At 61.7% G+C, this 56,381-nt stretch carries 55 protein-coding genes, 1 tRNA gene and 1 pseudogene (1 of these 57 running past the window's edge); 38 read left to right on the top strand and 19 right to left on the bottom strand.

Going from position 1 to position 56,381, the window contains the following annotated elements; all coding sequences use genetic code 11:
• Together O3306_RS13995 and O3306_RS14000 are read left to right on the top strand one after the other, a co-directional pair.
• On the top strand, positions 1 to 181 hold a 181-nt coding region (locus O3306_RS13995; RefSeq protein WP_272008392.1), incomplete at its 5' end, for a hypothetical protein.
• A gap of 90 nt (positions 182 to 271) precedes the next feature.
• Positions 272 to 1,153 (top strand): PEP-CTERM sorting domain-containing protein, encoded by an 882-nt coding sequence (locus O3306_RS14000; protein WP_272008393.1) that lies wholly within the window; start codon positions 272 to 274, stop codon positions 1,151 to 1,153.
• A gap of 103 nt (positions 1,154 to 1,256) precedes the next feature.
• Here O3306_RS14000 and guaB read toward each other — a convergent pair whose 3' ends face one another.
• Positions 1,257 to 2,705, bottom strand: coding sequence for an IMP dehydrogenase (gene guaB, locus O3306_RS14005; RefSeq protein ID WP_272008395.1), 1,449 nt, complete (start codon positions 2,703 to 2,705; stop codon positions 1,257 to 1,259).
• A gap of 303 nt (positions 2,706 to 3,008) precedes the next feature.
• On the opposite strand from guaB, the gene O3306_RS14010 reads away from it, so the two are divergent.
• Together O3306_RS14010 and O3306_RS14015 are read left to right on the top strand one after the other, a co-directional pair.
• Positions 3,009 to 5,045, top strand: a complete 2,037-nt coding sequence (locus O3306_RS14010) for an ASKHA domain-containing protein (protein WP_272008397.1) — start codon at positions 3,009 to 3,011, stop codon at positions 5,043 to 5,045.
• A 118-nt stretch (positions 5,046 to 5,163) separates the two neighbouring features.
• Complete coding sequence (locus tag O3306_RS14015) at positions 5,164 to 6,645, top strand: ABC transporter substrate-binding protein (protein ID WP_272008399.1); 1,482 nt, start codon at positions 5,164 to 5,166, stop codon at positions 6,643 to 6,645.
• 86 nt (positions 6,646 to 6,731) lie between these two features.
• Here O3306_RS14015 and O3306_RS14020 read toward each other — a convergent pair whose 3' ends face one another.
• Positions 6,732 to 7,388, bottom strand: coding sequence for a helix-turn-helix transcriptional regulator (locus O3306_RS14020; protein WP_272008401.1), 657 nt, complete (start codon positions 7,386 to 7,388; stop codon positions 6,732 to 6,734).
• Between the two features lie 359 nt (positions 7,389 to 7,747).
• Between O3306_RS14020 and O3306_RS14025 the strand changes: the two genes are divergently transcribed.
• The 3 genes from O3306_RS14025 to sucD are packed head-to-tail and all read left to right on the top strand — an operon-like array spanning position 7,748 to position 10,779.
• Positions 7,748 to 8,692: an HpcH/HpaI aldolase/citrate lyase family protein gene (locus tag O3306_RS14025; protein ID WP_272008403.1), complete on the top strand. Its 945-nt coding sequence runs from the start codon at positions 7,748 to 7,750 to the stop codon at positions 8,690 to 8,692.
• 15 nt (positions 8,693 to 8,707) lie between these two features.
• The gene (locus O3306_RS14030) at positions 8,708 to 9,898 is read left to right on the top strand and encodes a malate--CoA ligase subunit beta (protein WP_272008405.1); all 1,191 of its coding nucleotides are present in this window, start codon (positions 8,708 to 8,710) and stop codon (positions 9,896 to 9,898) included.
• Complete coding sequence (sucD, locus tag O3306_RS14035; protein WP_272008407.1) at positions 9,898 to 10,779, top strand: succinate--CoA ligase subunit alpha; 882 nt, start codon at positions 9,898 to 9,900, stop codon at positions 10,777 to 10,779. Before O3306_RS14030 ends, sucD begins: the two co-directional genes overlap by 1 nt.
• Positions 10,780 to 11,563: 784 nt before the next feature.
• On the opposite strand, the gene ndk is transcribed toward sucD, so the two are convergent.
• On the bottom strand, positions 11,564 to 11,986 hold the full coding sequence (gene ndk / locus O3306_RS14040) for a nucleoside-diphosphate kinase (RefSeq protein ID WP_272008409.1): 423 nt from the start codon (positions 11,984 to 11,986) through the stop codon (positions 11,564 to 11,566).
• A 308-nt stretch (positions 11,987 to 12,294) separates the two neighbouring features.
• Between ndk and O3306_RS14045 the strand changes: the two genes are divergently transcribed.
• From O3306_RS14045 to O3306_RS14070, 6 genes are all read left to right on the top strand, one after another.
• Positions 12,295 to 12,435 (top strand): hypothetical protein, encoded by a 141-nt coding sequence (locus O3306_RS14045; protein WP_272008411.1) that lies wholly within the window; start codon positions 12,295 to 12,297, stop codon positions 12,433 to 12,435.
• A gap of 45 nt (positions 12,436 to 12,480) precedes the next feature.
• Positions 12,481 to 14,325 (top strand): ABC-F family ATP-binding cassette domain-containing protein, encoded by a 1,845-nt coding sequence (locus O3306_RS14050; protein ID WP_272008413.1) that lies wholly within the window; start codon positions 12,481 to 12,483, stop codon positions 14,323 to 14,325.
• 48 nt (positions 14,326 to 14,373) lie between these two features.
• A complete protein-coding gene (locus O3306_RS14055) occupies positions 14,374 to 14,991 on the top strand; it encodes a MarC family protein (protein WP_272008415.1) in 618 nt (205 codons plus the stop codon).
• 57 nt (positions 14,992 to 15,048) lie between these two features.
• The gene (locus tag O3306_RS14060; protein ID WP_272008417.1) at positions 15,049 to 15,627 is read left to right on the top strand and encodes a retropepsin-like aspartic protease family protein; all 579 of its coding nucleotides are present in this window, start codon (positions 15,049 to 15,051) and stop codon (positions 15,625 to 15,627) included.
• A gap of 157 nt (positions 15,628 to 15,784) precedes the next feature.
• Positions 15,785 to 16,216: a hypothetical protein gene (locus O3306_RS14065; protein ID WP_272008418.1), complete on the top strand. Its 432-nt coding sequence runs from the start codon at positions 15,785 to 15,787 to the stop codon at positions 16,214 to 16,216.
• A gap of 18 nt (positions 16,217 to 16,234) precedes the next feature.
• On the top strand, positions 16,235 to 16,822 hold the full coding sequence (locus O3306_RS14070; RefSeq protein ID WP_272008420.1) for a rhodanese-like domain-containing protein: 588 nt from the start codon (positions 16,235 to 16,237) through the stop codon (positions 16,820 to 16,822).
• A gap of 31 nt (positions 16,823 to 16,853) precedes the next feature.
• On the opposite strand, the gene O3306_RS14075 is transcribed toward O3306_RS14070, so the two are convergent.
• Positions 16,854 to 17,330 carry a DNA polymerase III subunit chi gene (locus O3306_RS14075; protein ID WP_272008422.1) on the bottom strand — a complete coding sequence of 159 codons (477 nt, stop codon included), beginning with the start codon at positions 17,328 to 17,330 and terminating at the stop codon, positions 16,854 to 16,856.
• Positions 17,330 to 18,802 carry a leucyl aminopeptidase gene (locus tag O3306_RS14080; protein ID WP_272008424.1) on the bottom strand — a complete coding sequence of 491 codons (1,473 nt, stop codon included), beginning with the start codon at positions 18,800 to 18,802 and terminating at the stop codon, positions 17,330 to 17,332. Before O3306_RS14080 ends, O3306_RS14075 begins: the two co-directional genes overlap by 1 nt.
• Before the next feature lie 386 nt (positions 18,803 to 19,188).
• Here O3306_RS14080 and lptF point away from each other — a divergent pair, with 386 nt between their 5' ends.
• From lptF to O3306_RS14115, 7 genes are read left to right on the top strand one after another with little or no spacing between them, the layout of a single operon-like run.
• Positions 19,189 to 20,310 carry an LPS export ABC transporter permease LptF gene (gene lptF, locus O3306_RS14085; RefSeq protein ID WP_272008627.1) on the top strand — a complete coding sequence of 374 codons (1,122 nt, stop codon included), beginning with the start codon at positions 19,189 to 19,191 and terminating at the stop codon, positions 20,308 to 20,310.
• Positions 20,307 to 21,398, top strand: coding sequence for an LPS export ABC transporter permease LptG (gene lptG, locus O3306_RS14090; protein ID WP_272008426.1), 1,092 nt, complete (start codon positions 20,307 to 20,309; stop codon positions 21,396 to 21,398). Before lptF ends, lptG begins: the two co-directional genes overlap by 4 nt.
• Positions 21,395 to 23,593: an LPS-assembly protein LptD gene (locus O3306_RS14095; protein ID WP_272008428.1), complete on the top strand. Its 2,199-nt coding sequence runs from the start codon at positions 21,395 to 21,397 to the stop codon at positions 23,591 to 23,593. Before lptG ends, O3306_RS14095 begins: the two co-directional genes overlap by 4 nt.
• On the top strand, positions 23,593 to 24,903 hold the full coding sequence (locus O3306_RS14100) for a SurA N-terminal domain-containing protein (protein ID WP_309503426.1): 1,311 nt from the start codon (positions 23,593 to 23,595) through the stop codon (positions 24,901 to 24,903). Before O3306_RS14095 ends, O3306_RS14100 begins: the two co-directional genes overlap by 1 nt.
• Entirely contained in the window at positions 24,903 to 25,880 is a 978-nt protein-coding gene (gene pdxA, locus O3306_RS14105) for a 4-hydroxythreonine-4-phosphate dehydrogenase PdxA (RefSeq protein WP_272008430.1), read from the top strand. The genes O3306_RS14100 and pdxA overlap by 1 nt, the downstream gene beginning before the upstream one ends.
• Positions 25,877 to 26,716: a 16S rRNA (adenine(1518)-N(6)/adenine(1519)-N(6))-dimethyltransferase RsmA gene (rsmA, locus tag O3306_RS14110; RefSeq protein WP_272008433.1), complete on the top strand. Its 840-nt coding sequence runs from the start codon at positions 25,877 to 25,879 to the stop codon at positions 26,714 to 26,716. The genes pdxA and rsmA overlap by 4 nt, the downstream gene beginning before the upstream one ends.
• Positions 26,713 to 27,312, top strand: coding sequence for a nucleotidyltransferase family protein (locus O3306_RS14115; RefSeq protein WP_272008435.1), 600 nt, complete (start codon positions 26,713 to 26,715; stop codon positions 27,310 to 27,312). The genes rsmA and O3306_RS14115 overlap by 4 nt, the downstream gene beginning before the upstream one ends.
• 6 nt (positions 27,313 to 27,318) lie before the next feature.
• Here O3306_RS14115 and O3306_RS14120 read toward each other — a convergent pair whose 3' ends face one another.
• The 3 genes from O3306_RS14120 to O3306_RS14130 form a co-directional block, all read right to left on the bottom strand.
• Entirely contained in the window at positions 27,319 to 29,088 is a 1,770-nt protein-coding gene (locus tag O3306_RS14120; protein WP_272008436.1) for a Hint domain-containing protein, read from the bottom strand.
• Positions 29,089 to 29,440: 352 nt separating this feature from the next.
• Positions 29,441 to 32,044: a Hint domain-containing protein gene (locus O3306_RS14125; RefSeq protein WP_272008438.1), complete on the bottom strand. Its 2,604-nt coding sequence runs from the start codon at positions 32,042 to 32,044 to the stop codon at positions 29,441 to 29,443.
• A 351-nt stretch (positions 32,045 to 32,395) separates the two neighbouring features.
• Positions 32,396 to 32,608 (bottom strand): hypothetical protein, encoded by a 213-nt coding sequence (locus tag O3306_RS14130; protein ID WP_272008440.1) that lies wholly within the window; start codon positions 32,606 to 32,608, stop codon positions 32,396 to 32,398.
• A gap of 372 nt (positions 32,609 to 32,980) precedes the next feature.
• On the opposite strand from O3306_RS14130, the gene O3306_RS14135 reads away from it, so the two are divergent.
• The gene (locus O3306_RS14135; protein ID WP_272008442.1) at positions 32,981 to 34,195 is read left to right on the top strand and encodes a pyridoxal phosphate-dependent aminotransferase; all 1,215 of its coding nucleotides are present in this window, start codon (positions 32,981 to 32,983) and stop codon (positions 34,193 to 34,195) included.
• Positions 34,196 to 34,248: 53 nt separating this feature from the next.
• On the opposite strand, the gene O3306_RS14140 is transcribed toward O3306_RS14135, so the two are convergent.
• Positions 34,249 to 34,334 (bottom strand) — tRNA-Leu (locus O3306_RS14140).
• A gap of 152 nt (positions 34,335 to 34,486) precedes the next feature.
• Here O3306_RS14140 and O3306_RS14145 point away from each other — a divergent pair.
• From O3306_RS14145 to O3306_RS14155, 3 genes are read left to right on the top strand one after another with little or no spacing between them, the layout of a single operon-like run.
• Complete coding sequence (locus tag O3306_RS14145) at positions 34,487 to 35,065, top strand: YqaA family protein (protein WP_272008444.1); 579 nt, start codon at positions 34,487 to 34,489, stop codon at positions 35,063 to 35,065.
• A gap of 5 nt (positions 35,066 to 35,070) precedes the next feature.
• Entirely contained in the window at positions 35,071 to 35,532 is a 462-nt protein-coding gene (locus tag O3306_RS14150) for a disulfide bond formation protein B (protein WP_272008446.1), read from the top strand.
• Positions 35,533 to 35,575: 43 nt separating this feature from the next.
• Positions 35,576 to 35,776, top strand: coding sequence for a hypothetical protein (locus tag O3306_RS14155; protein WP_272008448.1), 201 nt, complete (start codon positions 35,576 to 35,578; stop codon positions 35,774 to 35,776).
• Positions 35,777 to 35,783: 7 nt separating this feature from the next.
• On the opposite strand, the gene O3306_RS14160 is transcribed toward O3306_RS14155, so the two are convergent.
• Positions 35,784 to 36,212 (bottom strand): Lrp/AsnC family transcriptional regulator, encoded by a 429-nt coding sequence (locus O3306_RS14160; RefSeq protein ID WP_272008450.1) that lies wholly within the window; start codon positions 36,210 to 36,212, stop codon positions 35,784 to 35,786.
• A gap of 116 nt (positions 36,213 to 36,328) precedes the next feature.
• On the opposite strand from O3306_RS14160, the gene rocF reads away from it, so the two are divergent.
• Positions 36,329 to 37,258 carry an arginase gene (gene rocF, locus O3306_RS14165; RefSeq protein ID WP_272008452.1) on the top strand — a complete coding sequence of 310 codons (930 nt, stop codon included), beginning with the start codon at positions 36,329 to 36,331 and terminating at the stop codon, positions 37,256 to 37,258.
• Positions 37,259 to 37,279: 21 nt separating this feature from the next.
• A complete protein-coding gene (locus O3306_RS14170; protein WP_272008454.1) occupies positions 37,280 to 38,335 on the top strand; it encodes an ornithine cyclodeaminase in 1,056 nt (351 codons plus the stop codon).
• Between the two features lie 138 nt (positions 38,336 to 38,473).
• Here the strand turns inward: O3306_RS14170 and O3306_RS14175 are convergent, their stop codons facing one another.
• Positions 38,474 to 38,728, bottom strand: a complete 255-nt coding sequence (locus O3306_RS14175) for an EF-hand domain-containing protein (protein WP_272008457.1) — start codon at positions 38,726 to 38,728, stop codon at positions 38,474 to 38,476.
• A 250-nt stretch (positions 38,729 to 38,978) separates the two neighbouring features.
• On the opposite strand from O3306_RS14175, the gene O3306_RS14180 reads away from it, so the two are divergent.
• A complete protein-coding gene (locus O3306_RS14180) occupies positions 38,979 to 39,482 on the top strand; it encodes an RNA polymerase sigma factor (protein ID WP_272008458.1) in 504 nt (167 codons plus the stop codon).
• Here the strand turns inward: O3306_RS14180 and O3306_RS14185 are convergent, their stop codons facing one another.
• The 4 genes from O3306_RS14185 to O3306_RS14200 all read right to left on the bottom strand — a co-directional run bounded on the left by O3306_RS14185 (position 39,483) and on the right by O3306_RS14200 (position 44,502).
• On the bottom strand, positions 39,483 to 40,193 hold the full coding sequence (locus tag O3306_RS14185; RefSeq protein ID WP_272008460.1) for a class I SAM-dependent methyltransferase: 711 nt from the start codon (positions 40,191 to 40,193) through the stop codon (positions 39,483 to 39,485). It lies immediately after the preceding gene.
• Between the two features lie 122 nt (positions 40,194 to 40,315).
• Entirely contained in the window at positions 40,316 to 42,388 is a 2,073-nt protein-coding gene (locus O3306_RS14190; RefSeq protein ID WP_272008462.1) for an ABC transporter permease, read from the bottom strand.
• Positions 42,385 to 43,452, bottom strand: a complete 1,068-nt coding sequence (locus O3306_RS14195) for a quaternary amine ABC transporter ATP-binding protein (RefSeq protein WP_272008464.1) — start codon at positions 43,450 to 43,452, stop codon at positions 42,385 to 42,387. Before O3306_RS14195 ends, O3306_RS14190 begins: the two co-directional genes overlap by 4 nt.
• A 99-nt stretch (positions 43,453 to 43,551) precedes the next feature.
• Positions 43,552 to 44,502 (bottom strand): ABC transporter substrate-binding protein, encoded by a 951-nt coding sequence (locus O3306_RS14200; RefSeq protein WP_272008465.1) that lies wholly within the window; start codon positions 44,500 to 44,502, stop codon positions 43,552 to 43,554.
• A gap of 99 nt (positions 44,503 to 44,601) precedes the next feature.
• On the opposite strand from O3306_RS14200, the gene O3306_RS14205 reads away from it, so the two are divergent.
• The 8 genes and pseudogenes from O3306_RS14205 (at position 44,602) to O3306_RS14235 (ending at position 50,360) form a co-directional block, all read left to right on the top strand.
• On the top strand, positions 44,602 to 45,615 hold the full coding sequence (locus O3306_RS14205; protein WP_272008467.1) for a GlxA family transcriptional regulator: 1,014 nt from the start codon (positions 44,602 to 44,604) through the stop codon (positions 45,613 to 45,615).
• A 125-nt stretch (positions 45,616 to 45,740) separates the two neighbouring features.
• Entirely contained in the window at positions 45,741 to 46,883 is a 1,143-nt protein-coding gene (locus O3306_RS14210; protein ID WP_272008469.1) for an aromatic ring-hydroxylating oxygenase subunit alpha, read from the top strand.
• Positions 46,822 to 47,055 carry a hypothetical protein gene (locus O3306_RS14215; RefSeq protein WP_272008471.1) on the top strand — a complete coding sequence of 78 codons (234 nt, stop codon included), beginning with the start codon at positions 46,822 to 46,824 and terminating at the stop codon, positions 47,053 to 47,055. Before O3306_RS14210 ends, O3306_RS14215 begins: the two co-directional genes overlap by 62 nt.
• Entirely contained in the window at positions 47,052 to 47,846 is a 795-nt protein-coding gene (locus tag O3306_RS14220) for an SDR family NAD(P)-dependent oxidoreductase (protein ID WP_272008473.1), read from the top strand. The genes O3306_RS14215 and O3306_RS14220 overlap by 4 nt, the downstream gene beginning before the upstream one ends.
• Positions 47,847 to 47,909: 63 nt before the next feature.
• Positions 47,910 to 48,101 (top strand): 3-keto-5-aminohexanoate cleavage protein, encoded by a 192-nt coding sequence (locus O3306_RS22460; RefSeq protein WP_442970007.1) that lies wholly within the window; start codon positions 47,910 to 47,912, stop codon positions 48,099 to 48,101.
• Between the two features lie 81 nt (positions 48,102 to 48,182).
• Positions 48,183 to 48,688: pseudogene (locus O3306_RS22465) on the top strand (3-keto-5-aminohexanoate cleavage protein).
• Entirely contained in the window at positions 48,685 to 49,431 is a 747-nt protein-coding gene (locus O3306_RS14230) for an SDR family NAD(P)-dependent oxidoreductase (protein ID WP_272008474.1), read from the top strand. The pseudogene O3306_RS22465 and the gene O3306_RS14230 overlap by 4 nt, the downstream one beginning before the upstream one ends.
• Positions 49,431 to 50,360: a 3-hydroxyacyl-CoA dehydrogenase NAD-binding domain-containing protein gene (locus O3306_RS14235; protein ID WP_272008476.1), complete on the top strand. Its 930-nt coding sequence runs from the start codon at positions 49,431 to 49,433 to the stop codon at positions 50,358 to 50,360. Before O3306_RS14230 ends, O3306_RS14235 begins: the two co-directional genes overlap by 1 nt.
• 49 nt (positions 50,361 to 50,409) lie before the next feature.
• Here O3306_RS14235 and O3306_RS14240 read toward each other — a convergent pair whose 3' ends face one another.
• From O3306_RS14240 to O3306_RS14255, 4 genes are all read right to left on the bottom strand, one after another.
• Positions 50,410 to 51,216: a substrate-binding domain-containing protein gene (locus tag O3306_RS14240; protein ID WP_272008478.1), complete on the bottom strand. Its 807-nt coding sequence runs from the start codon at positions 51,214 to 51,216 to the stop codon at positions 50,410 to 50,412.
• A gap of 12 nt (positions 51,217 to 51,228) precedes the next feature.
• The gene (locus O3306_RS14245; RefSeq protein ID WP_272008480.1) at positions 51,229 to 51,945 is read right to left on the bottom strand and encodes an ATP-binding cassette domain-containing protein; all 717 of its coding nucleotides are present in this window, start codon (positions 51,943 to 51,945) and stop codon (positions 51,229 to 51,231) included.
• Positions 51,939 to 52,643 (bottom strand): ABC transporter permease, encoded by a 705-nt coding sequence (locus O3306_RS14250; protein ID WP_272008482.1) that lies wholly within the window; start codon positions 52,641 to 52,643, stop codon positions 51,939 to 51,941. Before O3306_RS14250 ends, O3306_RS14245 begins: the two co-directional genes overlap by 7 nt.
• Before the next feature lie 111 nt (positions 52,644 to 52,754).
• Positions 52,755 to 53,402: a hypothetical protein gene (locus tag O3306_RS14255; RefSeq protein WP_272008483.1), complete on the bottom strand. Its 648-nt coding sequence runs from the start codon at positions 53,400 to 53,402 to the stop codon at positions 52,755 to 52,757.
• Between the two features lie 193 nt (positions 53,403 to 53,595).
• Between O3306_RS14255 and O3306_RS14260 the strand changes: the two genes are divergently transcribed.
• The 3 genes from O3306_RS14260 to O3306_RS14270 form a co-directional block, all read left to right on the top strand.
• The gene (locus O3306_RS14260) at positions 53,596 to 55,047 is read left to right on the top strand and encodes a patatin-like phospholipase family protein (RefSeq protein ID WP_272008485.1); all 1,452 of its coding nucleotides are present in this window, start codon (positions 53,596 to 53,598) and stop codon (positions 55,045 to 55,047) included.
• Between the two features lie 128 nt (positions 55,048 to 55,175).
• Positions 55,176 to 56,039 (top strand): FAD binding domain-containing protein, encoded by an 864-nt coding sequence (locus O3306_RS14265; protein WP_272008487.1) that lies wholly within the window; start codon positions 55,176 to 55,178, stop codon positions 56,037 to 56,039.
• A protein-coding gene (locus O3306_RS14270) for a (2Fe-2S)-binding protein (RefSeq protein WP_272008489.1) crosses the window boundary here: on the top strand, positions 56,036 to 56,381 show its 5' portion. Its footprint extends 131 nt past the window's final position; the window shows 346 of its 477 coding nt (coding positions 1–346); the start codon lies at positions 56,036 to 56,038; the stop codon falls past the right edge of the window. The genes O3306_RS14265 and O3306_RS14270 overlap by 4 nt, the downstream gene beginning before the upstream one ends.

A 56,381-nucleotide genomic window follows, 5' to 3' on the forward strand; every position in this document is an offset into this window, starting at 1 on the left:
TCATAAGCAGTTTACGACAACTGCACTATGGCGCATTGCGACGCCGGTTGATGCAGGAGCCATCCACCCCATCCGCAAAGCGTTTTCCCAAGATCGCGCCACGTTTTCGCGCGGCCTCGCGGGAACCTTTTTCAATTCCCCACATCCAATTTTCCGAAGGGCCAAATCAAAGGGCTCTTGACGACGGCTAATTTAAGAGCCGGACCGCCTCAGTTTTCGCACGCCTTCAGTGGATGCCATGCGACAACACACATCACGGAGAACAAGACCGATGCACAAATATCATCTCCCATTCGCGATCGCTGCCGCCGGTATGCTCGCCTTTGCCGGCCCCTCGGGGGCCGCGACTTATTTCGTTCAGGACCGGATCAGTTCCAACAACCCTCTTCTCACATTGCGCGGCGGGCTGGAGGAAGATGGGCAAACGAGCAAGAGCACCAGCCACGTCAATGGCACGACCTTGATCGAGACGAATGCGAAGCTCGGGGAAGGCGCCCTGCACGGGCAACTCCAATCCAACGAAATAAGAGCGATCCACGGGATGACAGCAACATTCGGCGATCGGGTGACGATCACTGGTGGTGCCGGGACAAACGTGGATTTCAAGCTGAGCTACAACTTAGCGGTCGACGCCACCATGGATCTGGCCAACCCGGCGGCGTCGATGTTGCTGACGGGAAGCACCCGATTTGCCGTCTTCGACCCGGCGATCGGAGCGAGCGCGGGAAACTGGAAGAGTCTGGCTTTCCCGATCTTCGGTGGTCCGGAGCGAACTCTTGGCAAGGATCTGGCGTCCTTCGGCTATGGCCCCGGCAACCTTCCGATATCGGACGTTCTGAGCGGGACGCTGTCGTTCACGCTGCCGGTCACCTCCGACACCCAGAGCTTCGATTTTTTCGCCGACCTGACCACGACGATCATCGCCGGCAACAATACGATGATTGATCTCGATCTGGAATTCGATGGCTTCGCGAGTCTCGGGCTTGCGGATGGAGTGACGATCACTTCGGGATCAGGCGCGTTCTTGACCCAAGGGACGAATGCCGCCCCGCAGGCGATTACACCCGTGCCGCTTCCGGCAAGCGCGACACTCCTTCTCGGCGCATTGGGGCTGCTCGGCTGGGGATCGCGCCGCAGGCTCCGGTCACTTTAGGTCACCGGTGAGGGGAACAGGATGCCTGGCCGCCTGCCCCATTCCAGCAAGAAGGCCCAGGCGATCTCTCGCCCGGGCCCCTAAAATCATTAAAAACAGCGCCCTACCCGATGCGGTAATTCGGGCTTTCGCGGGTGATCTGAACGTCGTGCACATGGCTCTCGGTCAGACCAGCACCGGTGATCCTGACGAAATGGCAATTCTTGCGCATCGCTTCGACCGTCGCACAGCCGGTATACCCCATCGCCGCGCGCAGGCCGCCAACCAACTGGTGAATGACCGCGCCCGCAGCGCCTTTGTACGGCACTCGTCCTTCGATCCCTTCGGGCACCAGCTTGTCACTCGCGGCATCCTTTTGGAAATACCGGTCGGCGCTGCCCCGTGCCATCGCCCCCAGGGAACCCATGCCGCGATAGGCCTTGTAGGACCGCCCCTGGTAGAGGATCACTTCGCCCGGGCTCTCATCAGTACCCGCGATCATGCTGCCCACCATGGCGCAGGACGCGCCCGCCGCGATCGCCTTGGCAAAATCGCCCGAGAACTTGATGCCGCCATCGGCGATTATCGGGATGTCGCCCGCGCCTCTGACACAATCCATGACCGCAGTCAGCTGTGGCACGCCAACACCTGCGACCATCCGCGTGGTACAGATGCTGCCCGGACCGATGCCGACCTTGATCGCATCCGCGCCCGCGCCGATCAGCGCTCGGGTGGCCTCGGCCGTGGCCACGTTTCCGGCGACGACCTGCACCTCGTTCGACAGCTTCTTGGCGCGCTCCACCGCCTGGGCGACACCCTCGGAATGGCCATGCGCGGTGTCGATCACGATCATGTCCACGCCCGCATCCACCAGCGCCTGACTGCGCTCGAAACCGGCATCGCCGACGGTCGAGGCCGCCGCGACGCGCAGGCGCCCCAGCTTGTCCATGCAGGCATTCGGGTTCAGAACCGCCTGTTCGGTATCCTTCAGCGTCAGAAGCCCTGTCAGCTTGCCCTTGCCATCGGTGACCAGCAATTTCTCGATCCGCCGCGCCTTCATCAGCGACTTGGCCTCTTCGAGCTCTGCAGGTTCCTGCAACACGGCCAGATCATCGCTGGTCATCATCACCCGTACCGGGGTCTTTGGATCCTCGGCGAAGCGCATGTCGCGGTTGGTCACGATCCCCACGACGCGCCCGCTCTCGTCCACCACCGGGAATCCGGTCACGCGGTAGCGTTCCTGCAGTGCCTGCGCATCGGCCAATGTCTGATCGGGTGTCAGGGTAATCGGGTTATAGACAATGCCGCTGACGAACCGCTTCACTCGCCGTACTTCTTCGGCCTGTTCTTCGAGATTGAGGTTGCGGTGCACCACGCCCATGCCCCCGGCCTGGGCCATGCAGATCGCCATGCGCGACTCGGTCACGGTATCCATGGCAGAACTCAGTAGCGGGATGTTGAGAGCTATGGACTTGGTCACATGCGTACGTGTGTCTGCGGTGCTCGGCAGCACATTTGACGCAGCGGGGACCAGCAGAACATCGTCGAATGTCAGGGCCTCACGAATTTCCATAGCGTATCTCCATGCATGGGGTCGTTTGGCGCTTCCCTATTGCATGGATATGAAAGAGACGAAAGGTCAATTCGCGCCTTTCCAGTGCATGCGCTGCTTGAGGGGCTGCCTGCGGCGCGGATGATCACGAAGCATGCAAAGAGCGGACATGGATGTGACACCGGTCGGCTCTGCGAGGGCCGCGAGGGATCAAGACATGCGCGCATGACGCGCCAAAGCCAGATTTTGCCGGTTGCGGCCTACCCAACGGCGCGCAAACCACTATGGTCCGGCCATGTAGATCGCCCACCAGATGGAGTCGCCATGAGCACCGATCCTCTCGTCGTATTCACCCCTTCGGGAAAACGTGGCCGTTTCCCCGTGGGTACACCCGTTCTGACCGCTGCACGGCAGTTGGGAGTGGACCTCGATTCGGTCTGCGGCGGGCGCGGTATCTGCTCTAAATGCCAGATCACGCCGTCATATGGTGAATTTTCCAAACACGGCGTGACCGTCCATGAAGACGCATTGTCGGAATGGAACTCGGTCGAACAGCGCTACGACGACAAGCGCGGCCTGAAAAAGGGCCGCCGCCTGGGATGTCAGGCCACGGTGCAGCGCGACGTGGTCATCGACGTGCCGCCCGAGAGCCAGGTGCACAAGCAGGTTGTGCGCAAGCGCGCCGAGGCACGCGAGATTACATTGAATCCATCGACCCGGCTGTTTTACGTCGAGGTCGAAGAACCCGACATGCACAAACCCTCGGGCGATCTGGAGCGACTCTGCACGGCGCTGGACGAGCAATGGGAGCTCAAGAATGTCCATGCCGATCTGCACATTCTGCAAACCATGCAGCCAATCCTGCGCAAGGGTGGCTGGAAGGTCACTTGCGCCGTCAACCTGGGCGACGACGAAAACCCACCGCGCATCATGCACCTGTGGCCCGGTTTCTATGAAGGCACGGTTTACGGCCTCGCTGTCGATCTCGGCTCCACCACCATCGCGGCACATCTTTGCGATCTGGGCACCGGCGAGGTGATCGCGTCGTCCGGCATCATGAACCCGCAGATCCGCTTTGGCGAAGACCTGATGAGCCGCGTCAGCTATTCGATGATGAACAAGGGCGGTGCCGCCGAAATGACCGCCGCCGTGCGCGACGGTATGAACGCGCTGTTTGATAATGTCGCTGCCGATGCGGGCATCGACAAGATGCTGATCGTCGATGCCGTCTTTGTCTGCAACCCGGTCATGCATCACCTGTTCCTTGGAATCGACCCGTTCGAACTGGGCCAGGCGCCCTTTGCACTCGGCACGTCCGATGCTATCCGCCTGCGTGCGCATGAACTGGACCTTGTCCTGCATCCTTCGGCGCGCGTCTACCTGTTGCCCTGCATTGCGGGCCATGTCGGGGCAGACGCCGCCGCCGTCGCGCTGTCAGAGGCGCCGGACAAATCCGAGGATCTGGTGCTGGTCGTCGATGTCGGCACCAATGCCGAGATCTTGCTGGGCAACCGCGAAAAGGTACTGGCCTGTTCATCGCCCACCGGCCCGGCCTTCGAAGGCGCGCAGATCAGCGCAGGCCAACGTGCCGCCCCGGGCGCCATCGAGAAGGTCGAAATCGATCCGGTGACCAAAGAGCCGCGCTTTCGCGTGATCGGCTCTGACCTGTGGTCCGACGACCCGGCTTTTGCCGAGGCCACCGCCGAAAGCGGCATCACCGGAATCTGCGGCTCGGGCATCATCGAGGCGATCGCCGAAATGCGCCTTGCCGGTATATTGGACGCTTCCGGCCTGATCGGCTCTGCCGCGCAGACCGGCTCGGAGCGCTGCATCCTTGACGGGCGGACCAACTCCTACCTGCTGCACGACGCATCCGCTGAGGGCGGCCCGCGCATCACCATCACCAACCCGGATATCCGCGCCATCCAGATGGCCAAGGCCGCGCTCTATTCCGGCGCGCGCCTGCTGATGGACAAGTTCGGCGTCGACAATGTGGACCGTGTCGTGCTGGCGGGGGCCTTTGGCGCGCATATCAGCCCCAAACACGCCATGGTGCTGGGCATGATCCCCGACGCACCGCTGGAGAAGGTCACGTCGGCCGGCAACGCCGCCGGCACCGGCGCCCGGATCGCGCTGATCAACAAGGACGCGCGCGCCGAGATCGAAGAGACCGTGCGCCGGATCCACAAGGTCGAGACCGCTGTTGAACCGCGCTTTCAGGAGCATTTCGTGAACGCCTCGGCAATTCCGAATGCGGTCGAGCCCTTCCCGATCCTCAACAGTATCGTGACGCTGCCGGATGTGTCGTTCAACACAGGCGGCGATGGTGCGGGCGGTGGGCGCAGGCGGCGGCGGGGATAACACCCGCACCGAACCAGAGCCAAGGGGCCGCCGGGTCAGCGCAGACCCGGCTGGCACTTTGCACTCCGACTGACAAAAGCCCGCTTCCCTCGGCTCCGTCCCATGTTATGTTCGGCCGATGAAACCGCTGCTCACCGCACTTACCCTTCTTCTAGCCCTGCCCGCTGCGGCCGAGCCCACTGGCACCTTCCGTCAGGCCCATGAACTGGGCTTCGGTGCGCTGAGCAACCTCGATCCGATGTCCAACGGGCGCGTGCTGCAAATCACCGAAAAGGTCATGAACCGCCTCGTCCGGCCCGGCGCGGACGGCACCCCACAGCCGGTTCTGGCCACCGCATGGACACCCAATGACGACGGCACCATATGGACGTTCGACCTGCGCGAGGGCGTCAGGTTTCACGACGGCAGCACCTTCAACGCCGCCGATGTGGTCTATTCGCTGAACCGGATCATCGCGCCCGACAATGACAACTCTGCGCGAGCCACGATCCAGATGATCCAGCAGGTCGAAGCGGTCGGACCACACCGCGTGCGCATCCATCTCGATGGCCCGTTTGCCGACTTGCCACTTCAACTCATGGATTTCCGCATGCGGATCATCCCAGAAGGGTCTGGGGATACCATCGCGCAGACCGGCATCGGCACCGGCCCTTTCATGGTCGAACGGTTCGACCCCGATGGCATCACCCTTCTCAAGGCCAATCCCGACTACTTCGAAGGCCCCCCCGGCGTCGCCGCGATGGAAGTGATTGCCATCCCCGACGCGCAGGCACGCCTGCAAGCGCTGCTGGGCGGCCAGATCGACATGGAGCGCGGCATCACCCCGCAGCTTGGCAAGGTGCTGGAGGCGTCGGATCGCTACCAGGTCCAGCAAGTTCCGACCGGCAACTGGATCGGCGCGGCTTTCCGAACGGACGTAGCACCTTTCGACGATGCCCGGGTGCGCCGCGCGTTGCGGCTCGCCGTGGATCGCGAGGATATGCTGAAACTGGTGCTGGGCGGGCGCGGCATTGTCGCCTGCGACACCCCTGTGGCCCCCAACGACCAGTACCGCATGAACATCGACTGCCCCCAGGACACCGCAGCCGCAAAGGCGCTGCTGGCCGAGGCGGGCTATCCCGATGGCATCGACATTACGCTGCATGTCTCAGCCCTCGACTCCACCTGGCCGACCATGGCGGTGGTTTACCAGCGGCAGACTGCCGCTGCGGGTATCCGCGTGACGATCAAGAAGGAATCGACCGATGGTTACTGGAGCCAAGTCTGGATGCAGAAAGACGCGGTGGCGACCCGTTGGAATGAGCGGCCCGCCGATCAGGCCCTCAACGAGGCATTCCAGTCCGGCGCAAAATGGAACGAGACATACTACCGCGATGAGGTTTTCGATCAGCTGATGAGCGACGCCCGCGCCGAGCTGGATTTCGAAAAACGCAAGGCGCTCTATGTGGCGGCGCAAAAGCGGCTCTGGGAAAACTCTGGTACGCTGATCCCCTATCACGTGACACAGCTTGTCGGCTTGTCCGCGCGCGTCCAGGATCTCGATCCGGTCAAGAACGACGCCGTGCGCTGGCACCTGCTCCGCGTAACCCCCGACAGCTGAGCATCCGGGATTATTCGCAGAATAATCTCTTTTTCGGAAAATTCGCAGAATTTTCTGCAGCGGTCCGCGCGCAGGTCAAACCTTAGTCAGTAATTCCCGGCGACATATTTCGCGATCGCCCCGCCCCGCGAATTGACGGCAAGCTTCTGGTAGATCGCCTTGAGGTAATATTTGACGGTATTTTCCGACAGGCCCAGCCGCGCGGAAATCTGGAAATTGGTCAGCCCGTTCACCAGCAACCCGAGGATCTCATGCTCGCGCCGGGTCAGCGAATCCGCGGTCTCGTTGGTCAGGCGGCACAGAATATCGGTGGGCACAATCGAATGCCCCTCGACCAGCTTGCCCAGAATTTTGGGCAAGCTCACCAGTATCTGGCTCATCATGCAGACCGAATTGGCCCCCGCTTTCACCGCCGCGCGGATAAAGGCGAATTCGGTATCGTCCGCCACCACCACGATCATCGCGCGCGGAAAATCCTTGCGCAACATGTCCAGAGTCGTGGCCAGATCGGCATCGGCCAGGCGCACGCCGAGGATCACGATCACCTGACCGTCCTCCGCCGCAATCAACTTGCGCAGCTCTTCAATCTCTGTCGCGAAGCTGCCCAGGGCCACACCGGGGATCTGCCCCACCAGCGAGCCGATCCCCTGACAGACGATCAACTGCCGGTCAGCGACAATGACGCGCGATGTGAGGGTTGTTGCCATATCCATGACCAACAGCACCACAACGCCGCGTGGCATGGCGACGAAATTCCGACATTTCTGTGCACGAAACCGATGTAATCAAAGGAAAAAAATGTATACCACGGAATGCCGGCAGGGGTCAGGCCCCGCACGACACTTAAATAGCGCAAGTTCACACCGCCGATACAGCCCGCCCGATGCGATCAGGATTGATCTCATGGCGCATTGTATTCCGGTGCATCCCATATAGCGCCTTCGGGTAGCGGCACCCTACCCGTTCAGACCAGCACGCCACACCGGGTCGGATGAAGCTACCCAACAGAAAGTGTCACCGGGGATCGCAAGCTGACAATCTCTTGTCATGGCCTACCGACACCTAATGTCGCCATGCCCTGCCCAAGAAAAGGATGCCCCCGATGAGCTACACCTTGCACCCCCTCAAGAAACAACGCCTCCAGCGCTCCGAACTGGCAGTACCCGGCTCGAACCCGTCGATGATCGAAAAGGCTGCCGAAAGCGACGTGGACTACATCTTTCTCGATCTCGAAGACGCGGTCGCCCCGCCTGAGAAAGTGCAGGCGCGCAAAAATATCATTGAGGCGCTCAATGACATCGACTGGAAGGCCAAGGGCAAGACCATGTCGATCCGGATCAACGGGCTCGACACCCATTACATGTATCGCGACGTGGTCGATATCGTCGAACAGGCCGGTCAGCATCTGGATACGATCCTGGTGCCCAAGGTGGGCGTGCCTGCCGATCTCTACACCGTCGAAACCATGGTCAGCCAGATCGAAGAAGCAATGGGCTTCACCCACCAGATCGGCATCGAGGCGCTGATCGAAACCGCCCTTGGCATGGCCAATGTCGAGGCGATCGCCGCCGCCCCGGGCCGTCTGGAGGCAATGCATTTCGGTGTGGCGGATTATGCCGCGTCGAACCGCGCCCGTACCGTCGTCATTGGCGGTCTGAACCCCGATTACCCCGGCGACCAGTGGCATTTCGCGCTCAGCCGCATGACCGTCGCCTGCCGCGCCTACGGGTTGCGCGCCATTGACGGGCCGTTCGGCGATTTCAGCGACCCGGACGGCTACATCCTGTCGGCCAAACGCGCCGCAGCCCTCGGGATCGAAGGCAAATGGGCGATCCATCCAAGCCAGATCGCCATGGCCAATGATGTCTTTTCCCCACCCGAGGCCGAAGTGACTCGCGCCCGCCGCGTGATCAAGGAATTGCGCAAGGCCGAAGCCGCAGGCAAGGGCGCCGCCAGCCTCGACGGCAAGATGATCGACGCCGCGTCAGAGCGGATGGCGAACAATGTGCTGACGGTGGCCGACGCCATCGCGGCCAAGAACAGCTAGGCAGGAGGATATCAGATGGATATTCACGAGTATCAGGCCAAGGAGTTGCTGAAGCGGTTTGGCGTGAACGTCCCGCGCGGCGGCATCGCCTACAGCCCTGAACAGGCGGTTTATCGCAGTCATGAATTGTCGGGCGGCAAATGCGTGGTCAAGGCGCAGATCCATTCAGGCGCACGCGGCAAAGCGGGCGGCGTGCGGATCTGCTCCTCGGATGACGAGATTGCGGATGCCGCTGCCTGGATGCTGGGGCGCAAGCTGGTCACGCACCAGACCGGCCCGGCGGGCAAGCTGGTCAGCCGTCTCTACATCGAGGAAGCCACGGATATCGCGCAGGAAATCTACCTGGCTTTCGTGATGGACCGCACCGAAGAACGCGTGGTGGTCGTGGCCTCGGCACAGGGCGGCATGGAGATCGAGGATATCTCGACCGATGAGCCCGACAGCATCATCCGCTCGGTCGTCGATCCGGCCGTGGGCATGCAGGCCTTTCAGGCGCGCGAGATCGCGTTCCAGTTGGGGCTGGATCCGGCGCTGATTGCCCAGGCGACCAAAACCATCACTGGCTGTTACCGCCTGATGGAGGACATGGACGCCAGCATGGTCGAGGTCAATCCTCTGGTCGTGACCGGTGCAGGAGAGATCGTGGCGCTGGATGCCAAGGTCAGCTTTGATGACAATGCGCTGTTTCGTCGGCCCGAGATTTCGGAGTTTCGCGACAAGAGCCAGGAAGACCCGAGAGAGACCTACGCCGAGGATCGAGGGCTGAGCTATATCGGGCTGGAGGGCGAAATTGGCTGTATCGTCAACGGTGCGGGCCTCGCCATGGCGACACTCGACATGATCAAGATGGCGGGCGGCGAACCAGCGAACTTTCTCGATGTGGGTGGCGGCGCCAGCCCTGAACGTGTGCTGATGTCATTCAAGGCGGTGCTGAACGATCCCAATGTAGAGGCGATTTTGGTCAACATCTTTGCCGGGATCAACCGTTGCGACTGGATCGCAGAGGGCGTGGTGCGCGCGGTGCGCGAACTGAACCTGACCATGCCGCTGGTGGTGCGCCTGTCGGGCACCAATGTCGAAGAGGGGCGCGCGCTGATCAACGAAAGCGGGCTCGATATCATCACCGCCGACACATTGGCCGAAGCCGCCGACAAGGTCGTCGGCGCCTGGAAAACTGGCCGCAACCAAAACGGAGGAGCCGTCTGATGGCTATTCTGATCGACAAGAATTCACGCGTGCTGGTCACCGGCCTGACGGGCCGCATCGGCAGTTTTCACGCCGAGGAGATGCGCGCCTACGGCACCAATGTCGTGGGCGGCGTGACCCCCGGCAAGGGCGGTACGACCCATAATGGCCTGCCGGTATTCAACACGGTCAAGGGCGCGGTTGCCGAAACCGGCGCGGATCTGGCGATCTGTTTCGTTCCGCCTCCCTTTGCCGCTGATGCGATCATGGAGGCCGCCGATGGTGGTATCCGCACCTGCGTGTGCATCGCTGACGGCATTCCGACACAGGACATGATCCGCGTGAAACGCTATATGCGCCGCTATAAATCCGAACGCCGCATGCGTCTGATCGGGCCGAACTGCGCCGGGATCATAACACCGGGCCAGGGCTTTGCCGGATTGATGCCGCCGCATATCTACCTGCCCGGCCGCATCGGGATCGTCGGACGCTCCGGCACGTTGGGATATGAGGCCGCCAGTCAGATGAAGGCGCGCGGGATCGGCGTCAGCTCGTCCATCGGGATCGGTGGCGACCCGATCAACGGATCAAGCTTTCGCGATATTCTGGAACTGTTCGAGAACGATCCCGACACCGATGCTGTCGTGATGGTCGGCGAGATTGGTGGCCCGCAAGAGGCCGAAGCGGCAGAATATATCCGCGATCACATGACCAAACCCGTGGCGGCCTATATCGCGGGTCTGTCGGCCCCCAAGGGGCGCAGGATGGGTCATGCAGGGGCGATTGTCTCGGCGTTTGGCGAATCAGCGCAGGAAAAAGTTGAGATCCTCAAGGACTGCGGTGTTGCGATCGTTCCGAACCCTTCCGCCATAGGCGAAACGGTGGAAAATATGGTCGCTTGACCTTTCTGCGGCGACGGCCTAGATGCCGCCTCGGCAAGCTTCGCTGCGCCGCAGAATTAGTTTTCGGAGCCTCTCATGCGCACCGCGCTGATGACAGTATCTGACCGCCCTCACGCTTGGGGCGACACGCCTGATGCGATGCAACGAAACGCTGCTTTGCCGCTGCTAGACGGCGGCGGCTGCACGCGCCCAAATCAGGCGCATAAATCACCGCCCGCGGGCCTACCTGTCGCGCCAATAACGCTGCAGCAGGCCCGCGCTGGCGGCCCGGTTTTCATCGAAATGCAAGGTAGGGTCGGCAAGAACTTACCTTAATTCGACCCAACCCACGCCCCGACTCCGTGCAACATTCCCCCCCAATAAAAAGCGCCAGCTGGCGTGAATCGGCTGGCCTTCCTGAGACAGGAGCAGTGCAGATGTCCAAAGACTCCCCAAAGCCGCCTCGCGGCACTTCCGGCTCGCCCAAACCAAAGCCCAAGCCCAAGCCTCAAGCGGGGCCACGGCGCGTTATCACTGACTTCGCCAGTATCTGAAGGCGGCGTAATCGCGTTGTTGCTGGTTAAGATAACGCCCTGCGCGCAGTGCCGCGCAGGCGCGAGACCGGAACATTTGTCTGCTCCGTTGCCCGCCGCACCCTGCCCTGCGGCGATATCGGCATCGGCATCATATTTCGTCTTTGCAACGATCCGCATTGGACACGCAAATGCAAATGGGCAGCCCATGACAGGCTGCCCATCGTCGCGTCAGAGACGCGTTTAGTCTATACGTGTCAGCCAGAGACTGATCAGCCGACCAGTTCGAGACCCGAGAAGAAATACGCGATTTCGACGGCAGCCGTTTCAGGCGCGTCCGAACCGTGGACAGAGTTTTCGCCAACGCTCTCGGCAAATTCTGCACGGACTGTACCGGGGGCCGCATCGGCGGGGTTCGTGGCCCCCATTACTTCGCGGTTCTTGGCAATGGCGCCTTCACCTTCGAGCACCTGCACGACGACCGGGCCGGAAGCCATGAATTCGCACAGTTCACCGTAGAACGGGCGCTCGGCATGTACTTCGTAGAACTTGCCAGCCTGTGCCGGAGTCAGTTGGATGCGCTTTTGCGCGACGATGCGCAGACCTGCATCCTCGAACTTGGCGTTGATCTTGCCGGTCAGGTTGCGTTTGGTGGCGTCGGGTTTGATGATGCTCAGCGTGCGTTCGATTGCCATGTCGGCCTCTTTTCAGGGAATAAGTGTGAATCTGGCGCTGGCATTAACACGCGTTCAGCGTGGAATAAAGACCTATTCGGGGTGCGGCAACGCAGACCAGAATTACAGGGATTTATTTCCGACCATTTTTATCAGCAGAAATTTCCGAAGCGCCCAGACAAACTGGGAATCACGACAATGTAGTTGACCACCCTTTCCCCTTCCGCCGCGCCGATCCTTTCGGCGACACCGCTCTGGGCCGATACGGCCCCCCGACCGCGGACCTGAGCGCAATTCCAAGCGGCCGTACCTCATGTGGATATTGAGAATTGCCGCAAGACGACGTGTTTTGCCGCGCGCCCCTTCTGCATGAGGAAATTCATGTTTTCGTGTTACGTCAGGATGGCGGCAGCCCGTTTGTCGGGTTCAAGACCTATCCTGCCGACAGCATGGCAACCCCGCTGGAATAAGACCGCCGGTTGACAAGTGGAGAGTGGTCAGCCATCGCTCCGCGCATGTTGCGCATTACAGATATATCATATTCGGTCGCAGGCCGCCCGCTGATCGTGAATGCATCGGTCTCCATCCCTGACGGCCACAAGGTCGGCATCGTCGGGCGCAATGGCACCGGCAAGACCACGCTCTTTCGTCTGATCCGGGGCGAATTAGCGCTGGAATCCGGCACCATCACTCTGCCCAGCCGCGCCCGCATCGGTGGCGTCGCTCAGGAGGTGCCCAGCAACGAAGTGTCACTGATAGATACAGTGCTGGCCGCCGATACCGAACGCGCGGCCCTGCTGGCGGAATCCGACACCGCCACCGACCCGACGCGGATTGCCGAAGTGCAGACACGGCTTGCGGATATCGACGCCTGGGGCGCCGAGGCACGCGCCGCCTCTATTCTCAAGGGGCTCGGCTTCAACCACGATGAGCAACAACAACCCTGCTCGGCCTTTTCGGGCGGGTGGCGGATGCGCGTGGCGCTGGCGGCGGTGCTCTTTGCGCAACCTGACCTGTTGCTCCTTGATGAGCCAACCAACTATCTCGATCTCGAAGGGGCGCTGTGGCTTGAGACCTACCTGGCGCGATACCCGCATACGGTGCTGATCATCAGCCACGACCGCGAATTGCTCAATCGCGCGGTGGGGTCGATCCTGCATCTCGAAGACCGCAAGCTGACGCTTTATCAAGGCGGATACGACACCTTTGCGCGCACCCGTGCGGCGCGGTTGGCTGCTGCTGAGTCCGAGGCCAGGAAACAGGATGCGCGCCGCGCCCACCTGCAGAGCTTTGTCGATCGTTTCCGGGCCAAGGCATCAAAGGCCGTGCAGGCGCAATCACGCCTCAAGATGATCGAGAAGATGACGCCGATCACGTCGCCCCAAGAGGCCGCGCTCAAGAAATTCACCTTTCCCTCACCCGAAGAACTGTCACCGCCCATCATCGCGCTCGAAAACGTCGCCGTGGGCTATGACGGGAAGCCGGTGCTATCGCGGCTGAGCCTGCGGATCGATCAAGATGACCGGATTGCCCTTCTGGGTAAGAACGGGGAAGGAAAATCCACCCTTTCCAAGATGTTGGCCGGAAAACTTGATGTGATGTCCGGCAGCATGACAACGTCGTCCAAGCTGCGCGTCGGTTATTTTGCACAGCATCAGGTCGAAGAGCTGCACGTTGACGAAACACCCGTGGATCACATCCGTCGCCTGCGCCCCGGTGAGACACCCTCGCGGCTGCGCGCCCGTCTGGGCGGTTTCGGCATCGGTGCAGAGCAGGCCGAAACCCTTGTGGGCAAGCTGTCTGGCGGGCAGAAGGCACGGCTGTCGCTGATGCTGGCCACCATCGACGCGCCGCATATGCTGATCCTCGACGAGCCGACCAACCACCTTGATATTGAATCTCGAGAAGCGTTGGTGGAAGCGCTGACCGCCTATTCCGGGGCGGTGATCCTGGTCAGCCACGACATGCATCTGCTCAGCCTCGTGGCCGACCGCCTGTGGCTGGTCAAGGATGGCCGCGTCGCCCCCTACGAGAGCGATCTGGAAGGCTATCGCGCCACTTTGCTGGCCAGCGACAAGCCTGCGCAAAAGCCAAAAGCGGACAAGCCGAAACGCCCATCGCGCGATACGATCCTCGCCCTGCGACAGGACGCGAAGAAATGCGAAGAACGTGTTGAAAAGCTGAACGTAATGCGTGACCGCCTGGCCAAGAAACTGGCCGATCCGGGCATGTATGAAGAAGGCAAGGCCGACGAGGCCGCCGTCTGGCAACGCAAGTATTCAGAGGTGATGGACGGGCTTAGCCGGGCTGAAACCATGTGGATGAAGGCGCTTGAAAAGCTGGAGAAGGCGCAGGCCTGAACCGCCCCGCCTGTTGACAAGCTCCGGACCGGACCGCATTGAGACGGCATGGACAGTGCCGCGCTTATCACGACTTTCGTGACCCTTCTCATCGTGATGGACCCCATCGCGCTGGCGCCGCTGTTTCTGGCGATGACGCAAGGGATGGATCAAACCCGCCGCCGACGCATCGCGATCCGCGCCTGCGTCACCAGCGCGCTGCTGCTCTGCGTCTTTGCCGCGTTCGGCGAGGCGGTGCTGGGTTTCATTGGCATCTCGATGCCCGCATTTCGCATCGCGGGCGGCATCCTGCTCTTCCTGACGGCGCTCGACATGCTTTTCGATCGCCGCACCAAGCGGCGCGAGGATCAGGTGGAAAATGACGATCACCACGACCCATCCGTTTTTCCGCTTGCCATCCCGCTGATCGCCGGGCCGGGCGCGATTGCCACGGTGATCCTGCTGGCCGGACAGCAGGACGACATCAGCGGGATTTCCTGGGTTCTCGGCATCATGTTCGTCGTATTGACCCTTGTTTTCATTTCGTTTCTTGGCGCCGGACTTCTTGAGCGAGCGCTGGGGAAGACCGGAATCAACGTGGTGACACGAGTCCTCGGCATGCTGTTGGCCGCGCTCGCGGTTCAATTCGTCCTCGACGGTCTGCACGGCTTTGGCCTGCCTGCCTGACCTTTCATTCCGCAGGTCCGCCCCCTATCTGTGTCCCAGGCAATCGGGCGGACGGACATGAACGACTTCGACAGTGCACATCTGATCTATCTCATCGTGCTGGGCAGCGCGGTGGTATTCTGGTTCGTTGCCTCGAACCGCAATTCTCTTGGCAAGACGATGCAGCAGGCGGTGCTGTGGGGGCTGATCTTTGTCGGCGTGCTCGCGGGGATCGGATTGTGGGAAGATATCCGCCAGACCGTGATGCCAACGCAGACCGTATTTTCCGGCGGCGTAATCGAACTGCCGCGCGCACCCGACGGGCATTACTACCTGCAGGCAGAGGTGAACGGCGCCCCGATCCGCTTTGTAGTCGATACCGGTGCCAGCCAGGTCGTGCTGAGCCAGGAGGACGCGACGGCGGCCGGGCTAAAACCCGAAACGTTGAACTATTTCGGTACGGCCAACACGGCGAACGGTATTGTGCGCACGGCGGCGGTACGGCTCGACAGCTTTGTCGTGGGTGACATGCGCGACACCAACTTACGCGCGGTGGTCAATGAGGGCGAACTGTTCGAGTCTCTGCTCGGCATGACCTACTTACAACGCTTTTCCAATATCCAGATCGCCGATGGTCGGTTGGTGCTCACGCGCTGAGGAGCTTCGCGCAAAGCCAAAGCCAGAGGTTTGAAGCGCAGCACTCCCCCTTCCCCGCGTCACCCTGCCACAGGCTCATTTGACCCGTGTCAATGCCGCGTTCGCTTGGGGCTTGTACGCTGGAGATTGGAAACACGCGATCTCAAGGATTCATGCCATGCGCTTTCTGCCTACCATCGCCCTTTGCACTGCCGCCGCCCTGCCTGCCGCCGCACAGGAGGCTCCGAACCAGCTCGTCACCGTCATCACCAGCGAAAATGCCCAGACCCAGCTAATGGGAATGGTGTTGACCATGCAATCCGTCCGCGCTGGCGCGCAGGCGCATATGCTGCTTTGTGGCCCGGCTGGCGATCTGGCATTGAAAGCCGCGCCCGAAGCCGCGACGACAGCACAGCCTCCGATGGGGATGAGCCCCCAAGGCCTGATGCAAAAGATCATGGAAACCGGTGCCAAAGTCGAAGTCTGTGCGCTCTACCTGCCCGGCAAGGGCGCGGATACGACCGTCCTGCTGGATGGTATCACCGTAGCCGCACCGTCGGCGATGGCCGCGCTGCTGATGTCCAAGGACGCCCGCGTCCTGTCATTTTGAACCTGAGGAGGATTTATGATGATCCGTCAAACGTTTTTGGCCGCGCTGATCGCGACCAGCTTTGCCGCGCCCGGTCTTGCCGCCGACGCGCCTGAGAACCCAGCTTACCAGACCGAGTGGGGGCTCTACCTGACCTCTCGCGAAGCGTTCGAGATGAAACAAGAGCAGGGCGACCGGGTGCTCTTTGTCGATGTGCGCGAACCCATTGAAATCATGTTCACCGGCTGGACTGACATCGTGGACGTCAACGTACCCTACATGCTGGTCGACCCGACCGCATGGAACCCCGACAAACCTGTCTTGCAGATGCAGAAGAACCCCGAATTCGCCGCAGGCGTTGCCGCTGCCATGCAGGCGCGCGGCCTGACTGCGGATTCTCCGGTGATCGTGATGTGTCGCTCGGGCGGAACACGCGGCGCGCCGTCGGCCAAGGCATTGGCACCTTTGGGACTGACCCAGGTCTATGTGGTGGTCGACGGGTTCGAGGGGGGCACGCTCAAGGAAGATCCGCGCGGGCCCTGGCGGCTGAAAAACGGCTGGAAGAACAGCAATCTGCCCTGGAGTTACAAGCTGGACAAAGACAAGATTCCGCTGCGCACCGAGTGACTGAACAAGCTGGAGGCGCCGCGGCTGCCCGTCATGACGAAGGGGCCGGGTTTTTCTCGGCCTTCTTCTCCCAACGCCCGCTTTCCTCGGACCAGTATTGCGCGGCGCAGCCTGCGTCTGTCAGCGTTTTCCACTGTCCGCGTGCCACGTCCACCGCCGCGATGTCGTTTCCGTCAAACAGCACGCAGACACGCGACAACGCCGCCACTTCCTCGGCCGTGACATCGGCCCCATCCACCGCCATCAGGCAGACCGCGCCATTGGGCAGGTCGGTCTGCGTCGTCAGCAGGATCGGTTGATCGGCCGCGTGCGGCGCGCTGGCCAGACCGTGGGCCAGAAACCCGTCATCGGGTCCCTGCCACAGCTTTTCGTCCAGCCATTCCATGCGCGCCTGCGACGCACCGCGCACCGCCACGCGCCAGCCAGCCTGCCGCGCCTTGCCCAGAAGGACAGGCAGCGTGGCCTCCAGCGGCTGACGCGTCAGGTGATAGAAATAGGCCGCCCCCATCAATCGCCTTCCAGCATGTCCGCCACCAGCCGGTTGAGCGCCATGACACCCCAGCCGCTCGCCCCCTTGGGCGCATGCGGCGTGTCGGATTTGACCGATGCCGTGCCGGCGATATCCAAGTGTATCCAAGGCAAATCATCTTTGACGAATCGCTTGAGGAATTGCGCCGCGGTGATCGACCCGGCGGGGCGGCCACCGACATTCTTCATGTCAGCAATCTGACTTTTCAGCATGTCGTCATAGGCTTGGCCCATCGGCATACGCCATGCGCCTTCGCCTTCGGCCTCTGCGGCCTTGAGGAAATCGCGCGACAGGGCGTCGTCATTACTGAAAACGCCCGCGTTTTCATGCCCCAGAGCGATGATGATCGCGCCGGTCAGGGTCGCCAGGTCGATCATGGCGCGCGGCGAGAACTGTTGCTGTGCGTACCACATGACATCCGCCAGAACCAAACGGCCTTCGGCGTCCGTGTTGATCACCTCGACTGTGTCACCCTTCATCGACGTGACCACGTCGCCGGGGCGCGTCGCCCGGTCAGAGGGCATGTTCTCCACCAGCCCGACCAGACCCACCACATTGGCCTTGGCCTTGCGCCGGGCCAGCGTGTGCATGACGCCGGTGACAACGCCCGCACCGCCCATATCCATGGTCATGTCTTCCATGCCGGCAGCTGGTTTCAGGCTGATCCCGCCCGTGTCGAACACCACGCCCTTGCCGACCAGCGCCAGCGGGGCATCGCCCTTCTTGCCCCCGGCCCATTCCATCACCGCAACCTTCGTCGGGCTGGCACTGCCCTGCCCAACCGATAGCAGGCAACCCATGCCGAGCTTTTCCAGCTCCGGCTCTTCCAGCACAGTGATCTTGAGGCCGAGCCCCTCCATCTCCTTGATCCGGTTGGAAAATTCGGTGGTGGTCAGGTGGTTGGCCGGTTCGCTCACCAGATCGCGGGTCAGGAACACACCTTCGGCCACGGCCGTGGCGGCCTCGGCGTCGGTCTTAATCGCGGCGGGGTCCTTGACCATCATCGTCACGCTGGCGTTTTCCTCGTCCTTCTTTGTCTTGTGCGCGGTAAAGTCGTAGGCACGCAGAACGACACCCAACGCCAGATCGACCGGGCGGCGGGTCTGACCGGCCAGCACCAGCAGCGGCGCGGTTCCCTTCAACTTGCCCAGGGCGACGCCGGCCTTGCGGGCCTCATCCGGCTTTGCGCCCCGCTCGACGCAGACGATATCGACCGCCTCGGCGGCCAAGCCCGTTGGCCAAGCCAGCGTCTTGACCTCTCCCGGTTTCATTTTTTCCAGAGCGCCGCCCTCGATCATCCGGGCCAGCGCGCCCTTGGTCAGCTTGTTCACGCGTCGCGCGCCGGGGTCCATCTTGCCGTCTTTGCCGATCAGAACCGCGACGCGCCCTTTGGCCGCTTCGATCTGGTCAATGTCTGTTTCGATGTAATTTACGGTTACCGGCGTTGTCATGTGGCACTCCTTGGAAGGCTGTTTTCCCAGACCTAGCGCGAATGGCGGGCTGGCTGAAAGGCCAAAATCAGCCACCTTGCCGGGCTTTGTGCCATCTGAGATGGCCGGGATCGCGTCGCAAGTCACCAGCAAGAGCGCCTCTAATCCCCCGATTACCGCCTGCCGCGCGCTGAACGCGCGCATCCCGGACGTGCCAATGCGATTTTCCGGGGACACCATGCACGGCGGCAGGCCGGGCTTTCCCTCACTTTTCTCCTTGGTGAACGCTGCGCTGGCCAACCCTTGCCGACAGGTACAGTTAACAGTTTTCCCTGCTTACCAATTGCGATACCGTGCCGCAAAATATGGGGTAACGGGGGGCAGATGTGACCAGATTCGACAGATATATGCTGTCGCAATTCATGGTGCTGTTTGGGTTCTTCGCACTGGTTCTGGTTTCGATCTTCTGGATCAACAAGGCCGTGCGCATGTTTGACAGGCTGATCAGTGACGGCCAGTCGGCGTGGATCTTTCTGGAGTTTACCGCGCTGACCCTTCCGGGGGTAATTGGTGTGGTGTTGCCCATCGCCGCCTTCGCGGGCGCGGTTTATGTCACCAACCGGCTGAGTACCGAGAGCGAATTGACCGTAATGCAGGCAACAGGCTATTCGCCCTGGCGTATGGCACGTCCGGTCTTGTTCTACGGGATCATCATCGCATTGATGATGTCGCTATTGGCGCACTTCCTGATCCCGGCCAGCCTGCATCAATTGGAGATGCGCAAAGCCGAGGTGTCGCGCAACGTCACGGCGAAGTTCCTGACCGAGGGCGAGTTCCTGCATCCTGCATCCGGTGTCACCTTCTACATCCGCGAAATCACCACCGAAGGAGAATTGCGCAACGTTTTCCTGTCGGATCGGCGCGATCCCGAGAACGTCGTCACCTATACGTCTACCCGCGCCTTTCTGGTGCGCGAGGGGGGCAGTACCAAGCTGGTGATGTTGGAAGGGTTGGCCCAGACCCTGCGCCGAGATGGCTTGCGGCTCTTTACCACGCATTTCGACGATTTTTCTTATGACATCAGTCCGCTCATCACCCAGAATCGGGCCGATCCGGATGCCATCGGCTTTGCCAGCACGCAAGAACTGATCCGCGCGCCCGAGGTGGTGGCCGAACGAAATAACGCCACGTTGCCCATGGTGCTGCAGGAGTTGCACAACCGGTTCACGCAGCCGTTGATGTGCATAATTGCCGGGCTGATCGGCTTTGCCACCCTGCTGCTGGGGGGGTACAGCCGGTTCGGCGTCTGGCGGCAGATCATCACCGCCTTCGTACTGCTGGTCGGAATCAAGATGATCGAGGGGGCGGTAGCCGGGCCGGTCCTGTCCAGCGCGTCCATGTGGCCGCTTCTCTATCTACCATCGCTTTGCGGCTTTGCACTCAGCAGTGTGCTGCTGCACCTGGCTGCCAATCCCGTCATCCTGCGGCGCCTGTCAGGCCGATACAATCGGGCGGAGGGCGCGGCATGATCCTGCACTATTATTTCGCGCGCAAGTTCCTCTGGACCTTCCTCGGCATTGCCGGGGTGTTTGTCATCCTGCTGGCGCTGATCGACGTGGTCGAGGAATTGCAGGATTTTCCCGATCTGCCGGTCTGGGACGTGATCGAGATTGTCCTGCTGAACGTCCCCAATACGAATTACGAGATCTTGCCGCTGATCGTGATCCTCGCCGCCGTGGCACTCTTTGTGCGGCTGGCACGCACCTCTGAACTGGTCGTGGTGCGCGCTTCGGGCCGTTCGGGTCTGGGGGGATTGCTGGGGCCGATGGCAGTGGCGGCGGCAATTGGCATCGTGTCGATCACCGTGCTCAATCCGATCGTGGCGGCATCGTCGAAACGCTATCATGACTTGGTCAGCGGTCATCTCGGGGGCGGGACGAGTGTTCTGGCGATCTCGTCCGAGGGGCTTTGGCTGCGTCAGGGCAGTGCAATAGGGCAAACCGTGATTCACGCGACACGGGCCAGTTCTGACGTGAGCGTGCTATACGATGCAACCTTCATCGCCTTTTCGCCAGAGGGCGACCCGCTGCGCCGGATCACCGCGCGCACTGCGCGGCTGGGCGCCGGTGAATGGGTGCTGAGCGACGCAAAGCTGTGGGATCTGTCGGTCGACATCAACGCGGAATCCACTGCCCGCACCCTGCCAACCCTGAGCGTGCCTTCCGCGCTGACCCAGGACCGCATCATCGACAGCTTTGGCAAGCCTGAATACATTTCGCTTTGGGATTTGCCAGATTTCATTGCCCAGCTCGAAGAAGCAGGGTTTTCCGCGCGCCGCTACGCGGTCTGGTTCCAGATGGAGCTGGCCCGGCCGCTCTTTCTGATGGCGCTGGTGCTGGTAGCGGCTGCCTTTACCATGCGTCACGCACGCACATCGAATACCGGTTTGTCGGTTTTGTCGGCGATCATGCTTGGCTTCAGCCTCTATTACATGCGCAATTTTGCGCAGGTGTTGGGGGAAAACGGTCAAATTCCAATAGTACTGGCCGCCTGGGCACCGCCAGTGGCATCATTCCTGCTGGCCTTCGGAATATTACTGCATATGGAGGATGGATGACCTCTTCGCTCCGCCTTCTTTGCACGCTGGTCGTGGGATTGTTGCTCAGCCAGGTGCCGCCTGCCGCCGCGCAGAACCGTACAACTGCGCCCGAGCGGCAGCCGGCGATGCTGATCGCCGATGACGTCTATATTCTGGGCGATCAAACCCTGGTGGCCGAAGGCAACGTGGAAGCGGTCTATGAGGGCCAGCGCCTGACCGCGCAGCGGATCACCTACGACAGAACCAGCGAGCGGTTGCAGTTCGAAGGGCCCATCACTCTTCACGATGGGGCCTATACGGTCGTTCTGGCTGACAGTGCCGAGCTTGACCGCGACTTGCAAAATGGCATCCTGTTTGGTGCGCGGATCGTCATGGACGACCAGTTGCAACTTGCCGCACAGCAGATGAATCGTACCGATGGGCGCTACTCACAGCTCTACAAGGCTGCGGTCACCTCCTGCCATGTATGTAACGATGGCCGCCCTCCGCTTTGGCAGATCCGCGCGCGACGTATCGTGCATGACCAGGAGGCGCAGCAGTTCTACCTTGACGATGCGCAGTTCCGAGTCTTGGGAACGCCGGTCTTTTACGTTCCCCGATTGCGCCTGCCCGATCCGACACTGAAGCGCTCGACCGGTTTCCTGATCCCCTCGATCTACAACTCCACCCTGCTCGGGTTCGGGGTGAGAGTGCCCTATTTCTTCCGGATCGGCGATCACAGGGACCTGACGCTGACCCCGTGGCTGTCGAACAAGACCCGCACGATGGAATTCCGGTATCGCCAGGCATTTCGGCGCGGTGGTATCGAATTCGAGGGAGCGCTGTCGAACGACGATCTGAACCGCAGAGATAACCGAGCCTATGTCTTCGGGCGCGGCCTGTTCGAGATGGACAACGATTTCATCCTGCGCTTCGACGTCGAGGCCGTCAGCGACGATGCTTACCTGGTCGATTACGATTTCTCCTCCAAGGATCGGCTGGACAGCGAATTGTCGCTGGAGCGGGTCCGGCGCGACGAATGGATACGCGGCGCCGTCACCTATTTTCGCTCCCTGCGCGTCGGTGAAAGCAACGCGACGTTGCCGACAATCGTTGCCAACGCCGATTATGAACGCCGCATCTTCCCTACCAGTTTCGGCGGCGAGTTGCGCTATGCCGGACAGGCACATACCCATTACCGCACGTCGTCTCTGAGCACCGACGGGCCGGATGCGGATGTCTTTGCCGATGGCCGCGATGTCACCCGCCTGAGTGCCAGTGCCGACTGGCTGCGCAGCTGGACTTTGCTCGGCGGGGTTCGATCAACCTTCCAGACCGGCGTTGCCGTCGATCATTTCGAGATCGAGGGCGCGGGCACCACCAGCCTTTCATCGGTCACGGATGTGATTCCCTCTGCCGCGCTGACGTTTCGCCTGCCATTGGCCAAGACCACCGCGAGAGGTGTGTCACACGTGATAGAGCCTATGGTGCAGCTTGGCTGGGTTGGCGGCAGCACCCCGAGCATCGCCAATGATGAAAGCACGCGGACCGAATTCGACGAAGGCAACTTGCTGACCCTGTCGCGCTTTGCCGCGCAGGACCGGCGCGAGCGCGGTGCGATGGCGGCCTACGGGCTCTCCTGGTCGCGGTTCGATCCGAACGGGTTGAGCAGCTCAATCACCGTCGGGCAGGTCGTGCGAGACCGGGCGCAGCGCGAGCCCAATGGCGGGCTCACCTTCACCGATACATCCGGGTTGAGAGGGACATTCTCGGATATTCTCTTTGCAGCACAGATCAGCACCCAGAACGGGATGACGCTGACCGGGCGCGGGTTGTTCAACAATGCCTTCGACACCACCAAGGCCGAAGCGCGGGCCAGCTGGCACAACGAGTTCACCAATTTCGGCGCCACCTACATCTGGCTGGGCCGCGATGTGGCGGAAAACCGTCCGACCACCATATCGGAATGGGCGTTCGATGGCTCCTATCGGCTGTCGCGCCACTGGACCGGCAGCGCCCTTTGGCGGTACGACGTGGCCAGCGATCGCAACGTCAAAGCTGGCGTCGGCGTGGTCTACACGAATGAATGCGTCGAAATCGCGCTTTCGGCCTCGCGTCGGTTCACCTCTTCCACTATCCTGACGCCGTCGACGGATGTAAGCCTCACTGTCGGATTGCGCGGTTTCAGCACGCGCACCGAAGACAAAAGCTATGCGAGAACATGCGAGAATTGATGACCCAGATGATTTCCCCGATCCGCTCCTTCACCGCGATGCTCACTCTGGCGCTTGGACTGGGGCTTGGCCAGGCCCCTGCACCAGCATCGGCACAGGGGCTTTTCGAGCCGGTGATCAAGGTCAATGGCGATGCCGTCACACGGTATGAGTTGGAGCAACGCACTCGGCTGCTGACGCTGTTGCGCGCGCCGGCCGATCCTGCGCGTCTGGCCCACGATCAGCTGATCGAGGACCGGCTGAAGCTGCAGGCCGCAAAGGCCCAAGGGATCGCCGTCAGCGAAGAAGCCGTGCGGGAAGGCATGGAACGCTTTGCCAGTCAAGGCAACCTGACCGGCGATCAAATGATCAAGCTGTTGGCTCAGGGCGGCGTGGCCGAGCAGACCTTCTACGAATTCGTCCGCGCCGGCCTGACATGGCGCGAATTGACCCAGGCCCGCTTTGGACCCCGTGTTTCGGTCAGCGAGGAAGATCTGGAACGTGCGCGCGCGGCCATCAGTTCGGGCACCGGAGTGCGCGTGCTGCTGTCCGAGATCATCATTCCCTACACACCCCAAACCGAAGAGCAGGTTCTGAGCCGGGCCAAGCGGATTTCGGAAATGACATCCGAAAGTGCATTCAGCGCCCAGGCCCGGCAGTATTCGGCGACGCCGTCGCGTGATCGCGGTGGGCGCATGCCCTGGACGCCGATCACCAAGCTACCGCCGATCCTGCGCCCGCTGGTTCTGGGTCTGGCACCGGGCGAAGTGACCGAGCCGCTGCCGTTACAAGGTGCGGTCGCTCTCTTCCAGATGCGCGGAATCGAAGAGACGGATGTGCCCGAACCCGAATATGCCGCGATCGAATATGCCGCCTACTACATTCCCGGTGGCCGGACCGAGGCCGCATTGGCCCGTGCTGCGCAGATCGACGCCGACACCGATACTTGCGACGATCTCTACGGCATCGCGCAAGGCCAACCGCCGAGCGTGCTGGAGCGCGGATCGAAGGCACCGAGCGATATCCCCGACGATATCGCGATCGAGCTGTCGCGCCTTGATCCCGGCGAGATCTCGACCACGCTGACCCGCGCTAACGGCGAGACGCTGGTGCTGCTGATGCTCTGCGGCCGCACCGCGGTGCTGCCCGGTGCCGAGGAGCAGGCCGCACCCGCCGCCACCGGCGAGGGTGAGGAAGGCGCCGAAGACACCACCGCCGCGCCTGATGTGACGCAACAACTATCGATGCAGATCGCCAACCAGCGGCTGGACTCCTTCTCGCGAGGATATCTGGAACAGTTGCGCTCCGAGGCGCGGATCATCGAATACTGATGGCTGCGACGCTGCGTCCGATAGCCGTCAGTTGCGGCGAACCGGCTGGCATCGGGCCTGAACTGGCACACAAGGCCTGGGCTGCGCTCGGGACTGACCTGCCGTTTTTTCTGATCGGCGATCCGGCTCATGTGACCGCCGGTCCGATCGTCAAGATCAACGACCCAACACAAGCAGCAGAAGCCGCGCAGGATGGGCTGCCGGTGTTGCCCCATGCCTTTGACGGGCCACTGACGCCCGGCACCCCCAACCCCAGCCATGCCGCTGCCGTTATCAGCGCCATCGCCCGTGGCGTGGACCTGGTGCAATCTGGTGCCGCAAGCGCGCTCTGCACCGCGCCGATCCACAAGAAGGCGTTGCAGGACGGTGCCGGGTTCGCCCATCCCGGCCATACCGAATACCTGGCCCATCTGGCAGGGATAGCGCGCGTCGTCATGATGCTGGCCAGCGACCAGTTGCGCGTTGTGCCCGCAACCATCCATATCCCGCTCTCCGATGTGCCTGCCGCCCTGACGCGCGAATTGCTGACCGAGACGCTGCGCATCACCCATGCGGGCCTGATCCGCGATTTCGGCATCCCGACCCCGCGCATCGCCGTCGCCGGTCTGAACCCCCATGCCGGTGAAGGCGGCAAGATGGGTAGTGAGGAAATCACGCTGATCACCCCGGTGCTGGAGGCTTTGCGCGCAGAGGGGCTGGACCTGCGCGGCCCGCTATCGGCGGACACGATGTTTCACGCCGCCGCGCGCGCCGGCTATGACGCTGCCGTGGCGATGTACCATGATCAGGCGCTGATCCCGATCAAGACGCTGGATTTCGACCGCGGCGTTAACGTGACGCTTGGCCTGCCCTTCATTCGCACATCGCCCGACCACGGCACCGCGCTCGATATCGCGGGTCAGGGGATCGCCAATCCCAGTTCGATGATCGAGGCGCTGAAGATGGCCGCGCGGATGGCTGCGGCGCGCGGCGCATGAGTGCAATGGATACCCTTCCTCCCTTGCGGGACGTCATCGCGACACACGGGCTGGCAGCGCGCAAATCGCTGGGTCAGAATTTTCTGCTCGACCTGAACCTCACCGCCAAGATCGCAAGGCAGGCGGGCGATCTGACCGAGTGCGACGTGCTGGAGATCGGGCCCGGCCCCGGCGGGCTGACGCGCGGGTTGCTGTCAGAGGGCGCGCGGCACGTGCTGGCCATCGAAAAAGACCGCCGCTGCCTGCCCGCGCTGGCAGAGATCGCCGAGGCCTATCCGGGCCGCCTGACCGTTCTGGAAGGCGACGCGCTGCGGATTGATCCGCTGGCACATCTGACGCCGCCGATCCGGGTGGCGGCCAACCTGCCCTACAATGTCGGAACAGAACTGTTGGTACGCTGGCTCACGCCGCCCGAATGGCCACCATTCTGGCAAAGCCTGACGCTGATGTTCCAGCGCGAAGTGGCCGAGCGGATCGTGGCAAAACCGGGCAGCAAGGCCTATGGACGGCTGGCCTTGCTCGCCAGTTGGCGGTGCGACACGCAGATCGCCATGCATCTGCCACCTGGCGCGTTTACCCCGCCGCCAAAGGTATCGAGCGCAGTCGTGCATCTGCGCGCCCTGCCCGAGCCGCGTTACCCCGCAGACGCAAAACGGCTGGAAGCAGTCGTCGCCCGCGCCTTCAATCAAAGGCGCAAGATGCTGCGCGCCGCTCTCAAGGGGCTTGCCCCCGATATCGAAGACCGCCTGATCGCCGCCGGGATCGCGCCCACGGACCGCGCCGAAACCGTATCGCTGGAGCAGTTCTGCGCGCTGACGCGCACGCTGGAGGCATGAACATCGCGATCCTCATGCCCGCGGCTGGAGCCTCCTCTAGGATGCGCGGGCGGGACAAGCTGCTGGAACCTGTGGGCGGTGTGCCCCTTTTGGCGCGGCAGGTGGGCCGGGCGATGGCCACACAATTGCCGGTCTATGTGACAACCCGCGCGGATCGCCCTGCCCGTATTGCCGCGTTGAAGGCGCTGCCGCGAAACGGGCTTCACCGTGTCCCGGTCGGAACCCCGGACGAGGGGCTCGCCGCGTCAATCCGGGCCGGCCTTGCAGGCTTGCCGGCGGATACCGAGGCGTTGATGGTGCTTTTGCCCGACCTGCCCGACATTGGTACGGACGATATCCTTGCCATGATCGCAGCGTTCAGGAAATCTCCGGACCGCATTCTGCGCGCCGCGACCGAGGACGGCAGGCCAGGCCATCCCGTTATTCTGCCAAAACGAACGTTTGCTACGTTGGCACAGTTGCAAGGCGATACTGGGGCGGCGGCGCTGCTGCGCGCCAACCCACCCCGGCTGTTTCCCCTAACAGGGGAACGTGCGATTACCGATCTGGATACACCCGAGGACTGGGCAAATTGGCGGCGCAAGGGTGGGGTTTGAACCGGCTCAGCCCGCCTGTGCCACAAGCAACTGCGCCTCATGTTCGCGCAGGGAGCGGCGGGCGGCGCGATAGGCGCCGCGACCGCTCTCTGATGCCAATTCCGGGAAAAGCTCCAGCAACTCGCGCCGCTGGGCCGCGCCAACGCCACGCAGCGCCTCGGTACCGGGCTGAAAACTTTCGGCCCATGTGCCATCCGCAAGGATCACTTCGTGGTTTTCGAACATGATATGCACATAGGTGACCGCCGCGCCGGGGCGTTCCCAGATCACACCGTCCAGCCCTACCAGATGCTTGGCCGCGACCAGCACTTCGCGCTCGCCGAACATCATTTCGGACATTTCATTGGCCAAGAGCATCCGGTGGTTCGGACTGACCCACATGTCACGTTCGGGCATACCCTGCCCCAGCGCTCCGGCACGGATCAGCACAGGGCTGAGCCATTGCGAGCGCGACAGGTCATCAGCGCCGAGCGACTTTTCCCCGCGCCAGCAAATCTCGCGAATGCCGTTGTCGCGCGTGATCACCCTGTCGCCGGGGCGTAAGGCCTCGACCGGCACGATGCCGCGCGGGGTGGCGATACCGGTGCCGGGGGTAAAGCAGATCACCCGCTCGATCTCGGAAAACTCCATCGTGCTGGTGACGTTGCCGCCTGCGTCCAGAAATTCCACCCGCCCGGATTCCGGGCCGATATGAATCACGTTCTTGTCTACGCCAGAGAGGTCGAGCACGTCAATGTCACCACCATCGGCATCTTCGCCGCCAATGACAGTGTGGTTGCCGCCGGCCACCACGGTGAAGAGGTCCGATTGCGTGCCGCCCAGCAGCCGATCATCGCCCGGACCCGCGACAATCGTGTCCTCGCCGGTGCCCCCCTCGACCGTATCATCGCCCTGACCGCCAACAAGGCTATCTGCGCCACCCTGCCCGAGAATGAGATCATCACCCTGCCCGCCGATGATCGTGTCTGCACCTTCCTCGAAAGGCACCACAACTGCATCGTCGATCAGATCACCGCTAAAGCTGAACCCCGATTGCGAGCTACGCGTCTCCAGCGTGAACTCGATGAATTCGCGGTTCTCGAATTCGGCAGAAAACCAAGCATCCTGATCGTCGGGTGAGTTTTGCTCGGTGCCCGCTGCGGTGACGGCGCCGCCCGATTGCGTCAGGCTAACAGAGCTGCCCGCGGCAGTGGCAAAGCTGGTAAAGCTACCCGAGTCGATCGTCACGGATTCCTGATCGCCGACGCTGTTACGATCGAGGTCATTGACCGTTGCAGTGGAATTTAGCGCGACAGCATCGCCGGTCGCGGGGTCAAAGAATTCCAGTCTAAAGCTGGCGGTCTCGCCCCCTTGGCCGCTGCTGGAGCCCGAGCCGCTGTTTAGCAGTATCTCATAGCCGGTTCCGCCGGTCAGATCGACATTGAGATCCGTGTCACTCACCGCTGTCAGCACCAGCCGCGCGGAGATTGATGTGCCGTCCTCCAACGTGGCGACATCGCGGTAAACAGCCACATCACCGACCTGTGCGTCGTTATTGCCCGAGGAGCTGTCCGAGACACGGTTGCCCCAAGCAAGGATCAGCGGCGAGGCATCAATGCCCTGTGCAGTTCCTTCGCCGGCATCACCATAGAGCGTGTCGTTACCTCCACCGCCTTCGATGCTATCATCGCCCCCTTCGCCGGAGACTAGATCATCGCCGGCAAAGCTGCGGATCAGGTCGTCTTCATTGGTACCTTGCAGAGTATCATTGCCACTGCTTCCAGGAATAGTCGGCATGTTCGGACCCCCACCCAAACGTTTCAATCTCGACCGACGCGCTTGAGTGCTGGCAGCAATGCATGTCGGTCACATTTCACAAGTAAAGCATGGATTCCGGTATCCGAAGGGGAAAGAACCCGACGCTGCGTCATAAAGGTTCATCCGCATCCTCTAAGCGGATCTTTCGCGAAATTTCCGTTCCTTAGCGTGCAGGTACCGCAACAATGTCGCCGCAAGCGTGAAACTGTTTCCCAAAACGAAACAATCCCAGCGCAAGGCCGGGATTGTCGTCGTCGAAACCGATACAGCCCCCGTAACCGATTCCGTTGGTCAGTCCACCCGTGAGGGCGAACCGACCGGCTGCAAAGGGTTATTTGGTCAGCAGGCGCGCTTCGTGCTTTTTCAGCGAGCGACGCGCGGCCTGATAGGCCTCGATGCCTTCCATCTCACGTAGTTCGGGGAACAGCGAATAGATTTCATCACGTTGCTCGGTGCCCATGCCGTCCAGGGTCTGTTCGCCGGGCTGGAAGCTTTCGGTCCAGGACCCGTTGGACAGGACGACCTCGTGCTGGTCAAACATGAAGTGGATGTAGCTGACCGCGCCTGTATCAACAGCGTCGACACCTTCGAGCCCGGTCAGGTGCTTGGCAGCTGCCAGCACTTCGCGGTCCTCGAAATAGAGCGCCGATTTCTCGTTGTTGATCAGCACACGGTGGTTCGGGCTGACGAGCAGATCACGTTCGGGCAGACCACGGCCAAGGCTACCGGCGCGGATCAGGACCGGCTTGAGGTGCTGCGCCTGAAGCATCTCGCCACCTGCCAGATCGCGGCGTCCCAACCAGCGGATCTCCTGCAACCCGTTGTCGCGGGTAATGACCCGGTCGCCAACTTGCAGATCTTCCACGAGACGCTCGCCTTTTGGCGTTGCAATCACGGTACCCGGTGTAAAGCACGGAATGATTTTTTCGATTTCCTGGAAGGTCATCGACCCCGTCACCGCGCCGCCCGGCGCGTCAAGAAAGTTCACCGTGCCGCTTGTCGAATTGCCATCGGGGTCTACCGTTTCACCCACGATCTCGAAATCACCAACCCCGGTCAGGTCGAGCGTATCGAAATCGTCGCCGCCCGAACCACCATCGGCATTATCGCCGTAGCCGTCCGAAGCCGAACCGATGATGAACGTATCACGCCCGGTATCGCCCGACATGTCGTCCGCGCCGGCGCCGCCGATAATCACGTCGTTGTCTGCGCGGCCTTCGATTGTGTCATTGCCGTCGCCACCAAGAATGGTGTCATCACCATTACCGCCTCGCAGGCTGTCGTCGCCTTCGTCACCCATGATCGAGTCGTTGCCGTCCTGTCCACGGATGAAGTCGTCGTCGATGCCGCCTGAAAGCGTGTCGTCGCCGGTGCCACCGAGGATAGTGTCGTTGTCGTCCTCACCAAAGATCAGGTCATTGCCCGCACCGCCGTCGATGTAATCGTCGGCATTTTCAAGCTCTGGATCGATCGCGTCAGGGATGTTGGCTGCCGGGATATTGACGCCACCATAGATCGTGTCGTCGCCGTCGCCACCGTAGACAGTATCGCTGCCTTCACCTGAAATGATTACGTCATCGCCGGCACCGCCACTGATTTCGTCATCGTCCATACCGCCGTCGATATAGTCATCGCCGGCACCGCCGGTGATGGTGTCTGCATCGTCACCGGTAAAGATGGTGTCGTTACCGGCGCCGCCTGCAACGAGGTCGCGATCGTTGTCCACGTCGGGATCTTCCGGAACAATCGTGCCGAACCCGTCATCAGGCAGCGGAAAGTTGGGATCTCCGGGCTCTCCGACAGGTGCCGAAGTGTCAATATAGTCATCGCCACCACCACCAAGAGCGGTGTCCTGACCGTCACCACCAAGCAGCGTGTCATCGCCTGGGCCACCAACGAGCGAATCGTCGCCATCGCCACCGTCGAGTTCGTTGTCGCCGTTGCCGGCGATCAGCACGTCATCGCCGCCTTCGCCCATCAGCGTGTCGTCGCCGTCGCCGCCATTGAGCGTATCATCGCCTTCGGCAACGACAGGGAAGGTATCGAAATACACATCTGTCAGCTTGATGCCCGACGTTGCAGGGCCGTCCTGGCTGTGTTCGACGATGATCTCGGACACCGGGCCCGGAATATCAACGAGGACCGAGTACGCGGGCGACGAGTCGTCAGCGTAGCCGCCACTGCTGTCCGCGGTGTCGGCACCAGCGACGGCGTCAGTGTCGAGCAGCGTCACGTTCGGGCCTGCGGTCAGGTTGACGGTGATCGTGTTGCCATCCGCATCGAGCGCGGTCACTTTCACGATGCCATCGCCGTCCACGTCATTGATGCGGAACGAAACATTTTCAACCGGGCGGTCAAAATCGAGATTGAACTGGTTGCTGTTCCCCGGCTGGCTCAGAACATTGTCGAGCGAGCTGTTGGGGTTGGGCGCGGCGCCGTCGGTTGCCACACCATCCACAAGGTGGAAATTGGAGGCGAACACTGTGGCGTCACCACCGGTGCTGGTGGACGAGAACGTCACATCAACATTGCCGGTATTTTGCGTGAAGCTACCGAATTCGTCCTGATCGTCGATACCGGGCGTGCCATCGTCACCATCCGGATCGGGTGCGGCGTCCCAGCGGAACACTTCGCGCACGGGGATATTGTCGGTGATATCACGGTCGCCAAGGATCAGGTCGTCGCCTTCGCCGCCGCTCAGGTCGTCATCGCCTGCCCCACCAAAGATTTCATCATCGCCAGCACCGCTATGGACCGTATCGTTGCCGTCGCCAGCGTTTACGATATCCTCATCGCCACTCTCGCCCGGGAGGTTGGCATCGCCGTTATCGATCCGATCACCGTCCGGATCGCCGCTGTAACCAAGATCAATGTCGTTTGCATTTGCATCGCCTTCAACAACGCCGGCACCGGTGTCCGTTCTATCAATACCCATGGTCTTTTCCTCCTAATACAGCCGTTTCCGGCGCACCGCTCGATCGCGGACAAATGTCATGCCACCGACGATACCGGCACTCACTCAGCGACCAGCACCAACCACACGTGAAAAACATAGGAGATCGACATCCGTACCCACGGCACAACTGTCCATCATGGGCGGGGCCCACAATTCGCATTTTCTACGCATTGCCAACGCAACACGGCGAACACACGTCTCCCACATCATCTGATGTGCAATTCGCGCGGTCGCCCCCGTGACCACAAACATCGCCCCCCAGTTGGGCAAGGCTTTTGTATGCGTCGGCCCGACCCATTCAAAGTGAAATTTGTCCGAAAAGTGTTCGCATCAAGCCGCTTGTGCCTCTTTGTCGGCACGTTTCGCCATGAATTCGGCACAGGTGAGGCGTGATTGTTTCCATATTGAAATTCCACGGTTTTCGCGAAAATCCATGTAAATCTGCCGAATGGTGAAAGATACCCGACACGTTTCCACGATCCATGGGCGTTCCGCTGTTTCCATATCAGAAACGATGCCTCTTTTCGCGACCATGGCAATCATGTCGGGAATGGGGCAAGCGCACTGTTCCCATATACGCACCAATCACCACTACCCATCAACTTTGATGAGGCTCAAGAAACCAATGAGCGATTCGCCGCCGAGAACCGGGCGGAGACTCGATCAGGTTGCCCGGTTACAAACCAGATCGGACCACGCCCTGAGGCGCACACACCAATCCCCCTCAATCCCCGCCGCGCGCAGTCCCGCAGCCTCGCCCCTTCGAGCCAAGGACGCGCCAATCGGTCGGTTGCGGACTATTGAAACCGAACCGGATGATGTGAGCAGTCTCAAATGCCAATTTTCCTCTGGCATCGGAGCGGCATATGGGTGCAACTCAACACCACAACCACGCCCGCTAAAGAGGAAAACCGCATGTCTGTCGAAATCAAGTTTCAGAAGCTGGCAACGGACAACGCACCCGGCCAGGAGGTCCGCCAGAAGTCATCCGACCTGGACGCTCGCTTCATCGGCGAGCCATTGACTGGCCGCCCTGTTGATTTCTCTCATGGTGACGTAGACGCGCATGCCCCTGCACCGGCCAGCTTCGAGGCGTTTTCCGCAGGCGTCTCCAAGGGAGGCACGCAGGCTTATACGGAATATCGCGGGGATCGAGAAATCCGCGAGGCCGTCGGCACGCGGCTGGCCGCATTCACTGGTGCGCCAGTGAACGCCGATGACGGGCTGATCATCACGTCCGGCACTCAGGGCGCGCTGTTCCTGGCCGTTGCCGCGACGGTGACGCGCGGCGACAAGATCGCGATTGTTCAACCCGACTATTTTGCCAACCGCAAACTGGCCGAGTTTTTCGAGGCCGAGATCATCCCGGTGCAGATGGCTTATGAGACCACCACAGACCACGCCGGTCTGGACCTGGGGCAACTGGAGGACGCCTTTCGCGCCGGTGCCCGGGCCTTCTTGTTCTCGAACCCGAACAATCCCGTTGGCGCGATCTATTCGGCCGACGAGATTTCCCAGATCGCCACGCTCGCAGGCCGCTACGATGCAACGGTGATCGTTGATCAGCTCTATTCGCGCCTGTGCTACGATGGCGCGGACTATACCCATCTGCGTGCCGAAGACATGGACCCAGAAAACATCGTGACCATCATGGGGCCGTCCAAGACCGAATCCCTCAGCGGATACCGATTGGGCGTCGCCTTCGGGTCGCCCACGATCATTGCCCGGATGGAACAGTTGCAAGCGATCGTCTCGTTACGCGCCGCGGGATATTGCCAAGCGGTCCTGCGAACATGGTTCAACGAGCCCGATGGCTGGATGGCCGACCGGGTCGCACAGCATCAGGGGATACGCGACGATCTGCTGACCGTTTTACGCGGCATCCCCGGTTGTTCCACGCGCAGCACTCAGGCGGGCAGTTACATTTTCCCGAAACTGCCCGAACTGACGCTTACACCAATGGATTTCGTCAAGGCGTTGCGATTGCAAGCGGGAGTTATCGTCACCCCGGGCACGGAGTTCAGCCCGTACAGCGCGCGCAGCGTCCGGCTGAACTTCTCTCAGGATCACTCCGCTGCTGTCGCCGCGATGAAGCGCATGGCCGCCCTCATCGAACGGTACCGCGCATGACGCGCCCCGGTATGAAACTACGATCATCGATCTGCGGAGAATGGCATTGCCATTGGTACCCAAGGCCGGACTCGAACCGGCACGCCTGTTAAGGCGGGGGATTTTGAATCCCCTGCGTCTACCATTCCGCCACTTGGGCACGTTCCCTTCCTCTAGCAATGCCCGCCCGGTCCGTCCAGCCCCCAAGCCAGTGCGGATGCTGTTTTTTTCCGTCACGACAGCGCTCCGTGCTTGACCCTTCCGGCGCTGCATGGTCAGAGGCAGAGACCCGAAAACAAGGACTCCGGCGCGATGCTCAGACGGCTTTACGATTGGACGATCCGCATGGCGCATCATCCCCAGGCTCTCTGGGTACTGGCCCTTGTCGCGTTTATCGAAAGCTCGGTCTTTCCGATTCCCCCTGATGTGCTGATCATCCCGATGATCCTGGCGCGGCCCAACCGGGCGTGGCTGATCGCAGGTGTGGCGCTGCTGGCCTCGGTGGTGGGCGGCTTGCTGGGCTATGCGATCGGGGCGCTGGCCTACGAGCAGATCGGCCTGCCTATCCTTGAATCCCTGGGCAAGGGCGATGCGGTTGCCGCATTCAATACCCGCTTCAACGATCTGGGTTTCTGGGCTGTGCTGACCGCAGGTGTTACCCCCTTCCCCTACAAGGTGATCACGATCATGTCGGGCTGGACCGGCATGCCGCTGGCGACGTTCATTGTCACGTCGATCATCGCGCGCGGTTTGCGGTTCTTCATCGTGGCGTGGCTCTTGTGGAAATTCGGCGCGCCGATCCGCGACTTCATCGAAAAGCGGCTGGGCCTGCTGTTCATCCTGTTCGTGGTCTTGCTGTTCGGCGGGGTCTATGTGGTGAAATTCCTATGAATGATATGGCGCGCACCAAACTGATCATGATTGCGGCGGGTGGCTCGGCGCTGCTGCTGTTGGGGGCGTTCGCCTTTCAGCACATCGGCGGACTCGCGCCCTGCAAGATGTGCCTCTGGCAGCGCTGGCCCCACGCCGCCGCCGTGTTGATCGGCGCTGCGGCACTGGCAATGCGTGGCCCCGCCCTGCCCGTCATGGGTGCGCTGGCAGCTCTTACGACAGCCATCATCGGCGGGTTCCACGCAGGCGTCGAGCAGGGCTGGTGGGAAGGCCCCGCCTCTTGCACCGGCGGCAACGGTCTGGGCGGGATGAGCGGTGCGGATCTGCTCAGCATGGGCGGACCAACCGGCATCGTCATGTGCGATGAGATCGCGTGGCAGATGCTGGGCCTGTCGATGGCCAGCTGGAACATGCTGGCGTCGCTCGCTCTGGCTCTGCTTTGGGTGATGGCAGCGCGACGCGGCTGACGCAGCTTGACCTCTCACGGGGCCACATCCTGCCGTCACGCCCGTGCTGAACCTCGATCCCCTCCACTATACCTCCCCCGACATCCATGCGCAGGATGTCACCCGCATTTTTGCCCGCACATGGCAGCTCATCGGCCCGGCCTCGCGCCTGCTAGAGCGCGGCAACTACATCGCCACCGAAATCGCCGGGCAGAAAGTATTCGTGGTCATGGCCCGGGACCGGCTGCGCGCCGCACAAGGCTGACTCGCCGTCAGCCAGCCGATTTTCGCGTGCTCAACAGAAGGTTCGTCTCGCTGCTGACGATCCCCTCAAAGCGCCTGATCTGCGCCAGCACCTTGTCCAGTTCCTCCAGCGTCGCGGTTCCGATCTCGACGATCACATCCCAGCGGCCATTCGTCGTATGGGTCGCGCGCACCGCGCTCAATCCGTTCAACTGTCGCACCACGCGGTCCGCCCCCCGCCCTTCGATCCCCAGCATCATCAAGCCGCGCACTGGGTCGCGCGCCACGTCCTCCTTGACCACCACGGAAAAGCCGACAATCTCGCCAGACCGTTGCAGCCGTTCGATCCGGCTGCGTACTGTTGTCCGCGACACCCCAAGCCCCAGCGCCAGATCAGACAGTGACGCGCGCGCATCATGGCGCAGCGCCGAGAGCAATCGGCGGTCCGTTTCGTCCATTTCGCCACTCCTTAATTCCGTTTCGGTCAATCTTGTTCCGATCAGTACAAAATGCTCGCTTACATTCAACCGATTTGCCCGTATTTTCACCTCAACAGAGGAAAGAGAGGCAAATCATGACACGAAAGACATGTATACTGGTCGGTGCGCCAGTCGATTGCGGCAAACGTCGGCAAGGCTGTCTGATGGGGCCTGACGCCTACCGTGTCGCGGGCATCTCATCTGCGTTGACCGATCTTGGTCTGGACGTCCGAGACATCGGCAATGTCGCACCCGACGACGCCACAGCGCCAGACACGCTGCCCGATGTCGTCTACGAATCCGCCCGCATGATCGGCTGGACCTCAGCACTGGCGCGCACCGCCGAAGAGGCAATGCCGCAGGGTACGCCGATCTTTCTGGGGGGCGACCACGCGCTGTCGCTGGGGACCGTCGCCGGAGTGGCAAACCACGCCGCCAAGGAAGGCCGCCCGCAATTCGTGCTCTGGCTTGACGCCCATAGCGATTACCACACGCCGCAGAGCACGGCGACGGGCAACCTGCATGGCACGCCGTTGGGGTATGTCACGGGACGTGAAGGCTTTCACGGATTCCCCAAAGTCGCCAATCCGGTGCCACAGGGCAATATCTGCATCATCGGCCTGCGGTCGGTAGATGCGGCCGAGCGCGAAGACCTGCAGGGCAGCGACATCCGCTACCACGACATGCGCAGCATCGACGAGGTCGGCATCGCCCGCCCGCTGGAGACATTCCTGCGCGACGTGGCAGCGGCGAACGGCATGTTGCATGTCTCGCTCGACGTGGATTTCCTCGACCCGAGTATTGCTCCGGCTGTCGGCACCACGGTGCCCGGAGGCACGACGATCCGCGAGGCGCATCTGGTGATGGAAATGATCTGTGACAGCGGTCTGATGACCTCGCTCGATCTGGTCGAGTTAAATCCGTTCCTCGATGACCGCGGCCGCACCGCGCAGGTGATGGTCGATCTGGCCGCCTCGGCACTGGGCCGTCGCGTATTTGACCGCCCGACACGCGCCTATTCCTGACTTGCCCAAAGGATGACTGACATGACCAACCTCTCTCCCTCTGAAAAGGCCCTCGTGCCCTTCGTCAGCGTGGATCACATGATGCAACTGGTGCATCATATCGGAATCGAACCGATGCTGATCGGCCTTGCAGATTACATCGAGGCCGATTTCAAGCGATGGGAGCTCTTTGACAAGACGCCCCGCATTGCCAGCCACTCCGCTGAAGGCGTGATCGAGCTGATGCCGACCTCGGATGGCGAGGTCTACGGGTTCAAATACGTCAACGGACACCCCAAGAATACAAAGCAAGGGTTGCAGACGGTCACCGCGTTTGGTCTGCTCGCCAATGTCGGCAACGGATATCCCGTATTGCTGAGCGAGATGACCCTGCTGACGGCGCTGCGCACCGCGGCCACTTCGGCGCTGGTGGCGCGCTATCTCGCGCCCAAGGGCAGCACGACGATGGCGATGATCGGCAACGGCGCGCAGTCCGAATTCCAGAGCCTTGCGATGAAGGCGATCTGCGGCGTCGATACCGTACGCCTGTATGACATCGACCGCGCAGCAACCCAGAAGGCGGCCAGAAACCTGTCGGGCATGGGGCTGAAGGTCGTCGAATGCGACAGCGCCGAGGCGAGCATGGAAGGTGCGCAGATCATCACGACCTGCACCGCAGACAAGCAGTATGCGACCATCCTGACCGACAACATGATCGGCTCGGGTGTGCATATCAACGCCATTGGCGGCGACTGCCCCGGCAAGACGGAACTGGCCCCGGCGATCCTGGAACGTTCGGAAATCTTTGTTGAATTCCCGCCCCAGACCCGCATCGAGGGAGAGATTCAGCAGATGCCTGAAGATCACCCTGTTACCGAGCTGTGGCAGGTGATGAGCGGCACCGCTAAGGGCCGTACAAGCGCCGGCCAGATCACGCTGTTCGACAGCGTCGGCTTCGCCATCGAGGATTTCAGCGCCCTGCGCTATGTCCGCGCCAACGTGGCGGGCACGGAGTTCTATCACGATCTGGACTTGCTGGCCGATCCTGACGATCCGCGCGATCTGTTTGGCATGCTGAAACGCGCGACACCGAAGTAGGACGTTTCGCGCCCTATTTGGTACGGTGCGGCGGTACATCTGCGTACCGACTACCGGCAGGCGAACCGCCGAAAGGCCCCCGGCCCGCGCCTCTATGGGGAAGAGAATATACGCGGCCCGGGGGGACGGAACGGTTGGTTAGCCGTCCGTCGCAGCGGGGATCAGGCCATTTTCCTGCCCAGCCGCCATCTCGGCATCATCGAGCGCGCCGTCACCGTTGACGTCGATCTCGCTGAATACTTCGTTGCTCATTTCGGGATAGACGGCGCGGACTTCCTCTATGGTCATCAGCCCGTCGCCGTTGGCGTCGATCTCGACGGTGCTGTCGCTCATGGCAGCGGCGGATTGGGCCAGCGCGCCCAGCCCGATGAGGATTACGATAAACTTGGTCATGTCAGGTCTCTCCTGTCATTTCGGTTACGGGCAGGCCTCATGCCTGCCTCACCTCACAAGACGCGCGGCCAAGGCTTTGCGTCCGCAGCGGAATTTCGCGCAGCGGGCGCTTGCCGATCGCCGGGCACGGTTCCGGCGCCTCACCGCCCAAAAAGACCGCATAGGATGTATCGGCGGAAAGCCCCCAATTGCAGGCTGCACGAACTGCGCGCAGGTTCGGGCAAATTTCCCCTGCCTGCGAGGTTCTCCGATGCCCTGTCCGACGCCCCTGCCCGACGCGCTGAGCGCCCTGCATACCGATCTGCTGCGCCTTGCCCGCCGCCTTGCCGGAAACGAGGCCGAAGCCCAGGACGTGACACAAGAGACATTATTGCGTCTCTGGCAGCGGCAGACGGCGCTCGCGGAGGTAGACGATCTGCGGGCCTATGCCCGCGCCACCCTGCGCAACGTCTTTCGCGCCTCGAAGCGCCGTGCGCCGATGCTGTCCGATACCGACGCGCCAGAGCCATGCGCCGATCCGGCCGTCTTTGGCGTGATCGCCCTGCGCGAACTGGACGCTGCGATCGCACGCCTGCCATGCGATCAGGCGGCGTTGATGCGACTGGTGGCGCATGGCGAGACCAGCCCGCAGCTTTTGGCACAAAGGATCGGCTGCCCGCGCGGAACCATCATGTCACGCCTTGCGCGCGCCCGGGCGCAATTGCGCTGCGAAATGGGGATGGGCACGGATGCGCCCGTCAGATCTCTGCTGTGATCAATCCGCTGATTTGCGCGCCACGACGAACCAGCCGAAAGTCTGCAATTCGGCCGATTTTCGGTTCATCCGGTCCCCATCGGCGCTGGCCACCATCCGCACCCAGAGGCGCGTGATGTTGGTCAGGATCAACAGCACCGGGTCAGGAAACCATGCGCCGAATTGCCGGCGCACCTTGGACACGCGGCCCAGCTCCTGATCGACGGAATCAAAGAACCCGCCATTGGCCGTCAGTTCCGTAATCTCGAACCCCAGACGCTCCAGATGATGCCGGTAGAAATACTGCGAAAAGCCAGTGCAGAAATGGTAGGGGCTGAAATGCGTGACCGAATTGAACGGCGCGGTCAGGATCATCTGCCCGCCGGGTTTGGTCAGGCGCGCCATCTTTTCGACCGCGCGGACCGGGTCGACCACATGTTCCAGCACTTCCGAGCAGAACACGGTATCGAACTGCCGGTCCTCGGGGATATCGTAGAGGTCGCAAACGAAATCCAGTTGGCTGGTGTCCCACTTGTCAGTTTGCAGCCCCTTGCCATCGCCCGAGCCGTCATATTCCGCGATGTCCTGCGCGAGATACTCCAGATGGCTGCAATAGGGTTTGTAGGCGCATTCGCCCGCCCCCACGTCCAGCAGGCTGGAGCCGTCAGGCAGTGCGCGCAGGGTCTTCGAGATCCAGTTGATCCGCGCCTGATGGTTCTTCAATCGCTTCATTGTCTCGCGTCCCCGGGTTTTGGCTGGGCCTGCAATGCCACAGTCGCATGGGTTTTGGCTAGAGGCGATCGTGCGGCACGACCGATCTCGCCCGCGTCAGACAATATTCGATAACCCAGCTATCACAGCCCCAGCGCCTTGCGTCTCTCCGTGGCGAACCCCTGCACCAGTCGGTCCGCAACAAGTGCGAGGATCGCCATGCAAGCCCCCGATGTGATGCCAAGCCCGACATCCGCCTGGCTCAGCGCGAGGTAGATCGACTGCCCCAGCCCGGTCGTGCCGATGAGCGCCGCGATGACCAGCATCGCAAAGGCGTAGAGGATCGTCTGGTTCAGCCCCAGCAGAATCGTCGGCGCGGCGTAGGGCGCGCGCACCTCCACCATCGTTTGCCAACTGGTCGCCCCGGACGACACTGCCGCTTCGATCAATTCATCCGGCACCGTGACCAGCCCGTGCCGCGTGTAGCGGATCATCGGGACGATGGCGTAGAAGCAGATGGCGAGAAAGGCAGAGAATTCACCGATCTGGAAGAACATCAGCACCGGGATGAGGAAAACAAAGAGCGGGATCGTCTGCAACATGTCGCAGATCGGGCGCACGAAACGCCACGCCAGCGGGCTCATCGCGCAGACAAGGCCAATGGCGCCGCCAAACACGGCGCAGGTAAGCACCGCTGCGCCGGACAGGTAGAGCGACAGCAGCGCCTTGTCCCATAGCCCGCTCAGCAACACCGCCAGCAGCATCAGAACCGCGAACTGCGCCAGCTTGCGCCCGCCCGCCACCCAACCGATGGCGCCGGCCCCGACCAGCACGAAAGGCCACGGCAGATCGGCTATGCCGGTCTCGATCACGCCGGCGGCGATCACCAGCATGATGCCCGCGGCGATGTTGCCCCGCAGTGCCAGAACCGCACCCAAGGCTGCCGCGGCCCCAAACAGCACCAGGCTCATGCCAAAGGTCCATTGAAATCCCCAGGTAAAGGGCAACACCGCACCGTCAAGACCGATCCGCAGCGGCAACAAGCCATAGAACATTGCGCCGTTCTTGAGCCCGTCGAGGGCCGAGCCGTTTGCCACCGTGAACGCGCTCAATCCGCTATCAACCCAATCGGCTGTCGGTTGCAGCAGCGTCAGCGACGCAGGCTCGGGAAGGCGCGACCAGAACACAATCGCAATGACACCGGCCACCGCGATGATCGCGCCCGAAATACGTTTCGAATGGCGCTGGCGGTCTTCTGCCATCTGGCCGCTGATCCGGTCGATCACGATGGCGAACACCACGATCACCAGCCCCGCCAGCAGCGCCTGACCGAACTGCGCTTTGCGCATGGTCAGCAACACTTCCCAGCCGATATCGTTAAATCCGCCAATCACGGCGGCGATGATCACCATCGACAGGGCCGCCATCAGGCATTGGTTGACGCCAACCATGATCTGCTGACTTGCCGAAGGGATTTCCACCAAGAACAGTTGCTGCATTCGGGTGCCGCCCGACATGATCGCGGCCTCCTTGACATCGCTTTCGACCCGTTCCAGGCCAAGCATCACGTTGCGCGCCATCGGCGGTGCCGCATAGATCGCGCTGGCGATCAGCCCGACCACCGGACCGAACCCGAAGAGCAGTAACAAGGGCGTGAGATAGGCGAATGTGGGCACCGTCTGCATCACGTCCATCAGCGTCTGCACGGCATTGCGGACGCGCGGCACCTCGTTGGCCAGGATACCCAAGCCGCCCCCGAATAGCAGCGCCAGCGGCACCGACACGGCAACCAGCGACAGCGTGTTCATGCTCTCGTCCCAGTAACCGGAACTGACAACGAAGCTGAGCCCCAGGAATGACAGCGACGCCAGCGACCAGCCGCCCACATACCAGCCAAGGGCTGTCACCAGCCCGATCGACAGGGGCCACGGGATACCGTTGAACAGGATATTGGCCCATTCCATCGGATAGGCCAGTGCACGAGAGAAGAATCTTGCCACCGGTTTGATCAGGTTCAGCAGCCACTCCAGCGCCGCACCAATCCAGTCCGATGCGGGCAATGCCCAGCCTGCGGGATACTTCACCAGCCAAGGCCAGACCGGTGCCAGAGCCATGCAGAGCGCGCCGATGATCAGCACCACCAGCGCAGCCTTTGCTCCAGTCGTCAGATGAATGCCACCATGTGCGGTGTCCTGCGCTACGGTGGGCGCGCTCATGCTTCGTCCACCTGCAACGCGGCTGACAGATCAGAGGGGTGCACCACGCCGATGATCTTGCCGTCGGCATCATGCACCGGCACCGGCTGATAGAGCGAAATGCACGCAGCCAGCGCTTCTTCCAGCGTCATGTCCTGCCTTATGCCCGGATCGTCGGGCATGTTGTCGGGGGCCTCGCTCAGCGGTCTGAGGACCGAGCTAATGCGCGCGTGACGCCCCTTGACCACATCCTTGGAAAACTCGCGCACATAGTCATCCACGGGTTTTAGCACGATTTCGGTCGGAGTGCCGATCTGAACGATGCGACCGTCGCGCATGATCGCGATCCGGTCGGCGATCTTCAGCGCCTCGGCAATATCATGGGTGATGAAGATGATGGATTTCTTAAGCGTCGCCTGAATCTTGATGAATTCATCCTGCAACTGCCGCCTGATGAGCGGGTCAAGTGCGCTGAATGGCTCGTCCAGGAACCAGATATCGGGGTTGACGGCCAAACTGCGGGCGATGCCCACACGCTGCCGCTGGCCGCCGGACAATTCCCTTGGATAGGCGGTCTCGCGCCCTTCCAGCCCGACAAGACCGATCACCTCATGCGCGCGCTTCAGCCGGTCGCGCTTGCCCTGCCCCTGCATCTTGAGCGGAAAGGCCACGTTCTCGGCCACGGACATATGCGGAAACAGGCCGAAATGCTGAAACACCATCCCCAGCTTGCGGCGGCGCAGCTCGATCATCTGCGCCTTGCTGGCGTCAAGGATGCTCTGGCCGTCGATGTCGATGGCTCCGCCGGTCGGCTCGATCAGTCGCGAGATGCAGCGCACGATGGTGGATTTACCCGAGCCCGACAGGCCCATGATTACGAAAAGCTCGCCGCGTTTCACGTCGAATGTGGCGTCCTGTACCGCCGGGATCAAACCGTCCTCGCGCAGCGTGTCGGCGGCCGATTGCGACTCGCCGCCTGACGCAGCGAGTGCCGCCTTGAGCTTTGACTTGGCGTTCGGACCAAAGACCTGCCAGACCCCCCGGCAACTTATCGCAGGTTGGTCCGCGCGCGTGTCATCACCCATGTTTTTCCCCTGATTTCATTGGCTGAAATTCTGTCGTTCAAGACAGCACGCCCCGGAACTTAGATCGGGACGCGCTGGAATCATCATCCGCAGGGTCGATCAGTTGGTCGCCGCGTCAACCACCGGCTTCCACTTGGACTCGTTGGCGTCCATCCAGGCCGCAACGGCCTCTTCGACGGATTGACCATCGACATCGATCTGTCCCATCAGCGGCTGCTGGTCGGCCACATCAAGCGTGTAGTTCGCCAGGATTTCGGCAGCGGCGGGCCATTTCTCGTCAAAGCCCGACCAGGTTGCCTTGAAAATGCGCGTCGGCGCAAAACCGCAGTCGTTGACCGCGTTCGGGTTCGGGCCCCAGGCCGGATCCTCGAAACATGCATCCTCGCCCACCGGCAGATCGACGAACCTCAAATCATAGGCGGACATCGCCCAATGGGGTTGCCAGAAGGTGATCAGCAGCGGCGATTTCTTCTCGGTCGCGGCGCGCAATTCGGTGATCAGCGCCCCTTCGGAGCCTGCCGGCACGGCCCTGAACGGCAAATCGAAGCCAACCATGCGGTCGGCACCCGGCGTGCCCCAATCGGCGGGATAGTCCACCAGACGACCCATTGGCAGCGTCTCGGCTGTCGCGAACTGACCTGCGCAGTCTTTCAATGCTTCCCATGCGGGCAGACCCGGACAGATTTCGGCCACGTGGGCGGGGTATGCGATGCCTTCCATGGCTGCGAGTTCAAGGTCACCAATCTCGGTCACCGTGCCGTCCGCGACTTTCTTGGCGTATTCATCCGACACGTTCGACGACCAGATTTCCAACGTGGCGTGCAGATCGCCATCCGATAGCGCCTGAAACTGGTTCATCATGCCAGCGGTGACGTACTCGACCTTGTAGCCAGCCGCCTCAAGCATTTCACCCGCGATATGCGTGGTCACATGCTGCCCGGTCCATTCATTGATCGCCAGCTTGATCGGCTCGTCCACGGCCCCCAACTCGGCAGCATTGACGCTGCCTGCGATGGCGGCGATGGCGATGCCACAGCTCAGATATTTCATGTTCGTCTCCCTGGTTGGCTTTTTTGTTCGTCAAAGTATGACAAGAGGATTGCGTCGCAAAATGCTTGTTTTGGTCATGCTTTGTGCATCAATAGCCAGATGAAACGCATTTCGCAAACCCCGTTCAAAATACTCATCGTCGTCACGCCACATTTCAACATGGCGGCAACGATGGGTTTTGTCGATCCGTTTCGCGTCGCGAATTATCTGGACGGGACGTCCCGCTTTCGCTGGCAGATCGTTTCGGAACGCGGCGGCCCCTGCCCGGCCAGCAACGGGATCGAACTCTGCACAATCCCGTTGGCAGAGGTTCACGGACAGCGCAGCGATATCGTCATCGTGTCATCCAGCTGGGCCCCCGAGATGCATAGCAGCACGCCACTGCACGCGGCGCTCTGGCGGTGGGCCGGTCAAGGCGCCACGCTGGGGGCGCTGGATACCGGCGCATTCATCCTGGCACAGGCCGGGCTATTGAAGGGCAAGCGCGCGACCGTGCATTACGAGCATATCGACGCCTTTGGCGAGATGTATCCGGACATCGGGCTAAGCGAGGAACTGTTTGTATTCGACGGCAACCGGATCAGTTGCGCGGGCGGGTCGGCGGCGGTGGATTTCGCACTCAACATCCTGCGCGGTGCGCTGGGTGATGCGCAGGCCAACGCTGCCGCGCGCTACCTGTTTCACCCCTGCGTGCGCCCGGCGGGCAGCCTGCAGAATGCAGGCCCGATAGAGCCTTTGGGCAATACCGCACCGCGCGCGGTCAAACGCGCCATCGCGCTGATGGAAAAGAACCTGGAGACGCCGCTACCGATTGCAGAGATATGCGATGCGACAGGTATATCGCACCGCCAGCTCAACCGGCTCTTCCAGACCTATGTCAAGAAAACCCCGGCGCTCTATTACCGCGATATCCGGCTCGACCGGGCGCGGGGTTTAGTTACGCAGACCGAGATGGCGATGGCGCAAGTGGCGCTCGCTTCGGGCTTTGCCAGCCAAGTGCATTTCAGCCGTGCCTATCGTGACCGGTTCGGCCTGCCGCCCCGGCGCGATCGAATCGAAGGGCGCGTGCCGTTCGAGTTTCGGGCCTGGCCACTTCACCGCAAGGCAAAGTAACGCAGCGACGCCGTGGCGATAGAAGTTCAAAGCGCGGCGATCCATGCACATTTAGATATGTGCCTTGCCCCATGCTGTGATGCAGGTCAGGGGCTGCCGTCCCGCAGCTCAAACGGAGTGCCGACATGCCGCCAATTCTCAGCCAAGCCGACCTTGATCACATCCGCCAAGGCTATTCGCCCGATGCTGGCCGCTCGCTCTCGTTGCGGGCCGATGCGTATACAGAGCAGAAGTGGTTCGATACCGATCTGCGCGCCATCCTGGCCCGCAACTGGCAATGGGTTTGCCACGTGGAGGCGCTGCGCACGCCCGGCAGCTATATCGCGACCCAGATCGCCGGTCAGCCGATCGTCGTCGTGCGGGACCGCGACGGGGTACTGCGCGCCTTTTACAACGTCTGCAAACACCGTGCGCACGAGTTGCTCAGCGGCAGCGGCACCACCACCCGGATCATGTGCCCCTATCACGCCTGGGTGTACAAGCTGGACGGGCAACTGGTGCGCGCGCCGGAGACCGAGCATCTTGAGGATTTCAACACTGGTGACATCTGCCTGGACGCCGTGCAGGTCGAGGAGTTCTGCGGTTTCGTCTACGTCAACCTCGACCCGACGGCACAATCGCTGACGGTGCAATCAGGTGACCTCGCGACCGAGATCGGCCACTGGGCGCCTGATATAGACCAACTGACCTTCGGCCACCGCCTGACCTACGATATCAAGTCGAACTGGAAGAACGTCATCGACAACTTCCTCGAATGCTACCATTGCCCCACCGCGCACAAGGATTTCTGCGAACTGGTGGACATGGACACCTACAAGGTCACGACCCATGGCATCTATTCGTCGCACATGGCCGATGCGGGCAAGAGCACGAACAGCGCCTATGACGTCTCGAACGCGACGGTGCGCACCCATGCAGTCTGGTGGCTGTGGCCCACGACCTGCCTGATGCGCTATCCCGGTCGGTCCAGCATGATCGTGCTCAACGTCATACCGGTGGGCCCCGAACGGACGCTGGAAACCTATGACTTCTACCTGGAGACGCCCGAGGCAGACCCGATGGAGCTGGACGCGATCCGCTACCTCGACGAGGTGCTACAGGTCGAGGATATCGGCCTGGTCGAAAGCGTGCAGCGCGGCATGAACACGCCCGCCTTCACCCAGGGCCGGATCGTGAACGACCCCGGCGGGTCAGGCAAATCCGAACATGCGGTGCACCACTTCCACGGGCTGGTGCTGGACGCCTACGCCAAGGCAGCTACGGCATGATGCAAGGCGCACAGGTGATACGGGTCATGTCGCCAAGCAGCCTGGTGCGGGCCCGCCTTGCGATTATGACCCGCCCAGCGATGCCAGACAGCAAAACCTACGCAACCACATGGACTGGACAGTAGTCGCCGCGCGCTACCGCTTTCCACCGATCAAGGACAACGAAAGATGATTTTAAAGGGTAAGACAGCGCTGGTGACCGGTGGGCGCGGCGGGATCGGGCGCGCGATCTGCGCGCGGTTTCTGCGCGAGGGGGCAACTGTCTATGCGGCGGACCTGAACGAGGCAGGCTCGCTTGGCGCGCATGATGAGGACGGCACGCGCTTTGTCCGGCTGGATGTGACATCCGAGGCGGCGGCAAGATCCGCGATGGCGCAGGTTGGTGCCGATGAGGGCAAGCTTGATATCCTGGTCAACGCCGCCGGTATCGAGATCGAGAAGACTATTGAGGACACCACCCTGGAGGAATGGAACCTCAGTTTCGCGGTGAATGTCACCGGCACCTTTCTGACCAGCAAATATGCCCTGCCGCTGATGCGGGCGGCGGCGAAATCCGGCAACAGCGCCAGCATCATCAATTTCGGCTCTTATGACGGCTTCATCGCCGACCCCGGTCTGGCCGCCTATTGCGCCACAAAGGGGGCTGTGCACGCCCTGACCCGTGCGATGGCCTGTGATCACGGCCCCGAGGGAATCCGCGTCAATGCGATCTGCCCAGGCTATATCGACACGCCGATGTTGCAGAGCTTTTTCACCGGCGACGGATCAGGCGCCGGCGGCAAGCCCATCGGAGAGTTGCAGCAAGCGGTCCGTGACGTGCACCCGATGCGTACTTACGGCACGCCCGACGATATCGCCAACCTGGTGAACTGGCTGGCCTCGGACGAAGCGCGCTATGCATCGGGGCAGCTATGGGTGCTGGATGGGGGCCTGAGCGCCCAAGTTCAGCAGATGCGCCTTTGACGGAGGGCGCGATGCGTATTTTTGCAAAAGGAATGGCCAAGGAGCCTCGTCGAGATACGTGCCATGAACAAACCGGTCATTATCACCTGTGCGCCAACGGGCGGCATTCACACGCCGCCCCTGTCCAAGCACCTGCCGATCACCCCTACCGAGATCGCGCAAACCAGCATCGAGGCCGCCGAGGTCGGTGCGTCGATGAACATGGGCAGCATGAATTTCGGCATTTTCCTGATGAAGGACAAATACACCGAGTGAAATCACGCCTGGGAGCCGGGATTTCTGGACATGACCCGCGATTTCATCTTTCGCAACACGTTCGCCGATATCGGTTACGCGATGAAAACCTTGGGCGAAGGCCACGGCACAAAATTCGAGTTCGAGATTTACGATCAGGGCCATCTCTACAATCTGGCTTGGTGGATCGATCAGGGCTGGATCAAGCCGCCGTTCTTTCTGCAGGTGGTGTTCGGCATTCTGGGCGGTGTCGGAGCGGCCCTCGACAACCTGATGCATATGCACACGATCGCTCAGAAGCTCTTTGGCGACAGCTACGAGTGGTCGGTTCTGGCCGCCGGACGACACCGATGGCGTTCACGACGCAAAGCGCGCTATTGGGTGGCAATCTGCGGGTCGGCATGGAGGACAGTCTCCATATCGGGCCGGGGCAGAAAGCGACGTCGAGCGCGCAACAGGTCATCAGGATCCGCCAGACCGTAGAAAACCTCGGCCTCACCGTCGCCACGCCAGAGCAGGCCCGCGCGCGGCTGGGCCTCAAGGGCGGCGATCAGGTCGAATTTTGGGGAAAGGCCATGCAGATGCAGGTTCAGAAGGCGAACAGATGACAGGCAAAGTTGCAATTGTTACCGGCGGCGGGCGCGGGATCGGCCGCGCAGTTGTCACCCGCCTTGTCGCGGATGGTTACAAGGTGGTCACCTGCGGGCGAAGCACACGCCCCGATGACCTCGGATATCAAGTGGACTGGGTGCTGGGTAACGTCGCCAAAGCGGATGACGCGGCGCGGATCGTGGAGGTCGCCGCCGCGCTCGGCCCGGTTGCGCTGCTGGTGAACAATGCCGGCGTTCAGGTCGAGAAGACCACCCGCGACAGCACCGATGCCGATTGGGATCTGGTGATCGGCGCCAATTGCCGGGGTGTTTTCAACATGTGCCGCGCCGTGTTGCCGGGGATGGAGACGCAGGGCGGTGCTATCGTCAATATCGGCTCGATCTCGGGCCATGTCGCGGACCCGTCGATGGCGCTCTATAATGCGTCCAAGGCGTTCGTGCACGGGCTGACACGTTCGATCGCGGTCGATCACGGACCCAATGTGCGCTGCAACGCGGTCTGTCCGGGCTGGATCATGACCGAGATGGCCGAAGACGCCTTTGCCCTTGCAAGCGATCCGCAGGCGGCGATGAAGGATGCGCTGGCCCGCCACCCGGTGGGCCGGATGGGCACGCCCGAGGATATCGCCAATATCGTTGCCTGGCTTGGCTCGGATCAGGCCAGCTATGTCAGCGGCGTGACCTTTACCGTGGATGGCGGCATGACCGCCGCCTCGCCTCTCAATCCGGGGTTATTCTGATGGAATTCGAACATGTCGCCGCATTGGGGGCTGGCGTGATCGGCGCCAGCTGGACCGCGCTTTTCCTTGCATCGGGACGGTCGGTCGCGGTCTACGACCCGTTACCGCAAGCCCCGGACACGGTGCGGCGCTACATCGACACGGCCTGGCCGACGCTGACCGAACTGGGCCTGACCGAGCACGGCAGCCCCGATGCTGTCAGCTTTCACCAGAATCCAAGCGACGCGATCGAGGGTGCGGCGTTCATCCAGGAAAGCGTGCCGGAGCGGCTGGAGATCAAGCACGCGCTTTTTGCCGAGATCGAACCGCGCATGGCAAAAGGAGCGATCATCGCCAGCTCGGCCTCAGGCCTGACCCTTGGCCAGATGCAGCCGGGCTTTGCTGATCCGTCGCGCCTGGTGTTGGGGCATCCGTTCAATCCGCCGCATCTGGTCCCGCTGGTCGAAGTGATGGGCAACGCCGCCACCGCGCCCGGTGTCGCGGATGCCGCCGCTCGGTTCTACGAGGCCGTGGGCAAGGTCACGATCCGGGTATACCGCGAAATGCCCGGCCACGTCGCCAACCGGCTACAGGCCGCCGTCTGGCGCGAGGCGATCCATCTGGTGCAGTCCGGTGTCGCGTCTGTGGGGGATGTGGACAAGGCGATAACCGCCGGTCCGGGCCTGCGTTGGGCAGCGATGGGGCCGACAACGCTTTTCAGTCTTGGTGCGGGTCCTGGGGGGATGCAGGCCTTCTGCGATCATTTCCGGGACACGTTCAACGGCTGGTGGGACGATCTGGGCAAACCCTATCTCGATGATGAAACCATCGCGATGATCGTCGATGGGGCGGAAGAGGCTGCCCGAGGGGCCAGCCACGCTGACCTGTCGGCGCAGCGCGATGCGATGATCACCGCGCTGCAAAAGGCGTTGTGCCCGTTGCGCGATTAAGACCGCGCAACGCAACACCTGGAGTTTTCGGCTCCCCTCGGGATTGGGGTCAGTCAGCGGCCTGCGCGTTGAATGTGAAGAGCTGTTCACCGGCGACGCGATAGCCGTCGATCAAGGTCGCCGCACGCGGCGAGGTCAGCCACTCTTCCAGCTCGACGGCCAGTTCCGCTTTGACATGGGGGTGCTTTGCGGGGTTCACCGGCAGATAGGCGTATTGATTGAAGAGCACCGGATCGCCGGCAAACAGCAATGCCAGATCGCCCTTGTTGCCAAAATTCAACCAGCTGGCCCGATCCGCCAGAATATAGGCATTCATGCCCGATGCCGTGTTCAGCGCCGCGCCCATGCCCGCACCGACTGCGCGATACCACTGCCCTTCGGGTGTGACACCGGCGGCAGCCCAGAGGCTCAGTTCCTTTTTATGCGTGCCGCTGTCGTCGCCGCGGCTGACAAACGGCGCCTTGGCTGCTGCAATCGCGCCCAGTGCCGTGGTGGCCTTGTCAGCATCGGCCGTTCCTGCAGGGTCCGCCGATGGGCCGACGATGACGAAATCATTATACATGATCTCGCGCCGGTGGGTGGCATTGCCTTCGGCAACAAACGCCTCTTCGGCGGCTTTGGCGTGGACCAGGATGGCATCCACATCGCCCGCAGCGCCAAGGCGCAGCGCCTGGCCGGTGCCAACCACCAGCAATTGCACGTCGATACCGGTATCATCCTTGATCGCGGGCAGCAGCACATCGGCCAGGCCCGAATTATGGAACGAAGTGGTCACGGCCATCTTCAGGTCTTCGGCACGCGCCGCAGGCGTGATCAGCAATGCGGCGAGGGCCGCGGATATCAGGTGTTTGAACATTAAAAGTCTCCTTTATTCTACAATATCGCCCGCGAGAAAGGCGCGTGCTTGCGCCGTTCGGGGGCCGTCGAAAAACGCAGGTGCCGTGCCGGTCTCGTGCACTTTGCTGCGCAATAGAAAGATGACATCGTTGGCCAGACGCCGGGCCTGCCCCATGTCATGTGTCGCAAGGATCAGCCGGGTGCCCTCATCAGAGGCAGTCTGTAACAGCGCCTCGATCTCGCGCGTGGCGCTGCCATCCAGAGAGGCGCAAGGCTCGTCCAGAAAAAGTGCATCAGGCCGAGTGATCAGGGCACGCGCAAGCGCCAGTTTTTGCTTTTCCCCACGTGACAGCACCGTCGCGGAACGGTCAGTCGCCTCCCCCAGGCCGATGCGCGTGCACCACTCGCGCCCTAGCGCCAGCGCTTCCTCGCGTGGCCTACCGACGATGCGCAGCGGGTAAATCACGTTCTCCAGCACCGAACGGCGCAGCACGACAGGCGTCTGGAACACGAAGGCCAGCCGACGCTGCGCCTCGCGCGCGTCGCAGGCCCAATTCACCGACCCACCGCTGAGGCGTGACAGGCCATAGAGCATTTGCAGAAGCGATGATTTGCCCGCGCCATTGGGGCCGATCACGACCGTGACACCCTGCCCGCTCAGCGTCAGATCCACCGGCCCGATCAACACATTGCCGCGCCTGCGCACCATCGCGCCCTGCGTCGTGAGGGGAAACAATGACACTACCATCTGCGACCCCTTTCCGTCTGGCTGAGCCAGTGGATCGCCAGATTCACCATGATCGCCAGTGCGATCAGCACAAAGCCGAGGCCGAGCGCCAGGGCAAAGTCCCCCTTGCCCGTCTCAAGCGCAATGGCCGTGGTCATGACCCGCGTCACATGATCGATATTTCCACCGACGATCATGATCGCGCCAACTTCGCCGATGCCGCGACCGAAACCCGCCAGCGCGGCGGTCAGCAATGCCCGGCGCCCGTCCCAGAGCAGTGTCATGATGCGTTGCCGCTGGGTCGTGTTCATCGACAACAGAAGATCGTGATACTCGGCCCACAGATCGCGCAGCGACTGATGCCCGACGGACGCAATCAGCGGCACGATGATGATTACCTGCGCAATGATCATCGCTGTCGGGGTAAAGAGCAGTCCCAGCACGCCCAGCGGCCCGCTGCGCGACAAGATCACATAAACCACCAGGCCCACCACCACCGGCGGCAGGCCCATCAGCGCATTCAACACCGCAATCGTGGCGCGCCGTAGCCGAAAGCGGCGCACGGCCAGCAATGCGGCCAGCGGCAGCGCGATGAGCGAGGCCACAATCAATGCGACCCCCGTTACCTGAAGCGACCGCAATGCGATTTCCAGCAGGTCCGGGTCGAAGGAGATAAGCAAACGGCCTGCCGCTAGCAGACCGTCCCAAAGCTCTAACATTTCACCAACTCTTCGGCTAATTAGTATTCATCGGTACACAGTGCACCAATCATGAATACCGGCGACTGCAAAGACGTCAATGGCGCACGCATTCCCGACAGCGCGCATATTTCAATTGGTGACCAGCGAATATTGCGTGCCGTTCCCCTTGTTGACCACCTGGATGGTAAAATTCTCGGTCGTCGAAGGCTTCCATCCGCAATAGGCGATATTGGTGATGTCGGTGTCCGAGCAGACCAGCCGCCCTGCCCCGTCATAGACATAAAGAACCAGATTGGCCTGCCCGTGACCTTCGACATAGATCTCGGCATAGGCGCCACCCTCGAATGATACATGTGGGTATTTGTGATCTTTCGCGGCAGCAATCGCAGTGCTGGAATAGACCGGCCCGCCGGGTACGCCTTTCACATCGGTAAAGCGCACCTCATTTACCAGCTTTTCCATCACCGGGTCGCCTTCGGCCAACACGGCAGCGACGTTCAGCATCGCCTCGGCGCTGAGCGGATCGGCATCGTCGGCAGTACCACCTTCGGGGGCCAGCGCGCGGTAGGCGAGCGGCACCGACTTGCGCAACTTGGCCGCCGCGATCACCATCATCGGATCCTGATCGGCCAGACCGGCCTTGTAGACCACGCGCGACGTTTCGAGCCGTTTGATCGGAGTGATGGCCCCCGTATCGCCCGCGGCAGCCGGTGTCGCAAGGCCAAGGCACAAGGCAAGCGCGAGGGGCGTCAAAACTCTCGGAAACAGCGGTATCATTCGCATTCCTCTTCAGATCTCGGTGCCAGAACATTGCCCCGTCAGGATCATACCGGCGCAGCGCGAGATGATACAAGCGCCTGTTTTCCTTACCTTGCATGTTGATGGACTGCCCGTGGCACATTGCAAAAGCGCTTTGCGCCGCGCACGCTCTGCTTTAGCAATGGCGCTACACGCAGCGGGAGATCATGCGATGCAGGTAGCGGTAAAGGGCATGATAACGGCAGCGGTGGCGATGCTGATCGGCTGTTCCGCGACGAATGCACCGATCAACAGCAGCCTGTCCAGCAGCGACAGCCAGATCGAAACCGGATTTGATGCGCATTATTCCGAGATCGACGATGGCATCTATATCGGGCTTGCCTTTTCGGGGGGCGGCACGCGCGCTTCGGCCTTTGGCTACGGCATGCTGCAAGAACTACGCGCCACCGCACATGAACACAGCGGCCGCGACGGTCTATTGAAACATGTCAGCCTTGTCTCAGGCGTTTCCGGCGGTTCGGTCACGGCGGCCTATTACGGGCTTTACGGGGCAAAGGGGCTCGATAGCTTTCGCGATCGCTACCTGATCCAGAATGCCGAAAAGTACATGTCCAATTCGCCCTATAACCCATTCACGATCGCACGCGGGTTGGCGGGCGGTGCGAACGGACGCAATACCTTTGCCCGGTTCCTCGACGAGAGCATTTTCAAGAATGCGACATTTGCTGATCTGGCGCAACGCGGCCACGCGATCACCTGGATCAATGCCGCTGATGTGGCAAACAATACGCCGTTCCTCTTTTCGTCGGAAACATTCGATGCGCTCTGTTCTGACCTGGGCAAACTGCCAGTGTCAGAGGCCGTCGCCGCCTCTGCTGCCTTTCCGTTGGTCTTTTCGCCCATCGTGCTGGAGGCCCATACCGAGGCCTGCGACTATTCCGAGCCGGATTGGCTGACCTCGGCACGCTTCAACCCCGAGGCCACATCGGCAATGCGCGCCTATGGTCAGACGTTGGAAAGCTACCGTGACCCCGAAAAGGTCAAGTATGTGAAACTGCTGGATGGCGGGATCACCGACAATTTCGGCACCACCGGCCTGACGATGGCACGCGCTAAATCGCAGACACCCTTTGGCCCGCTTTCCGCCCAAGAGGCAGTCAAACTGCGCCGCATGTTGTTTCTGGTGGCCAATGCGGGCGTGCAGTCGGATTACAAATGGACCAAGCAGCAAAGAGGGCCCGGTGGTCTGCAACTTGCAATGTCGATTGCAAACTCCTCGATGTCCTCGGCCACCCGCACCGGCTACGATCTGATGCGCGTCACCCTTGATGATTGGGTCAAGGACATGATCGAATACCGTTGCAGCCTCAGCCGTAGTGAGGTCCGCCGCCTGCGCGGATCGCTGGAGGGCTGGGATTGCAGTGATGTGAAGCTTTTCGTCGGGCAGATTTCCTTTCAGGACGCCGCCGATGAAGAACGGACCAAGCTGAACGCGATTCCGACCCGGCTGAAGCTTAAAGCTGAAGAGGTCGATCTGGTCATTGCCGCCGCCCGCGAGGCGACGCGCGGCAATTCCGAACTGAACGGTTTCCTGCGCAGTATTGATGGGACCACGGCAAAATCCATTGCCACATCGGGGGCGCGGCGGATCACCCCGCAATAGGTCGGATTCAGGTGATTTTTTCGCCGAAGAAATCGCGCCCGCCGATTGCAGGTGCGGCTGGTTTCGGGTTTACTCCGCGCAACGCTTGATTAGGCGCACGATCCCAAAAAGGAGTTAGACAGCACCTCATGCAGTATTTCAAACCGCAGACCGCCGCAGAGGCGACAGATATCCTCGCCAAGGGCGCGGGCAAGGCCCGCATTCTGGCGGGTGGCACCGATCTGTTGGTGCAACTGAAATCCGGCATGATCGAGCCGGAATCGATCGTGGATATCAAGCATCTCGACGGGATGCGCGACATCACGCAAGAAGACGGCGGCTACCGCATCGGCGCGGCGGTTCCCGGCATCAAGCTTGGTCAGCACGCGGGCGTCGTAGCGCTCTGGCCCGGTGTGGTCGAAGCGTGCGAACTGATCGGCTCGACCCAGGTACAGGGGCGCTGCACGATGGTCGGCAATCTCTGCAACGGATCACCCGCCGCCGATAGCGTGCCCGCAATGGTCGCGGCGAATGCCGTGGTGCGGATCGTGGGGCCGGACGGCACGCGCGACTGTGCCGTGATCGACATTCCGACCGGCCCGGGCAAGACCTCGCTCAAGCCGGGCGAATTCGTCACCTCCATCTTTTTGCCCGCGCGGCCCCCGCGCGCTTCGGACGCCTATCTGCGCTTTATCCCGCGCACCGAGATGGATATCGCCGTGGCGTCTGCCGGCGTCAGCCTGGAACTGGCCGAGGATGGCACGATCTCGGCGGCACGGGTTACGCTGGGCGCGGTCGGCCCCAAGGTCATGCTGGTTGAGGACGCGGCCAACGCCATCGTCGGCACCAAGCTGGAGGATGCGGCGATCGACGCGCTGATGGCTGCGTGTCGTGCTGCCGCCTCGCCCATCGATGACAAACGCGGCACCGTCGAGTTCCGCACACATGTGGCAGGCGTGCTGGCCAAGCGCGCCGCCCGCATCGCAATGCAACGCGCCGGAGACAAGACATGAAGAACATTCACGTATCCACCACCGTAAACGGCGACAATGTCGAGTTTATCTGCCCGCCGGGCGAGACGTTGCTTGACGCGCTGCGTGATCGGATCGGCCTGAAAGGTGCCAAGGAAGGCTGCGGTACCGGCGATTGCGGGGCCTGCACCGTCGAAATGAATGGCGAGATCGTTTGTTCGTGTCTCGTGCTGGGCGCAGAAGCCGAAGGGGCGGAAATCAAGACTGTCGAAGGCATGGCGAATGGCGATACGCTGCATACGCTGCAACAGAGCTTTATCGACAATGCCGCACTGCAATGCGGGATCTGCACGCCGGGTATTCTGGTCGCGGCCAAAGCCCTGC

Origin of the sequence: Roseovarius sp. ZX-A-9 (assembly GCF_028369135.1) — a bacterium.
GTDB lineage: Bacteria > Pseudomonadota > Alphaproteobacteria > Rhodobacterales > Rhodobacteraceae > Roseovarius.

Coding starts and splice junctions, on each gene's coding strand:
- O3306_RS14000 (WP_272008393.1), top strand. CDS start 272: ATGCACAAATATCATCTCCCATTCGCGATCGCTGCCGCCGGTATGCTC.
- guaB (WP_272008395.1), bottom strand. CDS start 2,705: ATGGAAATTCGTGAGGCCCTGACATTCGACGATGTTCTGCTGGTCCCC.
- O3306_RS14010 (WP_272008397.1), top strand. CDS start 3,009: ATGAGCACCGATCCTCTCGTCGTATTCACCCCTTCGGGAAAACGTGGC.
- O3306_RS14015 (WP_272008399.1), top strand. CDS start 5,164: ATGAAACCGCTGCTCACCGCACTTACCCTTCTTCTAGCCCTGCCCGCT.
- O3306_RS14020 (WP_272008401.1), bottom strand. CDS start 7,388: ATGCCACGCGGCGTTGTGGTGCTGTTGGTCATGGATATGGCAACAACC.
- O3306_RS14025 (WP_272008403.1), top strand. CDS start 7,748: ATGAGCTACACCTTGCACCCCCTCAAGAAACAACGCCTCCAGCGCTCC.
- O3306_RS14030 (WP_272008405.1), top strand. CDS start 8,708: ATGGATATTCACGAGTATCAGGCCAAGGAGTTGCTGAAGCGGTTTGGC.
- sucD (WP_272008407.1), top strand. CDS start 9,898: ATGGCTATTCTGATCGACAAGAATTCACGCGTGCTGGTCACCGGCCTG.
- ndk (WP_272008409.1), bottom strand. CDS start 11,986: ATGGCAATCGAACGCACGCTGAGCATCATCAAACCCGACGCCACCAAA.
- O3306_RS14050 (WP_272008413.1), top strand. CDS start 12,481: ATGTTGCGCATTACAGATATATCATATTCGGTCGCAGGCCGCCCGCTG.
- O3306_RS14055 (WP_272008415.1), top strand. CDS start 14,374: ATGGACAGTGCCGCGCTTATCACGACTTTCGTGACCCTTCTCATCGTG.
- O3306_RS14060 (WP_272008417.1), top strand. CDS start 15,049: ATGAACGACTTCGACAGTGCACATCTGATCTATCTCATCGTGCTGGGC.
- O3306_RS14065 (WP_272008418.1), top strand. CDS start 15,785: ATGCGCTTTCTGCCTACCATCGCCCTTTGCACTGCCGCCGCCCTGCCT.
- O3306_RS14070 (WP_272008420.1), top strand. CDS start 16,235: ATGATCCGTCAAACGTTTTTGGCCGCGCTGATCGCGACCAGCTTTGCC.
- O3306_RS14075 (WP_272008422.1), bottom strand. CDS start 17,330: ATGGGGGCGGCCTATTTCTATCACCTGACGCGTCAGCCGCTGGAGGCC.
- O3306_RS14080 (WP_272008424.1), bottom strand. CDS start 18,802: ATGACAACGCCGGTAACCGTAAATTACATCGAAACAGACATTGACCAG.
- lptF (WP_272008627.1), top strand. CDS start 19,189: ATGCTGTCGCAATTCATGGTGCTGTTTGGGTTCTTCGCACTGGTTCTG.
- lptG (WP_272008426.1), top strand. CDS start 20,307: ATGATCCTGCACTATTATTTCGCGCGCAAGTTCCTCTGGACCTTCCTC.
- O3306_RS14095 (WP_272008428.1), top strand. CDS start 21,395: ATGACCTCTTCGCTCCGCCTTCTTTGCACGCTGGTCGTGGGATTGTTG.
- O3306_RS14100 (WP_309503426.1), top strand. CDS start 23,593: ATGACCCAGATGATTTCCCCGATCCGCTCCTTCACCGCGATGCTCACT.
- pdxA (WP_272008430.1), top strand. CDS start 24,903: ATGGCTGCGACGCTGCGTCCGATAGCCGTCAGTTGCGGCGAACCGGCT.
- rsmA (WP_272008433.1), top strand. CDS start 25,877: ATGAGTGCAATGGATACCCTTCCTCCCTTGCGGGACGTCATCGCGACA.
- O3306_RS14115 (WP_272008435.1), top strand. CDS start 26,713: ATGAACATCGCGATCCTCATGCCCGCGGCTGGAGCCTCCTCTAGGATG.
- O3306_RS14120 (WP_272008436.1), bottom strand. CDS start 29,088: ATGCCGACTATTCCTGGAAGCAGTGGCAATGATACTCTGCAAGGTACC.
- O3306_RS14125 (WP_272008438.1), bottom strand. CDS start 32,044: ATGGGTATTGATAGAACGGACACCGGTGCCGGCGTTGTTGAAGGCGAT.
- O3306_RS14130 (WP_272008440.1), bottom strand. CDS start 32,608: ATGATTGCCATGGTCGCGAAAAGAGGCATCGTTTCTGATATGGAAACA.
- O3306_RS14135 (WP_272008442.1), top strand. CDS start 32,981: ATGTCTGTCGAAATCAAGTTTCAGAAGCTGGCAACGGACAACGCACCC.
- O3306_RS14145 (WP_272008444.1), top strand. CDS start 34,487: ATGCTCAGACGGCTTTACGATTGGACGATCCGCATGGCGCATCATCCC.
- O3306_RS14150 (WP_272008446.1), top strand. CDS start 35,071: ATGGCGCGCACCAAACTGATCATGATTGCGGCGGGTGGCTCGGCGCTG.
- O3306_RS14160 (WP_272008450.1), bottom strand. CDS start 36,212: ATGGACGAAACGGACCGCCGATTGCTCTCGGCGCTGCGCCATGATGCG.
- rocF (WP_272008452.1), top strand. CDS start 36,329: ATGACACGAAAGACATGTATACTGGTCGGTGCGCCAGTCGATTGCGGC.
- O3306_RS14170 (WP_272008454.1), top strand. CDS start 37,280: ATGACCAACCTCTCTCCCTCTGAAAAGGCCCTCGTGCCCTTCGTCAGC.
- O3306_RS14175 (WP_272008457.1), bottom strand. CDS start 38,728: ATGACCAAGTTTATCGTAATCCTCATCGGGCTGGGCGCGCTGGCCCAA.
- O3306_RS14180 (WP_272008458.1), top strand. CDS start 38,979: ATGCCCTGTCCGACGCCCCTGCCCGACGCGCTGAGCGCCCTGCATACC.
- O3306_RS14185 (WP_272008460.1), bottom strand. CDS start 40,193: ATGAAGCGATTGAAGAACCATCAGGCGCGGATCAACTGGATCTCGAAG.
- O3306_RS14190 (WP_272008462.1), bottom strand. CDS start 42,388: ATGAGCGCGCCCACCGTAGCGCAGGACACCGCACATGGTGGCATTCAT.
- O3306_RS14195 (WP_272008464.1), bottom strand. CDS start 43,452: ATGGGTGATGACACGCGCGCGGACCAACCTGCGATAAGTTGCCGGGGG.
- O3306_RS14200 (WP_272008465.1), bottom strand. CDS start 44,502: ATGAAATATCTGAGCTGTGGCATCGCCATCGCCGCCATCGCAGGCAGC.
- O3306_RS14205 (WP_272008467.1), top strand. CDS start 44,602: ATGAAACGCATTTCGCAAACCCCGTTCAAAATACTCATCGTCGTCACG.
- O3306_RS14210 (WP_272008469.1), top strand. CDS start 45,741: ATGCCGCCAATTCTCAGCCAAGCCGACCTTGATCACATCCGCCAAGGC.
- O3306_RS14215 (WP_272008471.1), top strand. CDS start 46,822: ATGCGGTGCACCACTTCCACGGGCTGGTGCTGGACGCCTACGCCAAGG.
- O3306_RS14220 (WP_272008473.1), top strand. CDS start 47,052: ATGATTTTAAAGGGTAAGACAGCGCTGGTGACCGGTGGGCGCGGCGGG.
- O3306_RS22460 (WP_442970007.1), top strand. CDS start 47,910: ATGAACAAACCGGTCATTATCACCTGTGCGCCAACGGGCGGCATTCAC.
- O3306_RS14230 (WP_272008474.1), top strand. CDS start 48,685: ATGACAGGCAAAGTTGCAATTGTTACCGGCGGCGGGCGCGGGATCGGC.
- O3306_RS14235 (WP_272008476.1), top strand. CDS start 49,431: ATGGAATTCGAACATGTCGCCGCATTGGGGGCTGGCGTGATCGGCGCC.
- O3306_RS14240 (WP_272008478.1), bottom strand. CDS start 51,216: ATGTTCAAACACCTGATATCCGCGGCCCTCGCCGCATTGCTGATCACG.
- O3306_RS14245 (WP_272008480.1), bottom strand. CDS start 51,945: ATGGTAGTGTCATTGTTTCCCCTCACGACGCAGGGCGCGATGGTGCGC.
- O3306_RS14250 (WP_272008482.1), bottom strand. CDS start 52,643: ATGTTAGAGCTTTGGGACGGTCTGCTAGCGGCAGGCCGTTTGCTTATC.
- O3306_RS14255 (WP_272008483.1), bottom strand. CDS start 53,402: ATGATACCGCTGTTTCCGAGAGTTTTGACGCCCCTCGCGCTTGCCTTG.
- O3306_RS14260 (WP_272008485.1), top strand. CDS start 53,596: ATGCAGGTAGCGGTAAAGGGCATGATAACGGCAGCGGTGGCGATGCTG.
- O3306_RS14265 (WP_272008487.1), top strand. CDS start 55,176: ATGCAGTATTTCAAACCGCAGACCGCCGCAGAGGCGACAGATATCCTC.